Annotated in this window: 45 protein-coding genes, 2 pseudogenes and 1 riboswitch (1 of these 48 cut by a window edge); of the genes and pseudogenes, 32 read left to right on the plus strand and 15 right to left on the minus strand. The window is 63.5% G+C overall.

The window, feature by feature from the left end; translation table 11 throughout:
- Positions 1-1,173 carry the 5' portion of an L-arabinonate dehydratase gene (gene araD, locus GL300_RS13415; RefSeq protein ID WP_155040140.1) on the minus strand. Its footprint begins 564 nt before the window's first position, so only the first 1,173 of its 1,737 coding nucleotides appear in the window; the start codon lies at positions 1,171-1,173; its stop codon lies off the left edge, out of view.
- A gap of 157 nt (positions 1,174-1,330) precedes the next feature.
- On the opposite strand from araD, the gene GL300_RS13420 reads away from it, so the two are divergent.
- Both GL300_RS13420 and GL300_RS13425 read left to right on the plus strand, forming a co-directional pair.
- A complete protein-coding gene (locus GL300_RS13420) occupies positions 1,331-2,035 on the plus strand; it encodes a GntR family transcriptional regulator (RefSeq protein ID WP_155040141.1) in 705 nt (234 codons plus the stop codon).
- A 56-nt stretch (positions 2,036-2,091) separates the two neighbouring features.
- Positions 2,092-3,483 (plus strand): enolase C-terminal domain-like protein, encoded by a 1,392-nt coding sequence (locus GL300_RS13425; RefSeq protein WP_155040142.1) that lies wholly within the window; start codon positions 2,092-2,094, stop codon positions 3,481-3,483.
- Between the two features lie 21 nt (positions 3,484-3,504).
- Here the strand turns inward: GL300_RS13425 and GL300_RS13430 are convergent, their stop codons facing one another.
- Entirely contained in the window at positions 3,505-5,133 is a 1,629-nt protein-coding gene (locus GL300_RS13430; RefSeq protein WP_155040143.1) for a winged helix-turn-helix domain-containing protein, read from the minus strand.
- A gap of 178 nt (positions 5,134-5,311) precedes the next feature.
- Here GL300_RS13430 and GL300_RS13435 point away from each other — a divergent pair, with 178 nt between their 5' ends.
- The 6 genes from GL300_RS13435 to GL300_RS13460 all read left to right on the plus strand — a co-directional run bounded on the left by GL300_RS13435 (position 5,312) and on the right by GL300_RS13460 (position 10,567).
- On the plus strand, positions 5,312-5,518 hold the full coding sequence (locus GL300_RS13435; RefSeq protein ID WP_155040144.1) for a hypothetical protein: 207 nt from the start codon (positions 5,312-5,314) through the stop codon (positions 5,516-5,518).
- Positions 5,519-5,713: 195 nt separating this feature from the next.
- Positions 5,714-6,769: a DegT/DnrJ/EryC1/StrS family aminotransferase gene (locus GL300_RS13440; protein ID WP_225612217.1), complete on the plus strand. Its 1,056-nt coding sequence runs from the start codon at positions 5,714-5,716 to the stop codon at positions 6,767-6,769.
- Positions 6,763-7,815 carry a glycosyltransferase 61 family protein gene (locus GL300_RS13445; RefSeq protein ID WP_155040146.1) on the plus strand — a complete coding sequence of 351 codons (1,053 nt, stop codon included), beginning with the start codon at positions 6,763-6,765 and terminating at the stop codon, positions 7,813-7,815. The genes GL300_RS13440 and GL300_RS13445 overlap by 7 nt, the downstream gene beginning before the upstream one ends.
- Positions 7,812-9,059, plus strand: coding sequence for a glycosyltransferase family 4 protein (locus GL300_RS13450; RefSeq protein ID WP_155040147.1), 1,248 nt, complete (start codon positions 7,812-7,814; stop codon positions 9,057-9,059). The genes GL300_RS13445 and GL300_RS13450 overlap by 4 nt, the downstream gene beginning before the upstream one ends.
- A gap of 181 nt (positions 9,060-9,240) precedes the next feature.
- Positions 9,241-9,942 carry a fumarylacetoacetate hydrolase family protein gene (locus GL300_RS13455; protein ID WP_343043039.1) on the plus strand — a complete coding sequence of 234 codons (702 nt, stop codon included), beginning with the start codon at positions 9,241-9,243 and terminating at the stop codon, positions 9,940-9,942.
- Between the two features lie 151 nt (positions 9,943-10,093).
- Positions 10,094-10,567 (plus strand): Lrp/AsnC family transcriptional regulator, encoded by a 474-nt coding sequence (locus GL300_RS13460; RefSeq protein ID WP_155040149.1) that lies wholly within the window; start codon positions 10,094-10,096, stop codon positions 10,565-10,567.
- Between the two features lie 6 nt (positions 10,568-10,573).
- On the opposite strand, the gene GL300_RS13465 is transcribed toward GL300_RS13460, so the two are convergent.
- The 3 genes from GL300_RS13465 to GL300_RS13475 all read right to left on the minus strand — a co-directional run bounded on the left by GL300_RS13465 (position 10,574) and on the right by GL300_RS13475 (position 12,154).
- Positions 10,574-11,431: an SDR family oxidoreductase gene (locus GL300_RS13465; protein WP_155040150.1), complete on the minus strand. Its 858-nt coding sequence runs from the start codon at positions 11,429-11,431 to the stop codon at positions 10,574-10,576.
- A gap of 181 nt (positions 11,432-11,612) precedes the next feature.
- On the minus strand, positions 11,613-11,798 hold the full coding sequence (locus GL300_RS13470) for a DUF3008 family protein (protein ID WP_155040151.1): 186 nt from the start codon (positions 11,796-11,798) through the stop codon (positions 11,613-11,615).
- Positions 11,799-11,857: 59 nt separating this feature from the next.
- Positions 11,858-12,154, minus strand: a complete 297-nt coding sequence (locus GL300_RS13475; protein ID WP_155040152.1) for a PRC-barrel domain containing protein — start codon at positions 12,152-12,154, stop codon at positions 11,858-11,860.
- 149 nt (positions 12,155-12,303) lie between these two features.
- Here GL300_RS13475 and GL300_RS13480 point away from each other — a divergent pair, with 149 nt between their 5' ends.
- The gene (locus tag GL300_RS13480) at positions 12,304-13,437 is read left to right on the plus strand and encodes a carboxylate-amine ligase (protein ID WP_155040153.1); all 1,134 of its coding nucleotides are present in this window, start codon (positions 12,304-12,306) and stop codon (positions 13,435-13,437) included.
- Here GL300_RS13480 and GL300_RS13485 read toward each other — a convergent pair.
- The 5 genes from GL300_RS13485 to GL300_RS13505 all read right to left on the minus strand — a co-directional run bounded on the left by GL300_RS13485 (position 13,434) and on the right by GL300_RS13505 (position 18,547).
- Positions 13,434-14,243, minus strand: a complete 810-nt coding sequence (locus GL300_RS13485) for a DeoR/GlpR family DNA-binding transcription regulator (RefSeq protein WP_343043041.1) — start codon at positions 14,241-14,243, stop codon at positions 13,434-13,436. The genes GL300_RS13480 and GL300_RS13485 overlap by 4 nt on opposite strands.
- A gap of 65 nt (positions 14,244-14,308) precedes the next feature.
- Positions 14,309-15,394, minus strand: coding sequence for an ABC transporter permease (locus tag GL300_RS13490; RefSeq protein ID WP_155040154.1), 1,086 nt, complete (start codon positions 15,392-15,394; stop codon positions 14,309-14,311).
- Complete coding sequence (locus tag GL300_RS13495) at positions 15,391-16,914, minus strand: sugar ABC transporter ATP-binding protein (protein WP_155040155.1); 1,524 nt, start codon at positions 16,912-16,914, stop codon at positions 15,391-15,393. The genes GL300_RS13490 and GL300_RS13495 overlap by 4 nt, the downstream gene beginning before the upstream one ends.
- Positions 16,911-17,552, minus strand: a complete 642-nt coding sequence (locus tag GL300_RS13500) for a DUF2291 family protein (protein WP_155040156.1) — start codon at positions 17,550-17,552, stop codon at positions 16,911-16,913. The genes GL300_RS13495 and GL300_RS13500 overlap by 4 nt, the downstream gene beginning before the upstream one ends.
- A 56-nt stretch (positions 17,553-17,608) precedes the next feature.
- Positions 17,609-18,547: a D-ribose ABC transporter substrate-binding protein gene (locus GL300_RS13505; RefSeq protein WP_155040157.1), complete on the minus strand. Its 939-nt coding sequence runs from the start codon at positions 18,545-18,547 to the stop codon at positions 17,609-17,611.
- Between the two features lie 320 nt (positions 18,548-18,867).
- Between GL300_RS13505 and GL300_RS13510 the strand changes: the two genes are divergently transcribed.
- From GL300_RS13510 to GL300_RS13535, 6 genes are all read left to right on the plus strand, one after another.
- Positions 18,868-20,334 (plus strand): L-fucose/L-arabinose isomerase family protein, encoded by a 1,467-nt coding sequence (locus tag GL300_RS13510; RefSeq protein ID WP_155040158.1) that lies wholly within the window; start codon positions 18,868-18,870, stop codon positions 20,332-20,334.
- A 19-nt stretch (positions 20,335-20,353) separates the two neighbouring features.
- Positions 20,354-21,172, plus strand: a complete 819-nt coding sequence (locus GL300_RS13515; protein WP_394206869.1) for a transketolase — start codon at positions 20,354-20,356, stop codon at positions 21,170-21,172.
- Positions 21,172-22,134, plus strand: a complete 963-nt coding sequence (locus GL300_RS13520; RefSeq protein WP_155040160.1) for a transketolase family protein — start codon at positions 21,172-21,174, stop codon at positions 22,132-22,134. Before GL300_RS13515 ends, GL300_RS13520 begins: the two co-directional genes overlap by 1 nt.
- On the plus strand, positions 22,131-23,588 hold the full coding sequence (locus GL300_RS27280) for an FGGY family carbohydrate kinase (RefSeq protein ID WP_343043042.1): 1,458 nt from the start codon (positions 22,131-22,133) through the stop codon (positions 23,586-23,588). The genes GL300_RS13520 and GL300_RS27280 overlap by 4 nt, the downstream gene beginning before the upstream one ends.
- A gap of 73 nt (positions 23,589-23,661) precedes the next feature.
- A riboswitch (FMN riboswitch) is annotated at positions 23,662-23,793 on the plus strand.
- Positions 23,794-23,869: 76 nt separating this feature from the next.
- Positions 23,870-24,349, plus strand: coding sequence for a 6,7-dimethyl-8-ribityllumazine synthase (locus tag GL300_RS13530; protein ID WP_155040161.1), 480 nt, complete (start codon positions 23,870-23,872; stop codon positions 24,347-24,349).
- A 91-nt stretch (positions 24,350-24,440) separates the two neighbouring features.
- Positions 24,441-25,592: a LysR family transcriptional regulator gene (locus GL300_RS13535; protein ID WP_155040162.1), complete on the plus strand. Its 1,152-nt coding sequence runs from the start codon at positions 24,441-24,443 to the stop codon at positions 25,590-25,592.
- Here the strand turns inward: GL300_RS13535 and GL300_RS13540 are convergent.
- Genes GL300_RS13540 through GL300_RS13555 form a run of 4 tightly spaced genes read right to left on the minus strand, consistent with a single transcriptional unit; the run spans position 25,589 to position 29,280 of the window.
- A complete protein-coding gene (locus GL300_RS13540) occupies positions 25,589-26,449 on the minus strand; it encodes an NAD(P)-dependent oxidoreductase (RefSeq protein WP_155040163.1) in 861 nt (286 codons plus the stop codon). The two genes, GL300_RS13535 and GL300_RS13540, sit on opposite strands and share 4 nt — an antisense overlap.
- 50 nt (positions 26,450-26,499) lie before the next feature.
- The gene (locus GL300_RS13545; RefSeq protein ID WP_155040164.1) at positions 26,500-27,804 is read right to left on the minus strand and encodes a TRAP transporter large permease; all 1,305 of its coding nucleotides are present in this window, start codon (positions 27,802-27,804) and stop codon (positions 26,500-26,502) included.
- The gene (locus tag GL300_RS13550; protein ID WP_155040165.1) at positions 27,804-28,304 is read right to left on the minus strand and encodes a TRAP transporter small permease; all 501 of its coding nucleotides are present in this window, start codon (positions 28,302-28,304) and stop codon (positions 27,804-27,806) included. Before GL300_RS13550 ends, GL300_RS13545 begins: the two co-directional genes overlap by 1 nt.
- A gap of 4 nt (positions 28,305-28,308) precedes the next feature.
- Positions 28,309-29,280 (minus strand): TRAP transporter substrate-binding protein, encoded by a 972-nt coding sequence (locus GL300_RS13555; RefSeq protein WP_155040166.1) that lies wholly within the window; start codon positions 29,278-29,280, stop codon positions 28,309-28,311.
- Positions 29,281-29,529: 249 nt separating this feature from the next.
- On the opposite strand from GL300_RS13555, the gene GL300_RS13560 reads away from it, so the two are divergent.
- The 7 genes from GL300_RS13560 (at position 29,530) to GL300_RS13590 (ending at position 35,662) form a co-directional block, all read left to right on the plus strand.
- On the plus strand, positions 29,530-30,264 hold the full coding sequence (locus tag GL300_RS13560; protein ID WP_155040167.1) for a PIG-L deacetylase family protein: 735 nt from the start codon (positions 29,530-29,532) through the stop codon (positions 30,262-30,264).
- Positions 30,264-31,214 (plus strand): VOC family protein, encoded by a 951-nt coding sequence (locus tag GL300_RS13565; protein ID WP_155040168.1) that lies wholly within the window; start codon positions 30,264-30,266, stop codon positions 31,212-31,214. Before GL300_RS13560 ends, GL300_RS13565 begins: the two co-directional genes overlap by 1 nt.
- Positions 31,215-31,217: 3 nt before the next feature.
- Positions 31,218-31,889 carry a 4-carboxy-4-hydroxy-2-oxoadipate aldolase/oxaloacetate decarboxylase gene (locus GL300_RS13570; protein ID WP_155040169.1) on the plus strand — a complete coding sequence of 224 codons (672 nt, stop codon included), beginning with the start codon at positions 31,218-31,220 and terminating at the stop codon, positions 31,887-31,889.
- 63 nt (positions 31,890-31,952) lie between these two features.
- Positions 31,953-33,020, plus strand: coding sequence for a 4-oxalomesaconate tautomerase (locus tag GL300_RS13575; protein ID WP_155040170.1), 1,068 nt, complete (start codon positions 31,953-31,955; stop codon positions 33,018-33,020).
- A 2-nt stretch (positions 33,021-33,022) separates the two neighbouring features.
- Positions 33,023-33,790 (plus strand): trans-aconitate 2-methyltransferase, encoded by a 768-nt coding sequence (gene tam, locus GL300_RS13580; RefSeq protein ID WP_155040171.1) that lies wholly within the window; start codon positions 33,023-33,025, stop codon positions 33,788-33,790.
- A 51-nt stretch (positions 33,791-33,841) separates the two neighbouring features.
- Positions 33,842-34,717 (plus strand): SMP-30/gluconolactonase/LRE family protein, encoded by an 876-nt coding sequence (locus GL300_RS13585; RefSeq protein ID WP_155040172.1) that lies wholly within the window; start codon positions 33,842-33,844, stop codon positions 34,715-34,717.
- A gap of 72 nt (positions 34,718-34,789) precedes the next feature.
- The gene (locus tag GL300_RS13590; protein ID WP_155040173.1) at positions 34,790-35,662 is read left to right on the plus strand and encodes an aldose epimerase family protein; all 873 of its coding nucleotides are present in this window, start codon (positions 34,790-34,792) and stop codon (positions 35,660-35,662) included.
- Here GL300_RS13590 and GL300_RS13595 read toward each other — a convergent pair.
- On the minus strand, positions 35,659-36,507 hold the full coding sequence (locus GL300_RS13595; RefSeq protein WP_170297669.1) for a helix-turn-helix domain-containing protein: 849 nt from the start codon (positions 36,505-36,507) through the stop codon (positions 35,659-35,661). The two genes, GL300_RS13590 and GL300_RS13595, sit on opposite strands and share 4 nt — an antisense overlap.
- A 213-nt stretch (positions 36,508-36,720) precedes the next feature.
- Here GL300_RS13595 and GL300_RS13600 point away from each other — a divergent pair, with 213 nt between their 5' ends.
- The 10 genes and pseudogenes from GL300_RS13600 to GL300_RS13645 all read left to right on the plus strand — a co-directional run.
- A complete protein-coding gene (locus tag GL300_RS13600; RefSeq protein ID WP_246195175.1) occupies positions 36,721-37,941 on the plus strand; it encodes an amino acid ABC transporter substrate-binding protein in 1,221 nt (406 codons plus the stop codon).
- 69 nt (positions 37,942-38,010) lie between these two features.
- Positions 38,011-38,883: a branched-chain amino acid ABC transporter permease gene (locus GL300_RS13605; RefSeq protein WP_155040176.1), complete on the plus strand. Its 873-nt coding sequence runs from the start codon at positions 38,011-38,013 to the stop codon at positions 38,881-38,883.
- Positions 38,880-39,827 (plus strand): branched-chain amino acid ABC transporter permease, encoded by a 948-nt coding sequence (locus GL300_RS13610; protein WP_246195176.1) that lies wholly within the window; start codon positions 38,880-38,882, stop codon positions 39,825-39,827. Before GL300_RS13605 ends, GL300_RS13610 begins: the two co-directional genes overlap by 4 nt.
- A complete protein-coding gene (locus tag GL300_RS13615) occupies positions 39,824-40,552 on the plus strand; it encodes an ABC transporter ATP-binding protein (RefSeq protein WP_155040177.1) in 729 nt (242 codons plus the stop codon). The genes GL300_RS13610 and GL300_RS13615 overlap by 4 nt, the downstream gene beginning before the upstream one ends.
- The gene (locus tag GL300_RS13620; RefSeq protein WP_155040178.1) at positions 40,545-41,258 is read left to right on the plus strand and encodes an ABC transporter ATP-binding protein; all 714 of its coding nucleotides are present in this window, start codon (positions 40,545-40,547) and stop codon (positions 41,256-41,258) included. The genes GL300_RS13615 and GL300_RS13620 overlap by 8 nt, the downstream gene beginning before the upstream one ends.
- A gap of 24 nt (positions 41,259-41,282) precedes the next feature.
- Entirely contained in the window at positions 41,283-42,734 is a 1,452-nt protein-coding gene (locus GL300_RS13625; protein WP_155040179.1) for an aldehyde dehydrogenase, read from the plus strand.
- 18 nt (positions 42,735-42,752) lie between these two features.
- A complete protein-coding gene (locus GL300_RS13630) occupies positions 42,753-44,456 on the plus strand; it encodes a thiamine pyrophosphate-requiring protein (protein ID WP_155040180.1) in 1,704 nt (567 codons plus the stop codon).
- Positions 44,457-44,483: 27 nt separating this feature from the next.
- Complete coding sequence (locus GL300_RS13635; protein WP_155040181.1) at positions 44,484-45,017, plus strand: 2,4'-dihydroxyacetophenone dioxygenase family protein; 534 nt, start codon at positions 44,484-44,486, stop codon at positions 45,015-45,017.
- 453 nt (positions 45,018-45,470) lie between these two features.
- Positions 45,471-46,814 (plus strand): annotated as a pseudogene (locus tag GL300_RS13640) (integrase core domain-containing protein); the annotation flags it as partial.
- An 81-nt stretch (positions 46,815-46,895) separates the two neighbouring features.
- Positions 46,896-47,225, plus strand: a pseudogene (locus GL300_RS13645) (transposase); the annotation flags it as partial.

The following is a 47,225-nucleotide window of genomic DNA, read 5'->3' on the forward strand; positions in this document are numbered from 1 at the left end:
ACCATCGGGGCAAAGGTTGCCCTTCAAGACCGCAAGCGAGCCCTCGTGATAGACCGGGTTCGAGAGCGGGCGAATGACATCCTCGTTCCAGATCTTGACCTCATCCAGCCCGTCGGTCAGCGGCTTGCCGGTGACGGTAATGGCGGAGGGGTCCAGCTTGTCGCCCAGTTGCTTCATCAGCGCGCGCAACCCGCCCGCGTAGTAGAAATCCTCCATCAGGTAGGTCGAACCCGAGGGGCGGATATTGGCGATGACCGGGGTGGTGCGGCCAATGCGATCCAGATCGTCCAGCTCCAGCGGAACGCCGGCGCGGCGCGCCATGGCGATCAGGTGGATGATGGCATTGGTCGAACAGCCCGTGGCCATGGCGACCGTCACCGCATTGTTGACGGCGGCAGGCGTCACGATCTGATCGGGGGTCAAATCCTCCCAGATCATCTCGACGATGCGCCGCCCGCAGGATGCCGACATGCGCTGGTGATTGGCATCCGCCGCCGGGATCGACGATGCGCCGGGCAGCGTCAGCCCCATCGCATCGGCAATCGCCGTCATGGTCGAGGCGGTGCCCATGGTCATGCAATGGCCGTAGGACCGCGCGATGCCGCCCTCGATCCCCTGCCATTCTTCCTTGGAGATCGTGCCCGCGCGGCGCTCATCCCAGTATTTGAAGCCGTCGGTGCCCGAGCCCAGATACTTGCCGGCGTAATTCCCGCGCAGCATCGGACCGGCAGGCAGGTAGATGAAGGGCACACCCATGCTGAGCGCGCCCATGACCAGACCCGGCGTGGTCTTGTCGCAACCGCCCATCAGCACCGCGCCGTCGATCGGGTGCGAGCGCAGCAGCTCTTCAGTCTCCATCGCCAGCATATTGCGATAAAGCATGGTGGTCGGCTTGACGAAGTTTTCAGACAGCGACAGCGCCGGCAGCTCCATCGGGAAGCCGCCCGCCTGCAGGATGCCGCGTTTGACCCAATCCACCCGGTCCTTGAAATGCATGTGGCAGGGCTGGGCGTCCGACCATGTATTGATGATCGCGACGATGGGTTTTCCCTCCCAATCCTCGGGGGCGTAGCCCATCTGCATGGTCCGCGAGCGGTGGCCAAAGGACCGCTGGTCATCGGGCACCATCCAGCGCGCCGAGCGCAGATCCGCATATTCCTTTTTCTTTTGCATCCAGTCCTCCCTCGTCCGCTCGGATGCATGCGCGACCGCTGGCCGTGACGCCATGAAACGCTTGAGCGGGATGAGGAACTGATATATTAGTCAGATAAGAATATCAATCATGAATCGCGGGATCACAAAAACCCGCCATTCCATGCAGGATCGCGCCATGACAAAGACCCTATTCGCGGCGTTCAGCCCTTCGGAAACCGCGGCCTCGGCGGGCGGCACGGTCCAGCGCGTCTATGAGGATCTGCGGCAGCGAATCATCTCGTTCGACCTGCCGCCTGACATGACGCTGGCCCGCAATGAACTGACCGAGACCTATGGCGTCAGCCTGACCCCCCTGCGTGAGGCGCTGCAAAAGCTGCATCTGGAGGGGTTGGTCCGCATCTACCCGCAGTCCAAGACCGTGGTGACGCGCATCGACATCCCTCAGATCTACGAGGCGCATTTCCTGCGCACGGCGCTGGAATGCGAAGTGGCGCGCAATCTGGCGCTGTCGCCCGACCGCGATCTGCTGACCCGCGCGCGCTCGATCATCCGCATGCAGGAGGCGGTGGCGCAGGACCCCAATCAGGTCACCATGTTCCAGGAACTGGACGAGGTCTTTCACAACACGCTGTTCGCGGCGGTTGGGCGCAGCCCGCTGCATCGCCTGATCCGCGAAAGGTCGGGCCATCTTGAGCGCGCCCGGCGGCTGCACAATGCGCAGGGGCGGGTATCCTCGATCATCGCCGGGCATATGGACGTCATCGACGCCATCGAAGCTGGCGATCCCGACGCTGCGGTACGCGCGATGCGCGAGCATCTGGGCGGAACGATCTCGCAGATCGAACAGCTGCGCACGATGCATCCCGATTACTTTTCATGACCTTGCATCGGCCTGCCAAGGGCAGACCGCACCATCACGACAGCAGGAGGGACAAGATGTCCGACGACACCACTCTGGAACGCCCGGCGGGCAAGGACTGGGCGAATGGCGCGGGATCGCCCGTGATCCGCAGCATCCGGGTCGTGCCGGTGGCGGGGCAGGACAGCATGCTGCTGAACCTGTCGGGCGCGCATGCGCCGTGGTTCACCCGCAATATCGTCCTGATCACCGATTCACGCGGCGCGACCGGGATTGGCGAGGTTCCGGGCGGCACGGCGATTCGTCAGACGCTTGAGGATGCGGCCCCCCTGCTGATCGGCCAGCCTATCGGGAATTACCGCGCCCTCATGCGGCAGGTCGGAACGACCTTTGCGGCACGCGACAGCGGCGGGCGCGGGCAGCAGACCTTCGACCTGCGCACCACGATCCACGTCGTCGCAGCGCTGGAATGCGCGCTGCTGGACCTGCTGGGCCAGTTTCTTGAGTTGCCGGTCTGCGCCCTTCTGGCCGAAGGCCAGCAGCGCAGCGAAGTCGAGATGCTGGGTTATCTGTTCTTCATCGGCGACCGGAGCCGCACCCCGCTGGGCTACCGTTCGGGCGGCAAGGGCGATGACTGGCTGCGCCTGCGCGACGAAGTGGCCTTGGACGCGGCTTCCGTCCGCCGTCTGGCCGAGGCTGCCGAGGCCCGCTACGGCTTCAAGGATTTCAAGCTGAAGGGCGGCGTGCTGCATGGCGAGGACGAGGCCGCCATCGTCGCCGATCTGGCCGCCAGCTTCCCCGAGGCGCGGGTAACGCTTGACCCGAACGGGGCATGGTTGCTGAAGGACGCGATCCGTTATCTGTCGCCGCTGAAAGGCGTCCTTGCCTATGCCGAGGACCCCTGCGGCCCCGAGCCGGGCTATTCCGGGCGCGAGACCATGGCCGAGTTCCGCCGCGCCACTGGCCTGCCCACCGCCACCAACATGATCGCCACCGACTGGCGCGAGATGGGCCATGCCATCCGCGCGGGCGCGGTCGATATCCCGCTGGCCGATCCGCATTTCTGGACCATGCAGGGCTCGGTCGAGGTGGCGCAGCTTTGCGACCGCTGGGGCATGACCTGGGGCTCGCATTCGAACAACCATTTCGACGTGTCGCTGATGATGTTCACGCAGGTTGCGGCGGCCGCTCCGGGCAAGATCACCGCGCTGGACACGCATTGGATCTGGCAGGACGGCCAGCGCATCACCAAGGAACCGCCGCTGATCCAAGGCGGCAAGGTGCAGGTTCCCGACCGTCCCGGCCTTGGCGTCGAGATCGACGAAGCGGCATTGGCCCAGGCGCATCGCCTGCACGAAACCCTGCCCCAGACGGCAAGGAACGATGCGGCGGCGATGCAATACCTGATCCCCGGCTGGAGCTTTCATTCCAAGACCCCGGCGCTGACCCGCGAGGGCTGGCAGGGTTAAACCCATCAGCGGCGCGGGGCTTTAGCGCGGAAGTCCCGCCCGCGACAGCGCGGCCAGCTCGGCTGCGACGATCACGGGATTGCGGTGGCAACTGGTGTCTCGCCAGCCGTCCTGTGTCATCATGGGCCTATGGCGGGCGGCCTTGGCGGTCCATTCCCGTGCCTCCGCTGGCCTGCCCAGTTGCATCAGCGAAATCGCCGCGCTCAGGTTCATGCGGGGTGACAGGTCGGGAACCTGCTGGAATTCGATCACGGCCTGCGCATCACGACCCATCAGGCGATAGGCATTCCCCCTAGATGCATGCGCCGCTGGCTTCAGGTCGGGCTCCCACGCGACGGCCTGATCGATCCATCCAAGTGCATTGCGATAGTCGCCTGCGCAGATCAGCACCTCGGCCAGACTGCTCAGCATCCGCGCATCAAAGGGCGACAACTCGACCGCCATCCGGGCCTCGGCCACCGCGCCGTCGAAATCGCGGCGCTGTGTCCGCAGAAAGGCATTCAGCCAATGCAGCTGACGCCGGATTTCGGGCGTCAGGTCCATGCTGCCCGTGACCTGATTGGCCAGCCGCTCGGCCTCGGCAATATGGGCGGCACCTTGGGCGCTGCGATAGGTCCAATGCGCGGCCCAATGATACCAACCCAGCTTCACCTTGAGCAGCGCCGAATCCGGGTAATGACCCAGACCCTGCGCCCAGATCCGGCCCGCGCGGTCGTTATCCTCGGAGCTGTGCGCGCCGCTAAACAGGTCAAGACCGCGCAGGTAATATCCGTATTCGCCCAATCGCGAGGGCGCGCTTTCCCATGCCTGCCGATACAGCACCCGCTTCATCGCGTTCTCCTCGCCGGTCAGGCTGGAGATGATCTGCGCGGTCACCTCATCCTGCGGCGCGACCGCATCCGGACCCGATCGGTCGAAGCGCTCGGACCACAGGCTTTGGCCGGTCGCGACATCGCTCAATTGCGCCACGATCCGTAGCCCATCGCCGCTGCGCCGGACGCTGCCGTCCAGCACGAAATCCGCCCCCAATTCACGACCGATGCGGCGCACATCCACCGGCTCGGCACCATAGCGGAACGAGGAATTGCGCGCGATGACGGTCACATCCGGGGACTTCGCCAGAATCGAGACGATATCCTCGGCCACGCCCCTGCCGATCGGATCAAGCGCCGGATCGGGGCCCAGATTGGCAAAGGGCAGCACGGCGATGCGCGGCGGCCCGGGCACGACCTGACCGGGCCTGTGCCACAGCGCAAGGATCAGCAACAGCGCCAGCAGACCCAGTACCAGCAGTCCCCGCGCCGACTGCGGACGCAACGCTTCAAGACGCACATCCTCGGACAGGTCCAGCCGGTAGCCGCGCCGCGGCACGGTCTTGAGCAGGCTGCGATCCGTGTCGCCAAGCGCGCGTCGTATCTCGCTGATGCACTGAACCAGACTGTCATCGGTGACGGCGACGCCCTTCCAGACCGCGTCGATCAGGGCGTCCTTTTCGACCACATCGCCACGATGGCGGACCAGCTCGCGCAGCACCGCGAAGCTTTGCGCGCGCAGCGGTACATCCAGCCCCTTCGCGGTCCGCAGCGTGCCGGCCGAGAAGTTCACGATGACATCGTTCAAAACCAGTCGCGGGGTCGCAATGCCGTCCATCCGCTACTCCCAGCAGAAAGAACCAAGCCTTTCCCTGAAAGATACCTCAGCCCCGCGCCCCGGCTGCCATGACCTTTCGTCCAAATTTCGTGAAGTTTCGGCGCGGTTTCAGGACAGGCAAAGATCAGTCCTGCTGACCTGTTCTTGTGCAACGCATGATCGCTGACAGGAGTATCCCATGATCGCCTTGGTCATTGCCGCCTGCCTGAACACGACTCAGGAGTGCCGCAACTTTCAACTGCTCTACGACCCTTACGAGGTCTCGATGATGACCTGCATGGTCGCGGGCCAGCCGCAGGTCGCCCGCTGGCAGGTGCAGAACCCCAAATGGCAGATCTCGCGCTGGCATTGCGAGATGCAGGACACCCGCAGCTCCAGCCTGTGACCGCCGCAGATTTGGGCTGCAGCAGACCTATCCAAATGTTCAGGTGCGGGCGTAGACAAATTCAATTGGCGGTTGCCCATTCGTGCTATGGTCAAAGTGTGAGGTTTCGTTCGGTTTGCCTTTTGTGAGGCCGTGTTTATGAGTAGCTCCCCTGTTTTCGTAACCCGACCCGTTCTGCCTTCCCTCACTGACATCATGCCTTTCCTTGAAAGGATATGGACCAGCCGGGTTCTGTCTAACAACGGACCGCTCTTGCAGCAGTTCGAGGCAGATCTGGCGCGGTATCTGGGGGTAGAGTTCCTGAGCATCGTCTGCAACGCCTCGCTGGGGTTGGTGCTGGCGTTGCGTCATTACGGCATTACCGGCGAAGTGATCACCTCGCCGTTTTCCTTTGTCGCCACCAGTCATGCCATCCGCTGGGCCGGGGCCGAACCGGTCTTTGCCGATATCGACCCGCATACGCTGAATCTTGATCCGGCGGCGGTCGAGGCAAGTATCACCCCGCGAACGCAGGCGATCATGGCCGTGCATTGTTACGGCATCCCCTGCGATACCGAGGGGCTGGCCGCCGTCGCGCGCCGTCACGGGCTGAGGCTGATCTACGACGCCGCCCATGCCTTTGGCGTGCGCAAGAACGGACATCCGCTGGTGGCCGAGGGCGATCTTTCGGTTCTGAGTTTCCACGCAACCAAGGTCTTCAACAGTTTCGAGGGCGGGGCGATCGTTTCCCCGGACCGGGAAACCAAGCTGGCACTGGACCGGCTGGCGAATTACGGGATCGTCGATGAGGTCACGGTCTCGGAAATCGGGCTGAACACCAAGATGAGCGAGCTGCATGCCGCCGTCGGGCTGGCCCTGCTGCCCCGCATCGACGAAATCATCGACGCTCGCGATCATCTGGCCAACCGCTACTGGCAGGCGTTGTCGCAGGTCCCGGGGCTGCATTGCCTGTGCCCGCCCGGCCAGCCGGGTCAGAACTCCTACATGTTCCCGATCCGGGTCGGCCCCGAATACCCGATGAGTCGTGACGCGCTGCACGCCAGGTTGAAAGAGGATGGGATCTTTGCCCGGCGCTACTTCCACCCGCTGATCTCGGATCTGCCGATGTATCGCGACCTGCCCTCGGCCGCGCCCGAGAATCTGCCCAATGCGCGCCCCGCCGGTGAGCAGATCCTGTGCCTGCCTTTGTATCCGGACCTGCCGGAAGCAGATCAGGACCGCGTGATCGGGATCGTCAGTCAGCCATGCTGAATTCAGCCCTGATTTCGCGGAATCTCGCGCGGCTATTGCGACGGGGGCCGACAGACCTGTCCAGCTTCGCCATTGAGCGTCGCGAACTTTGCCCGGCCGAAGAGGTGACCCGCCCCCCGGCCCTTCATCCTGATGGCGCGATGGACCGGATCATCGCCCTATCCCCCTGGCGCGACTGGGAGGTTGAGCGCGGGTTGATCGCCGGAACCCCGATCCTGCACGCCCCAACCGAGGCCCTGATCCTGCCGGATGTGGTTCTGGCCGGGGCCTATCTGTATCGCGGCGGTGCCAAGGAACGCATCGGCCATGGCGAGGCCCGGATGCTGGACCCCGACCTGCCGCCCAGTCAGACGATACCCGAAGCGTGTCTGGTCTCGGGCTGGACGGGTGCGGATTTCTTCGGGAATTTCATGCAGGACAGCCTGCCGCTTGAAATGATCCCCGGCGACGACGCGCCCCGGATCGCAGCACCGACCAAGCCCTATTCCCATGCATCCGGCTACCGCGTGCTGCTGGACCTGCCCGAGCCGCCAATGCCGCGCCATGCCAGAATCGGACGGCTGACGATCTATCGCGACTTCTCACAAAACAGCTTCAAGCTGGCGCGCTACCGGCAGTTACGCGCCCGCTTGCGCAGCGCAATCGGCACGTTTCCATCGCCGAAGGGCATCTTCATCCGGCGCGGCAGCACGCAGGGCGAGCCGCGCTGGCTGAAGAACGAAGAACAGCTTGAGGAAATGCTGGGCAAACTGCGGTTTGACATCATCGACCCGGACCAGATGCAGGCCGATACGATTGCCCGGATCGCGCTGGATGCACCCGTTGTCGTCTCGGTCGAGGGCAGCCATCTGGGCCATGCTCTCTATGCATTGGCCGATGGCGGCGCCTTCCTTGTCATTCAACCTCCCAACCGTTTCGCCATGCCCTACAAAGAGGTCGCGGACTGTCTGGGCATGCGTTTCGGATTTGTGGTCGGTCATCCCGATCACGGCGGATTTAACGTTGATTTAAAGGAAATCCATTACATGCTGGAGCGTCTTGCATGAGAGGTGACAATATCGAAGGTCCGAACGAACTGATCCTGCTGCCATCGCTTTCCGCGTATCGTGGACCTCGAGGCGGGCTGGTCCTGACCAGGAAATACATGGAAGGCGCGGCCCAATATGCCCGGAACTGGCCCGGCCCGGTGACCAGCCTTGTCCGTTTGGACCCGCAGCCCACCACCGACATGGACCATCAGGAATACCTGCCGGGCGAGGATGAGACCGGGCTGGAACTGCGCCCCGAGGTCGGCCCCGAATTGGCCCAACGACTGTCGAGTGCCGCGCAAGTCGTGGGCTTCCTGTCCCGCGACGACGCTCCGATGCTGGAGCTTTGCCAAAGCATCGGGCTGCCGATGGTCTTTGTATCCGAATATTCCCCCCGCACCGAGAGGCAAATTCTTGCTTCGGAGCAGTTGCACCCGTTGAGGCGCCTGCGTCGCCACGTCTGGCTGTGGCGCAGCGAGCGTATCCGCCGCGACATGCTGCGTCGCGCCGCCGGTCTGCAATGCAGCGGCACGCCAACCTTTGAAAATTATAAGGGTCTGTGCGCTGACACCCACCTGTTCTTCGACAACCGTGTGCGGGCCGCCGAGGTGATCTCGGATGCGGCCATGCAGGCCAAGCTGACGCGCCTGCAGGCGGGTGAACCGCTGCGACTGGTCTTTGGCGGGCGCTTCGTGCCGATGAAGGGGGTAATGGAACTGCCCCGCGTCGCATCAGAACTGCGCCGCATGAACGTGCCCTTCATTTTTGACATCTGCGGTTCGGGTCCGCAGGAGGCCGAGCTTCGGGCCAGTATCCAGGCCAATGGCCTGCAGGACGTCATGATCCTGCGTGGGGTGTTGGATTTCCAGACCGGCTGGGTTCCCTTCCTGCGCGACACCTCGGACATATTTGTCTGCTGCCACACGCAGGGCGACCCATCCTGCACCTATCCCGAGGTGATGTCCTGTGGCGTCCCCATCGCGGGCTATGCCAATGACGCCTTCCGGGGCATTGTCGAAACCTCGGGTTCGGGCTGGCAGGTGCCAATCTTTGACGCGCCCGCGCTGGCGCGACGCATTGCCGAATTGCACCGCGATCGCGCGCAGATCGCCGAGGCCGCCCTGCGCGCCCGCGATTTCGCCCGCCAGCATGTGTTCGAAACGACATTCGCCGCCCGTACCGCGCATTTCATCCGCACCAGCCGTCTGCCCGAGGGCCTGAAGCCCGGCCCGCATGCGGCGCATGTCCATGACCGGACCTGACCGTCCGGCATGATCGCGGCGGACACGGGTGAAAGGCATTACACAGTGGCTGGAGAAGGTCACGGATCGGGAATATCTCGGCTAAGCCGGTGTCGGGGCCTTGACGCCTGCGGCGATACCGGACGCAATGCCGCATCCGCAGGGGCCTTGCCCCCGCGAGGCAAAGCAGGACGGAACCGACGTGACCCAGACATTCGCCTTTGATCCGGCCCCGGTGCCGACCCTTCCCATTGCGGGCAGTGACCAGCTGTTTCCCGTCCGTCGCATCTATTGCGTCGGACGCAATTTCGCCGAACACGCGATCGAGATGGGCCACGATCCCGACAAGGAGCCGCCCTTCTTCTTTCAGAAGAACCCGGATGCCATCGTCCCGCCGGGCGGAGATTTCCCCTACCCCACCCAATCCTCGGACGTGCATCACGAGGTCGAGCTGGTCGTCGCGCTGAAATCCGGCGGCACCGATATCGCACTGGAACAGGCGCTGGATTGCGTCTTTGGCTACGGCGTCGGTCTGGACATGACCCGGCGCGACCTGCAGGCCGTCGCCAAAAAAATGGGCCGCCCCTGGGAAATCGCCAAATCTTTCGAGGCCTCGGCCCCCTGCGGCGCCATCCAACCGATCGCGCAGGTCGGCCACCCGGCGAAAGGCGCGCTTGTCGCCAAGGTGAACGGCGAATTGCGCCAGCAGGGCGACCTTGACCAGATGATCTGGAAAGTGCCCGAGATGATCGCCTATCTGTCGCGATTCTTCGAACTTCGTGCGGGCGACCTGATCATGGCCGGGACCCCTGCCGGGGTCGGCGCGGTGATTCCCGGCGACCGTATCACCGCCGCAATCGAGGGCGTTGGCGAAATCACCGTGACTGTGGTTGCCCAACGCTAATACCCGGCGAAACCCTTGACGAAAGGGGATTCCTCCCCTTTCGAAACCCGGAATAGTTGCATGCAAGTTTTATCACGATTTATCCGATAGACTATTTGTATCGACTGTGGGATAACATTCTCCAGCCCTGCAAGTTTCGAGGTTTGAGCAGATGTTGGACCTGGACCTGATTGACCGCAAAATCGTCGCCGAGTTGATGCGCGACGCCAGCATGCCGATCTCGCAGATCGCAGAGAAGGTCGGCCTGTCCCAGACCCCGTGCTGGAAACGCATCCAGAAGCTGGAAACGAATGGCGTGCTGACCGGACGCGTCGCCATGGCCAATCCCGCCCATCTGGGTTTCGACACCATCGTCTTCATCGAAATCGAGGCCCCCGATCACAGCGCCGAATGGCGCGAGCAGTTCGGCCGTGTGGTGCAGACCATGCCCGAGATCATGGAGGCGCATCGCATGGCGGGTGAAATGGACTACCTGCTGCGGGTGGCGGTGCCGAACATGGCGGCGTTTGATTCCTTCTACAAACGCCTGACCGAGGCGCTGCCGATCAAAAGCGTGACCTCGCATTTCTCGTTGGAACGCATCCGCTTCACCACGGCCTATCCGGTGGACACCCGGCATCGGTAGGGGTGGTCAGATTATCGGCATCCCGCCGGTGACGGCAATGGTCGCGCCCGAGACATAGCTGGACATCGGCTCGGCCAGCATCACATAGGCCGAGGCCAGTTCAACCGGCTGTGCCGGGCGCTGCATCGGGTAGTTCTCGCCAAAGCGCGCCACGTCCCTGTGCGACATGCTGGCCGGGATCAGCGGCGTCCAGACCGGTCCGGGCGCAACCACATTGGCACGGATACCCTTGTCGGCCAGCATCTGCGCCAGTCCGATGGTGAAATTCTGGATCGCGCCCTTGGTCACCGCATAGGCAAGCAGCGTCGGATTGGGCTTGTCGGCGTTGATCGAGGCGGTGTTGATGATCGCACTGCCCGGCGGCATATGGGGGATGGCCGCCTTGACCAGATGGAATACGGCGTCGATGTTCACGGCAAAGGTTTTCCGCCATTCCGCGTCGGGAATATCCTCGATCCGGTCGAATTTCATCTGATGAGCGGCGTTGTTGACCAGAACGTCGATCCGGCCAAAGCGCGCGACGGTGCGCGCCACCACGTCGCGGCAATGATCGGCATCGGCAAGGTCTCCGGGCAACAGCGCGCAATCGCGACCCGCTTTTTCAACAAGGCGCGCCGTATCGCGGGCATCCCATGATTCATTGAGGAAGGACAGCGCCACGTCCGCCCCTTCGCGAGCATAGGCGATGGCTACGGCACGCCCGATGCCGCTGTCTCCGCCGGTGATCAGGGCCACCTTGCCTCGCAATCGGCCATTGCCCTGCCACGTCGTTTCACCATGATCCGGGCGCGGTTCCATCACCCGAAATGTTCCGGGCAGGTCCTGAGTCTGTTCGGGAAACGGAGGCTTGGGATAATCCATCATCCTGATTTTCCTCATGTCTCTGGCGGACTGCGCGCCGCTGTCACGACTTGTATGGAATGGCGTAAACGAAACTTGCTTTCCGCGCCGATGTTCCCGATCCGGCGGACAATCGGCGAAACCCTGCGAATTCTGCGGGCTGCGAAGGGCCAGGAACCGCGCATTCGCGGCCTTGTCCGGACCGCTATTTTCGGACGTGTTCGGGCTTGCCCTTGTGTTTTGTCGCGGCAAATTCCTCCAGCTGCGCCTCGGTCATCGACTGGAACATTTCCTTCGAGGCGCCGCGAAGCGACGTTTTCGTTGTCTCGCCGCGTTTCGCCGACAGGGCCGCGCCTGCGGCCTTTTGCTGCGCCTTGGATTTGGCCGGCATGTTGCGTCCTCCTTGTATCGTGCGGCGGCGCGGGTGGCCCCGCGCCGCGCCGCATCCGATCAGTGACGGTACACAGGCATCTCTTTCAGCTCGCGCTTGTTGTAGCGCGTCACGGCATGGACGTGGCCATCATCGTCGCGCATGAAGTCCAGATCCCGCATCGAAACCGCAACCGGCCTTGTGCCGAAACCAAGGATGCCACCGACATCCACGATGGCCAGCGCATCGGCCCCGCTGCCATGCAGATGCGACACGATGCCGACCCTTTCCTCTTCTGGACCAAGGACTGTGGCCCCGCCCAGAATTGCTTCGGTCAATTCATCCACCTTCAGCCGCTCGTGCATCGCGTGGTCCATTTTCAGGTCCTCCTGACTGGTTTCACCTGTCTTCCCAACGTCCCCCGGCAGGTCATGTTCCGACAGTTCAAGGCCACGTGAACAGCGGCCCAAAGGAACGAACGTCGGTGCTGCGGCCTTTTCCTAAGGCCCAAGCAGGAGATTGCGCGATGACCGAAGAGCCCGCCTTTACCCTTGGCATTGAGGAGGAATACCTGCTGGTCGATGCGGAATCCGGCCAGTTGACCGATGCGCCTGACGCGCTGATGGCCGCCTGCAAGGCCGAGCTGCACGATCAGGTCAGCCCGGAATTCCTGCGCTGCCAGATCGAGGTTGGAACGCCGGTCGCCAACGATATCACCGAGGCACGTGCGCATCTTGGCCGACTGCGCAGCACCATCGCGCGACAGGCACGGGAATTCGGATTGGCCCCGATTTCGGCCGCCTGTCACCCGCAGGCCGATTGGCGTGATCAGGACCATACCGACAAGGAACGCTACAACCGCCTGTCGCAGGAAATGCGCGGCATGGCGCGGCGGATGCTGATCTGCGGCATGCATGTCCATGTGGGTATCGAGGACCGGGCGCAGCGCATCGACCTGATGAACCAGTTCAGGTATTTCCTGCCGCATCTGTTGGCGCTGTCGGCCTCCAGCCCGTTCTGGCAGGGCGACGATACCGGGCTTGCCTCTTATCGGACGACGGTTTTTTCCGGCTATCCGCGCACCGGACTGCCGCCCGATATCGTGGATTGGAACGCCTTTGAACGCGCGACCGCGGTGTTGGAGGATCTGGGCATCATCAGGGACAGCAGCGAGATCTGGTGGGACCTGCGCCCTTCGGCCCGCTTCCCGACGCTGGAGACGCGGGTCTGCGACGCCTGTCCGCGCCTGTCGGACACGATCACGCTTGCCGCACTGATCCAATCGACGCTGCGCATGCTGTGGCGACTGTCACAGCGCAACATGCGCTGGCGGCAATATGACAACTTCCTGATCGGCGAAAACCGCTGGCGGGCATTGCGCCACGGGCTGGGACAAGGGCTGATCGACTTCGGCGGCGGCGACATCAAGCCACACGCCCAGATTGCCGAGGAATGGTTGGCACTGATCGCCGAAGATGCCGACCATCTTGGCAGCCAACCCAGCGTCGCTCGCTTGCGTGATATCAATGCGCAGGGCAATTCCGCCGACCGCCAGCGTGCCGTCTTTGCTGCTGCCACCTCCGCCGGGGCCAGTCGCGACGAAGCCCATCGCGCCGTGGTCATGCACCTGATCCGCGAGTTCAGCGAGGGGCTGGACTAGCGCGCGATCAGCAACTCAATCCCGCGCGCCTTGAATTCCTTGGCATCGGCATCCGAAATCCCGTCATCCGTGATGAACGAGTGGATCACCTCAAGCGAGCCAAGCCGGGTGAACGAGCTTTTGTTGATCTTGGTGCTGTCGGCGACCAGATACACGCGCGAAGCGGCGCGGATCATGGCCTCTTTCAATTGCAGATCGGCAAAGCTGGGATAGGTCAGCCCCGCATCCAATGCGACCCCGGCCGTGGCCAGAAACAGCTTGCCGGCGAAAATGTTGCGGAAATATTCGACCGACTTGTCGCCCGACAGCGACAGGGTCGGGGCTTTGAATTGCCCGCCGGGCATATGCACCTCAAAGCCCGGAACCGCCCCCATGATCAGCGCGATGTTCAGCGCATTGGTAATGACGGTCAGGTTGCGGCGATGAACCAGCCGGGTCGCCACCTCGGTCGTGGTCGTGCCCGCATCAAGGATCAGCGTCTCGCCATCCTCGACCAGACTGGCCGCCAGCGCGCCGATGCGGCGCTTCTTGTCCATGTTTTCCTGATGATGCAGGACCAGACTTTCGACCTGCTTCGGGGCCGAGTTCAGATAGGCGCCGCCATGTTCGCGGGTAATATGGCCTTCCGATTCCAGCCGCTCCAGATCCTGCCGGATGGTCGCCTCGGACACCTGGAACGCGGCAGCCAGTTCGCGCACGCGGGCCGCGCCTTCCTCCTGTATCCATTCAAGGATACGGCGGCGGCGTGGTTCGGACAGAAGCCCGATCATGGACTCGTCACGCGTGGGCTCGGGGTTTTGCGGCACGAGAGGCTCCGGCAGAAGGATGGTCGGGCGGGTCTTAGGCGATCCCCGCCCGATTGGCAAAGCAGTCAACTCACATGGGCTGCGGCGGCTTCCTGTTGCAGCGCCACACGCGCCTGCAGGCGGCTTTGTGCCTGATCGATGACCACGGCGGCAATGATGACAAGGCCCTTGATGACCGTCTGCCAGAATGAGGAGACGCCCATCATGATCAGCCCATCCGACAGGATGCCGATGACGAAGGCACCGACAATGGTGCCGCCGATCCGCCCGCGCCCGCCCGACATCGAAGTACCACCCAGCACGGCGGCCGCGATGGCGTTCAGTTCGAACGTCTCGCCCGTGGCCGGATGGCTGGCCTGCAACTGGCTGGCGATGATCAGCCCGACCAGCGCCGCGCAGAAGCCCGAAAAGACATAGACGAACAGCTTTACCCGGTTGACCTTGACGCCGGACAGCGCCGCGCCACGTTCATTGCCGCCGACCGCATAGATGTGACGACCCAGCGGCGTGCGTCCCGCGACATAGGCGGCAATCGCCGCCACCGCGATCAGCATCCAGATCATGAAGGGCAGGCCCAGCAGATTGCCCGTGCCGATGAACGGAAAGCTGGCCGAGCCATATTCCGGGTTCCCCGACAGGTTCGGGAACGTCCGCCCCCCCGAGGCCAGCAGCGCCGCCCCCCGCGCCACGTAAAGCGTGCCCAAGGTGGCGATGAACGGCGCGACATTCAGCTTGGTGATCAGAAGCCCGTTGATAAGGCCGACAAACATGCCGACCAGCACGGTAATCAGTGCGATCTCAACGGTATTGAACTGGATGGAATAGGCGATGCCGATGGCGTTCAGGTCGATCCCGTAAAGTACCAGCCAGCCCGCGACCATGCCGCAAAGACCGACGATCGAGCCGACGGACAGGTCGATGCCGCCGGTGATGATCACAAATGTCATGCCGATGGCCAGAAACGCGTTCAGCGCCACGTGCTTCGAGATGATGACGGCATTGGCAGTGGTCAGGAAGTTCGGCGCGTTGATCGCGAAGAAGGCAAAGACAAGGATCAGCGCGACAAAGGTGCGCATCTTCAGCAGCAAAAGCAGCGCGCTGGTCCCCGAGGAAACCGAGGGGCTGGCGGCGGTTCGGGTGGTGGCGCTCATGCGGCACTCTCCTTGACGGGGGCGGTGGCGGCGATCACCTCGGCGGCGTCGGTGCCGCTGGGGAATGTCCCGGTGATGCGGCCATTGGCCATGACGATGATGCGGTCTGACAGGGCAAGCACCTCGTCCAGATCCGAAGTGACGAAGAGGATGCCAAGCCCTTCGGCGGCAAGGCGACGCATGGTGCGAAACACCTCGGCCTTGGCGCCGATGTCGATCCCGCGCGAGGGTTCATCCATCAGCAGGATCTTGGGGTCGGTCATCAGCGCCTTGCCGATGACAACCTTTTGCTGGTTGCCCCCCGACAGGCTGGAGACCGGGTTTTCGGGGCTGGCGACCTTGATGGTCAGCCGCTTGACGAATTCGGCCGCGGTGCGGGCCTCGGCCTTGAGGTCCAGATGGAAAAGGCGGGTGAACCGCCCCAGCGCCGAAAGCGTCAGGTTCTCGCGGATGGCCATGATCTGGACCAAGCCGTCGCGCTTGCGATCCTCGGGGATCAGGGCGATGCCGCGGGCGATCCGCCCGGCCACGTCACGCTCGGTCAGGGGTTTCCCCTCGACAAAGAAGCGCCCGCCGGAGTGCGGGTGCTGGGCCATGATGCATTCCAGAAACTCGGTCCGCCCTGCCCCCATCAGCCCGTAAAGCCCGACGATCTCGCCCGAGCGGACCGACAGCGAGACATGGTCGACCGCATTGCCGCCGCCGGGGCGGGGCAGGACGACCTCTTCGGCGCGAAAGACCTCATCGCCGAAATTCGGCGGTTCGGTGCGCCCGAATTCCTTGGAACTGTCGCCGATCATGGCGCGCACGATCCAGGGGATGTCGACGCCCTGCATCGGGCGCGAGCCGGTGATCGCGCCGTCGCGCAGCACGGTGATGTAGTCACCGATGCGGATCAGTTCCTCCAGCCGGTGGCTGATATAGACGATGCCGACACCATGCGCCTTCAGATCGGCGATGACCCGGAACAGCACCTCGACCTCGGCTGCGGACAGGGCCGAGGTGGGCTCGTCGAGGATCAGGATTTCCGCGTTCTGGGCCAAGGCCTTGGCGATCTCGACGATCTGCTGCTGTCCGATGCGCAGGTTGCCCAAGGGGGTATCGGGGTCGATGGGCTGTTCCAGCCGCTTCATCAGCCGGGCGGTTTCGGCCCGCTGATGCTCGCGGTCGATATCGACGCCCGCACGGGTCGGCTCGCGACCGATGAAGATGTTTTCCGCCACCGTGAGGTTGGGGAACAGGTTCAGTTCCTGAAAGACGATGCCGATGCCCTGCGCCACTGCGTCCGCCTTGGAACGGAAGTGCACCACCTGCCCATTGCGGGAGGTCTCGCCCTCGGTCAGGGATTCAACCCCGGCGATGACCTTCATCAGCGTGGATTTTCCTGCGCCGTTTTCGCCCACCAGCACATTGACCGCACCCATGCGCAGGTCGAAATCGACGCCCTTCAGCGCCACGGTGCCGGGATAGACCTTGACGCCCCGGCGAATGGTCAGACCGATCGGATGGTCCTCGGTCATGGTGCGACCTCGACGCTGATCGGAGTGACCAGCCAGGCTTCGGTGGCCGAGCGGATGGCAAAAACCCCGGTAAAGCTGGCTGTCTTGCCGGTCGGGTCGCCCTCAATAGTCAGCCCCGCCGTGGCCTTGTCATTCAGCGCCCGGCCAAGCTTGGCGAATTCGATCTGGTCGCGGAAATTGGTGAAGTCGTAGAAGGGCGAGTAATCGCGCAGGGCCGAGCCCTTGACCACTGGCCCCAGCTGCAGCGTCACATCCGCCGCGCCGTCATTGTCGGTGTCGATCCCCATGGTGCGGGCGCGGCTGTCCAGTTTCGCCTCGATCACCTTGCCCTGTCCCTTGACGGCAAAGTTCCATGCCGCACCGGCACCTGACCCGGCTTTGCCATGCGCCTTGCCCGCCGCGTCCAGCCCACCCGCGATGGCCGCGCGCAGATCGGCGACCGGCACAGCCTTGTCGCGGATGGTCGGCAGCAGCTTCGGCTCCCATGTTTCGGTCAGCAGGTTCTGGATGCGGGCATCATCACCACTGGCATCGGCGGCGGGGGCTTTGCCTTCGACGCTGTCGGTCTTGACGATCTTGCAGGCGCTTGGCCCAAAGCCCGCAGCCAGACAGGCCACGGTCAAAAGAATGCGTTTCATCGGGATCTCGCAACTTCTAAAGGCCCGGTGCGGGCTTGCCGCACCGGGCGAAGGCGTCAGTTCAGCGCAAAGGTTTCCAGTTTCGACGCGTTGTCCGCGTTGATCAGGATGCAATCCATCAGCTGTTTTTCCTCAAGCCCGGTCGAGCCGGTCTTCAGGAACTTGTCGGCCTGCTCGACCGCCATCTGCGCCTGGCTATAGGCCGGCTGCAGCACCGTCGCCTTGATCCCGCCCTTGGCGATCGAGTCGCGCACGTCGTTCGAGCCGTCAAAGCCCACCACGATCACGTCGGTGCGGCCCGCAGCCTCAAGCGCGGCCCAGGCGCCCATCGCCATAGTGTCGTTACCCGAAATGACGCCTTTGATGCCCGGATTGGCCTGCAGCATCGATTCCATGACCGTATAGGCCTCGGTCTGGGACCAGTTGGCGGTCTGCTGCGCGACCATCTTCATGTCGGGATATTGGTCGATCACGTCGTGATAGCCCTGCGAACGGATGCCCGCATTGGTGTCGGATTCCTTGCCCAGCAGCTCGGCATATTCGCCTTTTTCACCCAGCAGCTTGACGAATTCCTCGGCCCCAAGCTGCGCGCCCTGGTAGTTGTTCGAGACGATCTGCGACACGGCCACGCCCGAGGCGGTGATCTCGCGGTCGATCAGGAAGCTGGGAATGCCCGCATCCTTGGCCTTCTGGACCGCTGCGACCGAGGCATCGGCGCCGGCATTGTCCAGAACGATCGCCTTGACCTTGGCGGCGATGGCGCTGTCGAACAGTTGCGATTGCTTGTTGGCGTCATCGTCATGGACCAGCACCATGGTCTCATAGCCCAGTTCCTTGGCCTTGGCGGCAGCACCGTCGGCCTCGGCCTTGAAGAACGGGTTGTCATGGCTGGGGGTAATGATTGCGATGGTGTCGGCAGCAGCAGCCAGCGACGGCAGCGCGCCCGCCATGGCCAAGGCCATGGCCGACACCAGAATGCGGCGTTTGAAGTTCATGGTCTTCCTCCCTTTGTGCCGCCTTTCCGGCAGCGACTCCTCCGCACCATTCCTGCGACTTGTTGGCGTTTCCAGTCAAGTGTTTTCGTTTTCTGCGATTTGATTTCGGATATTCGATCAGCTCTCACAGCCCACATCGTGCAGCCGCAGCACGAAATTTCGCAATTGCAGCAATAATTACAGGATATATACGCCGCGTTGCGAGTGACAGTTGGTCTTGCGTCACGGCCCCGACTCGGATTAAAAGCGCAGTAATCGAAAGCAATCGAAACGCTTTCGCAGGGTCGCATGAGGGGTGCGGCCCCGACCGGAGGAGAGAAATGACGCTAACCATCCGCCGCAAGGTCACTCTCGGCGTGGTCATTGGCAGCCGGGCATTCTTCAGCCCCGCGCCATGCAAGGCCGCGCGCGACGAGGTTCTGGCCCAGCTTGAGCGACTGGGCATCGACGCCATCATCCTGCCCTATGAGGCAACCGCCAATGGCGCGGTGCAATCCATCGCGGATGCCGAGCTTTATGCCGCGCATTTCAAGGAGAACCGCGACCGCATCGACGGTCTGGTGATCTGCCTGCCGAATTTCGGCGACGAGATCGCGATAGCCGAGTTGGTCAACCGCGCGAAACTGAACGTGCCGATCCTGCTGCAGGCCTCGAATGATGAGGTCGATAAGGTATCCGTGGCCGAGCGCCGCGACGCCTTCTGCGGCAAGCTGTCGGTGTCCAACAACTTCTGGCAATACGGCATCCCTTTCACCGAGACGACCAACCACACAAGCGACACCTGGGGTGAGGAATTCGGCCGCGATCTGGACCGTTTCGCGCGCACCTGCCGCACGGTGAAGGGGCTGACCAATGCCCGCATCGGCTCGATCGGGGCGCGCACTGGCGCGTTCCAGACCATGCGCTATTCGGAAAAGTTGCTTCAGGCCTCCGGCCTGACCGTGGTGACGGTGGACTTGTCCGAGATGATGGGCGCGGCTGCAGCCATTCCTGACGGCGACCCGGATCTGCTGGCCAAGATGGACAAGATCCGCGCCTATGGAACGATCCCCGCGCATATCCAGCCCGCCCAGATCCAGACGCAGGCGAAATGGACCCTCGCCGTCAACCGCTGGATCGAGGAAAACGGCTGCGACGCCTCGGCCATCCAGTGCTGGCGCTCGCTTCAGGACAATTTCGGCTGCGCCACCTGCGTCACCATGTCGATGATGGGCGAGGAGCTGATGCCCTCGGCCTGCGAGGTCGATGTGATCGGCGCGGTCTCGATGTATGCCTTGGCTTTGGCCTCGGGCGCGCCGCCGGCGCTGCTGGATTGGAACAACAACTACGCCCATGAGCAGGACCTGTGCGTCTGCACCCATTGCGGCAATTATCCCAAAAGCTTCATCGGCGACACGCCCGAGATCAGCGAGCTGGACGTGCTGGGCGAGGTCATCGGCAAGTCGAAATGCTTCGGCGCGGTCAAGGGCAAGGTGAAGCCCGGCCCGATGACCTATTTCCGGCTCTCGACCGATGACCGTTTGGGCCGGATGAAATGCTATCTGGGCGAGGGCGAGTTCACCGACCACCCCTTCCCGATGGATGGCGGCATTGCCGTGACCCGTGTGCCGAACCTGCGCAAACTCATGCGCTTCGTCAGCCAGAACGGCTTCGAGCATCACGTCGCCATGGTGCGCGGCAATCATGCCGATGTCGTCCATGAGGCGGTGACCCGCTACCTCGGCTGGCCGATCTATCACCACGAGGCCGAGCCGGAACCCCAGCTGACCTTCCCCAACCGTTTCTAGCCCGAGAAGTGAGATGACAGTGGAAAACGATCCCGTCACCCTGATCCGCGAAAAGGCGCTATGGATGCGCCGCACCGCCTTTCGCATGGTCCATAAGGCGCAGCTTGGCCATCCGGGCGGCGACTTCTCGGCCATCGATGTGATGGCGACGCTGTATTTCGGGGTGATGAATTACGACCCCTCGCGTCCCGACTGGGCCGAACGGGATCGTTTCATCATGTCCAAGGGCCACGCGACCGGGGCACTTTACACCGCGCTTTGCGCGGCGGGCTATTACCCCGAGGATTGGCTGGAAACCTATATGCAGCCGAAATCGCTGCTGAATGGCCACCCGAACCGCAACTACCTGCCGGGAATCGAGACCAATACCGGGCCTTTGGGCCACGGCTTCCCCGTCGCTTTGGGGATCGCGATTGCCGGGCAGATCTCGGGCGCGGATTACCGGACGTTCGTGCTGACCGGCGATGGCGAGCAGCAAGAGGGCTCGAACTGGGAGGCCGCGATGACCGCTGGTCACCGAAAGCTGGAAAACCTGACGCTCATCATCGACCGCAACCGCTTGCAGCAGGGTCAGGGCACGGAACAGACGGCGGGCCTCGATCCGCTGGACGACAAGTATCGCGCCTTTGGTTTCCATGTCGAAATGGTCGATGGCCATGATGTCGCAGCACTTCTGGGGCTGCTCTCGGCCAGCCCCAAGGGTCGCGGCAAGCCGCTTTGCATCATCGCCAATACCGTCAAGGGCAAGGGCGTCTCCTTCATGGAGAACCAGGCCAGCTGGCATCACGGCGTGCCGAACGCCGAACAATTCGCAAAAGCCATGGAGGAACTCGTCTGATGGCTGCTCCCGCTGCAACCAAGGAAGGGCTGCGCGATTGCCGCGATGCCTGGGCCGCGACCATCGTCGATCTGGCCGCGAATGATCCGCGCATTGTCGCCGTGGTGAACGATTCCATCGGCTCGTCCAAACTGGGCGGCTTCCAGAAGCAGTTCCCGGACCGGCTGGTCAATGTCGGTATCGCCGAGCAATGTATGGTCGGCGTCGGCGCAGGTCTGGCCAATGGCGGCAAGATCCCCTTCGTCTCGGCGGCGTCCTGCTTTCTGACCGGCCGCTCGCTGGAACAGGTCAAGGCCGATATCGCCTATGCCGGTTTCAACGTGAAGCTGGTCGGCCAATCCTCGGGCGTGGCTTACGGCGAGCTGGGCGCGACGCATCATTCGATCGAGGATTTCGCCTGGCTGCGCCCGCTGACCCAGATCACCGTCATCGTCCCTGCCGATGCCTGGGAAACCGCCGAGGCGGTGAAATGGGCAGCCGGCCATGAAGGCCCGGTCTATCTGCGCCTGTCGCGAATGCCGGTTCCGGATCTTGCCGTGGAAAACCGCGTCTTCCGCCCCGGCAAGGCCGAGACGCTGCGCGCGGGTAGCGACGTCACGCTGATCGCCAATGGCACGATTTCGCATATCGCGCTTGCTGCCTCGGACCTGTTGGCGGCCGAAGGGATCAATGCCCGCGTGCTGAACATGGCGACGCTGAACCCTCTGGACGAGGAAGCCGTTCTGGCCGCCGCCGAGGAAACCGGGGCCATTGTCACCGCCGAAGAGGCCTCGATCCGTGGCGGTCTGGGTGGCGCGGTGGCGGAACTCACCTCGGCCCATCGCCCTGTCCCGGTCGAGCGCGTGGGCTTCCCCGGCTTCCTGCCCACCGGTTCGGTCGAATGGCTGTTCAACGAATATGGCCTGACGCCCGAGGGTATCGCCACCCGCGCGAAACTGTCCCTGCAAAGGTCCGGTAAGTGAGCGAGGCTCCCCTTGTCCTCGCCATTGACCAGGGCACGACCAATACCAAGGCGGTGCTGGTCGATCCCTCGGGCCGCATCCATGCCCGAGCCAGCGCGCCCCTGACCACGGCCTATCCGCAGCCCGGCTGGGCCGAGCAATCGGCCCTTGCGATCTGGGACAGCGTGCGGGATGTGGTGGCGCAACTGGCCGGGGCCTCGGGGCGGATCGCGGCCATCGCTCTGGCCAACCAGCGCGAAACACTGGTGCTGTGGGACGCAGAAACCGGCCAGCCCATCGCCCCCGCGATCATCTGGCAATGCCGCCGTACCGCCGAGACTTGCGCCCGGCTGATCGCCCAAGACCATGACGCCCGCGTGGTCGAACTGACCGGCCTGGGCATCAACCCCTTGTTTCCGGCATCGAAACTGGGCTGGGCGATGGAGAACATCCCCGCCGCGCGCGATCTGGCCGCGCAAAGCCGGCTGCGGGCGGGCACGGTGGACGCGTGGCTGCTTTGGAAGCTGACCGGCGGCGCAAGCTTCCTGACCGATCATTCCAACGCGTCGCGCACCCAGCTTTTCGACACTCAGCGGCTGGAATTCAGCCCCGAGCTTTGCTCCCTGTTTGGCGCGCCGATCGAGGCCCTGCCCCGCCCGGTTCCGTCAGATTCCGAATTCGGCCTGACCGCCCCGCAGGCCACCGCCCTGCCCGCCGGCATCCCGATCCGGGCGATGATGGGCGACAGCCATGCCGCGCTGAACGGACATGGCGTGCGCGCACCCGGCCCGGTCAAGGCGACCTTCGGCACCGGTTCCTCGCTGATGACGCTGACGCCGGGGCGGGTGGCCTCAAGCCACGGACTGTCGGGCACCATTGCCTGGACCGACCGAAACGGCACCGCCTATGCGCTGGAAGGCAATATCACTGTCTCGGCACAGGCGGCAGGCTTCATGGCCGCGTTGTTGGGGATACAGGATGCCCGCGCCCTGTCCGATCTGGCGCAAAGCGTGCCGGATGCCGGCGGCGTGGTCTTTGTCCCGGCGCTGGCTGGTCTTGGCGCGCCACATTGGGATGACCGCGCGACCGGTCTGGTCACCGGCATGACCCATGCCACCCGGCCTGCGCATCTGGCCCGCGCCACTTTCGAGGCCATCGCCCATCAGATCGCCGATGTCCTGACCGCGATGGAGCGTGACATCGGCCACCCTCTGGCGGATCTGCGCGCCGATGGCGGGGCGTCGGGGAACCCGTTCCTGATGCAGCTTCAGGCCGATCTTCTGGACCGCCCCGTGCTGCGCGCCGAGGTTGAAGAAGTCGGGGCATTGGGGGCCGCCGCCATGGCCTTTGCCGCTTTGGGATATTCCGCGCCGCCGGGTGAAAGCACCACCCGTTTCGCGCCCGGCATGGACCTCACGCAGCGCGCGCATCTGCGCGAAATCTGGGCAAACGCGGTCGCGCGGGCGCGGCACTGAATCGCCGCGGCGCGAAATTCGTTCATGCCGCGGCGCGGCGCATTGAAGTCCTCGAACTGCGTTGCTATGTCGCAGTTATTCTCAGGGCGGGGTGCGATTCCCCACCGGCGGTGATAGCCCGCGAGCGCCCTTGCCTTGGCTAGGGGTCAGCAGATCCGGTGAAATTCCGGGGCCGACGGTATAGTCCGGATGAAAGAGAACCGACAGGGATTCCGGCCAGCCCGGCATCCTTCAAGGCATGCCTTGGGACCTGACGCAACCGACCGCAGGGGTCCTGAATTATGACGACCAAGACGAAATCCCCCCGTATCGCCTTTATCAAGGCTCGTTGGCACGCCGATGTGGTGGACCGCGCGCATGAAGGCTTTCTGGCCGAGGCCGCGACGCTGATCCCCGGTGCCGTGACCGACGCCTTCGACGTGCCCGGCGCGTTCGAGATGCCGTTGCTGGCCAAGAAACTGGCACAGACCGGCCGTTATGACGCAGTCGTCGCCGCCGCGCTGGTGGTCGATGGCGGTATCTATCGCCACGATTTCGTGGCCGCCGCCGTGGTCAATGGGCTGATGCAGGCCGGGCTGGAAACCGGCGTGCCGTGTTTCTCGGTCTCGCTGACGCCGCACAACTATCAGGAAACCGAGCTGCACACCGGCTTCTTCCGTGAGCATTTCGTCAAGAAGGGCGCCGAGGCCGCCAATGCCGTCGCCCAGATGCTGACGCTGGAAGCCGAGCTTTCCGCATCCGCTCAAAGCGCCGCGGCCTGACGCGACCCAACGTGACGCCGGGCCATTCCGGCGTCACGACAAGACCAAGAATTTCCTTGCCAAATTGCCGGACCGCGCCCATCACACGGTCATGCAACCCAGCATCCGCCACCTTCGAATGTTCCTTGCGCTGGCGCGCAGTCATTCGGTGACGCGGGCCGCCGAATTGTGCCATGTCTCGCAGCCAGCGGTGACGCAGGCGATGGGCAAGCTGGCGCAGGAAACGGGACAGACCCTGTTCCACCGCAGCCCGCAGGGGCTTTTTCTGACGGATCCGGGCCAGACCTTGGCCCGTCGTGCCGCGCGCGCCTTGCAGATTCTGGATGCAGCCATGGCCGACATGGCCCGACCCGTCAGGGTGCAGGCGACATGGGCGCAGCTTTCGGCGCTGATCGCCGTCAGCGAGCTGCAGAATTTCACCCTTGCCGCGCGACATCTGGGACTGGCCCAGCCGACCGTGCATCGCTCGACCACGACGCTGGAGCAGGCGGCGGGGGTGCTGTTCTTTCAACGCACCGCGCATGGGCTGATCACCACCCGCGCGGGCGAGCAACTGGCGCAGGCCGCGCGTCTGGCCATGGCGGAACTGGCGCAGGCCGAGTCCGAGCTGGCCGCATTGGCCGGACGCGAGGTCGGACGCATCGTCATCGGGGCGCTGCCGCTGTCACGCTCGGGGTGGTTGCCCTCGGCCATCCTCGAATTTCGCAAGCTGCGGCCCAGTTTTCCCTTTCAGGTCATCGACGGGCGCTATGATGAATTGCTGCTGGGCCTGCGCCGGGGCGAGATCGACATGGTACTGGGGGCGCTGCGCCTGCCCAGCCCGATTGAGGACATCACGCAGGAACGGCTGTTCGACGATGAGGTTGTGGCGGTCTCCCGCAAGGGTCATCCGCTGCTAAGCAAACCCGTGCTGACCGTCGACGACCTGACGGCACATCCTTGGGTCATGCCGCGCAAATCGACACCCATCCGCGCCATTCTGGACGGTGTTCTGGCCGATGGTCCACCCAGCGTCATCGAAACCTCATCGGTGATCATGCTGCGCGAACTGCTGCTGGGCAGCGACCATCTGGGCGGCGTATCGCGCAGGCAGGCCGAGGTCGAGGCCGCCGCATTAGCCATCCTGCCCCTTCACCTGCCCGGCGCGATGCGCCCCATCGGCATCACCACTCGCAGCGGGTGGGAGCCGACCGGCGTCCAGCGCGACTTTCTTGAGATATTGCGCAAAGGCGCGGGCGGTTAAAGTTTGGCCAGCACGGCGTCCGCACGTTGCGGAAAACTGTCATCGCCGGGCGCAAGCTGCATGTCGCCCAGACGCTGCTGCCAGTCGGCGCTGGCACTGGACAGCGCATTGGGCAGGTTCAGCTCGGCCAGCGTGGCGGCGACCTCACGCATCTCGGCGGCGCGGCGATGGCCATGGACCATCATCCGCTCAAGGTTGTAGGCGGCCTGCGCGGGCCAGTTGATGCCTGGATTTGAAGCCGCAAGCGAGGCAAGGACCGCCCCCTCGACCCCGGCGCGGCGCGCGGCCAGCAGGCATTCGGCGGTCAGCGCCTCCATCCCCTTGATCATGACCGAGCGGATCATCTTGATCGACGAGGCATCGCCCACCGTCGCGCCCGCGATCCGGGCCTGCATGCCAAGCGTCTCAAGAAACCGCGCAGCCACTTCGGCATGAGGTCCCGCGATCAGCAAGGGCGTGCGGTGCAGCTTGGGATGGACCGGGGCCATGATCGCGACATCGACATAACGCCCGCCCACTGCCGAGATCAACTCTGCGGCACGGCGTTTCGCGCCAGGGGAGCAGCTGTTGCCGTCCAGCCAGAATGCGCCCTTGGGCAGATAGGGCGCTGCCTGTTCAGCGGCCTCGACCGCGCGATCGGCGGTGACAAGGCAGAAAACAGCCTCGGCCCCGTCCAAGGTCCCCGCGCGATCCGTCAACAAAGTGACGCCTGTGCGCGCCGCCCGAGCAGCAGGGGTGTCGCTTTTCACATCATAGGCCCGCGCGTGGCTGGCCGCGTCCGGTCCCCAGCCGGTGACAAATGCCTCGGCCGCCTCGCCAAAGCCGATAAAGGCAAGCTGCGGGTGGGTTTGAGTCATGGCAGTCTCCGTGATGGAAAAGGCGGCCCATTGCGCGGGCCGCCACAGTTTCAACCAAACATGGAATCGGGAATGAACAGCGCGATCTGCGGGATCAGGATGACAAGGATCAGCCCGACCACCATTGCGAGCAAAAACGGCATCACGCCCCGGAAGACCGTCGCCAGCGGCACATCCCCCGCCACGCCGCGCACGACAAACACGTTCAGCCCGACCGGGGGCGTGATCATCCCCATCTCGATCACGATCACCGCGACGACACCGAACCAGATAGGATCGAAGCCAAGGCCGGTGATGACCGGAAACACGATCGGGATCGAAATCACCAGCATCGACAGCCCGTCCATGAACATCCCCATGACGACATAGGCCAGGATGATGACGATCAGCGTACCGTAAGCGCCAAGGCCCAGGCCCTGCAGCCCCTGCCCCAGCAGCGCCGGTATCTGGGTCACGGCAAAGAACGGGTTCAGCACATTCGCACCGATCACGATCATGTAGAGCATGGCCGATGTCTTGAGCGTATCCATCACCGCGGCCCCGAACCCCGTCCAACTGAGCCTGCGCGCCGCCATTGCCAGCAGGATCACCAGAGCCGCGCCGATCCCCGACGCCTCGACCGGCGTGAAGGCGCCGACATAGATGCCGCCGATGGTCAGGACCATCACCGCCAGCAGCGGCGCGGCGCGGCCAAGGATGCGGAAGCGCTCGGCCATCGGCACGTTCGGTCCTGCCGGGGCCAGCGCCGGGTTGCGTCTTGCCACCAGCCAGACTGTCGCGATGAACAGACCCGTCAGCATCAGGCCGGGCAGGATGCCCGCCATGAACAGCCGCCCGATCGATTGTTCGGTCAGGATGGCGTAAAGCACGAAGCCGGTTGAGGGCGGGATCAGGAAGCCCAGCGTGCCGCCCGCAGCGACCGATCCGGTCGCCAGACCATCGGCATAGCCCAACCGTCGCATCTCGGGCAGGGCAACCTTGCCGATGGTGACCGCGGTCGCCACTGACGAACCCGACACCGCCGAAAACGCCGCACAGCCCAGAACCGAGGCCGAGGCCAGTCCGCCCCGAAAATGCCCGACCCATGCGAAGGCCGCGTCATAAAGCCCGCGCGAAAAACCTGCCGCCGAGGCGATGTTTCCCAGCAGCACGAACATCGGCACGACGATCAGGGTTTCGCTGGCGACGGCCGAGTAGCTCTCGGTCAGGATCAGCGCGCCGGCGGTGCGAAAGCCCTCCAGCGCCCACATGCCGAAGAAGCCGGAAAGCAACATGGCAAAGGCCACGGGCGTGCGGAAGATCATCAGGAAAAACAGAAGGAAGATGCCCAGAAGGCCGATCGTGGTCGGTGCCATCAGCGGGCTCCTTCGCGCAGGATGGCGAGGGTCTGCACCGCAAAGACCAGCACGCACAGCCCCATGCCAACAGCAAGGATGCCGTAGAATGGCCAGATTGGCAGGCCAAGCATATTGGTGGTGTCCCCGAACTCATGCGCGTCCAGCGCCTTGATGACGGCGCGGCGGACCAGCACCGACAGCACGAAGCCCGACAGCAGCCTTGATCCGACATCACCGATAAACCGCCCCCAGCGGCCAATGGCATTGTCAAAGACATCGACCCCGACATGGCCGCCCCGCGCCGTGCAATAGGGCATCGCGGCCATGACCAGTACCACGGCAGTCATCTGGTTGATCTCGTTCAGACCCAGAACCGGGGTGTCAAAGACATAGCGCAGCACGACACCTGCCGAGATCACCACCACCATGAAGATCAGCGCCCCTGCGGCCAGCATGGCCAGCCACAGGGTTGCCCGGTCCAGACTGTCGGACCGGGCGCGGTCCCAAAACCTGCGCATCGGCTTACCGGACCTTCAGCGCATCGGCCACGGCCTGCGCGCCATCGGTCCCGGCCAGCACCGTTTCCGTGACCTTGGCGGCGGCGGCATCGAATTCGGCCACCGCAGCGGCGTCCAGCGTGATCACCTCTTTGCCCGGGGTTTTGGCGAAGGCGGCAAGCCCCTTTTCGGCGACGGTCAGCTGTACCTTTTGCCCGTCCAGCGAGGCCTGCTTGCCTGCGGCTTTCACCGCCTCTTGCTGTGCGGGGCTCAGCGCGTCAAAGGCGTCGCGGTTCATGATGATGAAGAAGGGCGAGTTGGTCGTCTGCATCCCCTTGGTGATGTAATTCGCCACCTCGGACAGCTTGAAGGCACTGACCGCCGTGCCATCGATCATCGCCGCGTCAATCACGCCGGTCTGCATGGCGTTGTAGATTTCAGACACCGGCATCGAGACCGGCGTGCCGCCCCATGCCTCAACCAGCAGGCCGGTATTGCGCGAGGGCACGCGGACCTTCAGCCCCTTTACATCGGCCAGATTGCGGACCGGCTTGTCGCGGGTGAACAGCAGGTTTTCGGCGCTGGACCACAATGCGACCAGTTGCACACGACGATAGTCGTGGTCGAAATCGCCCAGATGCTTCCACAAGGTCTCGGTCCCGGTCGCCTCGTCCAGCATCCCCGGCAGCTCGGCGGTCAGCGTCAGCGGAAATTGCGAGGCTGTATAACCGGGCAGCGAGACTGCCAGCTCGGCCACGCCATCGACGACGCGGGAATATTGCTCGACCGGGCCGGCGCCCAATTCGCCGCCATTATACAGCTTGACGGTGACTTCGCCCTTGGTGGCCTCATCGACGGCCTTGGCGAAAGGATCGAATGCGCCCGCGACATAGGGATGGGTCGGCGGCATGAAGTTGGCGAACTTCAGTTCCTCGGCCAGCGTGGCGGTAGTGCCTAGCGCCAGCGCAAGAGCAGCCAGCTTGAAAGCGGATCTCATGTCTTTCCTCCCGTTGGCGGGTCGTTTTTCGCCCGCATATGGGGGATGGTTACGGCGGCCAGCCGGCCCGCGACCAATTCAAAGCCGTCATCTCGCCATAATTTTGCGCTATAGCTGTTATGATTTGACTGACATGGTGTCGGATAATCAAATACATCTATAGCACAAACTTATCGCGTGCCCCGCCCTTCCAATTTGCGCATCCGGAGCAGGAAGGACAGTTTGCGGGCAACCGATCCGGAGGAAAGAATGACCACCAAGAAAACCGCCCTTGTCATCTCGGCCCATGCCGCGGATTTCGTCTGGCGCTGCGGGGGCGCCATCGCGCTGCATGCCGAGATGGGCTATGATGTCACCGTGGTCTGCCTGTCCTTTGGTGAGCGGGGCGAAAGCGCGAAGCTGTGGAAAGACCCCGGCATGACGCTGGAACAGGTCAAATCCGCCCGCCGCGCTGAATCCGAGGGTGCCGCGCGTGCTTTGGGCGTGCATGACCTGATCGAGTTCGATCTGGGCGACTATCCCTTGCACCTGTCGCAGGATGACAAGTTCCGGTTGGTCGACGTGATCCGCAAGGTCCAGCCCAGTTTCATGCTGAGCCACAGCCAGTATGACCCCTATAACACCGACCACATGTATGCGACGCAGGTGGCGCTGGAATGCCGCATGATCGCCCAGGCCTGGGGCCATAACCCGGGCGAGAAGGTGTTGGGCGCGCCCCAGCTATACCTGTTCGAGCCGCATCAGACCGAGCAGATGAGCTGGAAGCCCGACACCTTCCTCGACATCACGCCCGTCTGGGACAAGAAGCGCGCCGCCATCGAATGCATGGAGGGGCAGGAGCATCTGTGGGAATACTACACGCGCGTGGCCGAGAACCGCGCCAACCACTTCATGCGCAATTCGGGCGGCCAGTCGGGCGGGCGCAAGGCGCACTATGCCGAAGGGTTCCAGTCGGTCTTCCCGCGCACGGTGGATGAACTGTGATGGATGCCTGCCATGACATCGCGCATCTCGGCCATGTCGAGATGCTGACCGACCGCTTCGACGAAAGTCTTGATTTCTTTACCCGTGTCTATGGATTGAAGCTGTCGGGGCGCGACGAGGGCAGCGCCTATCTGCGGGCCTGGGACGATTACGAACATGCCTCGCTAAAACTGGCGCGGGCGGATCGGACCGGCATCGGCCATGTTGCCTATCGGGCGGCCTCACCCGAGGCCTTGGCACGTCGCGTCACCGCGATCGAGGCTTCGGACTACAAGGTCCACGGCTGGGTGGATGGCGATCAATCGCATGGCCGCGCTTTTCGCTTCGAAGATCCTTTCGGTCATGTCTTCGAAATCTATTACGACACTGTCTGGTATCAGGCCCCAGAAGCTGAACGCGCCGCGCTGAAGAACACCGCCAGCGCCTTTACCGGGGCCGCGCCGCGCAGGCTCGACCACCTGAATCTGCTGGCCTCGGATGTGGCCGAGTTCCGGCGCTTCATGGAGACCTGTCTTGGCGCGCGCGTGACCGAGATGATCCAGCTGAACAATGGCCGGATCGGCGGTTGCTGGTTCACCGTCAACAACAAGACCTATGATCTGGCCTGCACCGAGGAGCATGGCGGCGGTCAGGGACGCCTGCATCACGTGACCTACGCCACCGACCAGCGCGAGGACATCCTGCGCGCCGCCGACATCTTTCTGCAGAACGGCGTCCATATAGAGACCGGCCCGCATAAGCACGCCATTCAGGGGACGTTCTTTCTTTACGTATGGGAGCCAGCTGGCAACCGGGTGGAGCTGGCCAATTCCGGGGCGCGGCTGATCCTTGCCCCCGACTGGCAGCCGATCATCTGGACCGAGGCCGACCGCAGGAAGGGTCAGGCCTGGGGGCTGAAAACCATCGAGACATTCCACACCCACGGCACGCCGCCCGTGCAGAAAGGCTGAGCCATGGCCAAGGTAGTTCAGAACATCACCCGTGCCGATGACGCGGTCATCGCTGGCCTCGCCGAAGCCGGAGTGGCGACAGTGCATGAGGTGCAGGGGCGTATCGGCTGTCTGGCAAGCTATCTGCGCCCGATCTGGTCGGGCGCGCGCATCGCAGGTTCGGCGGTCACGATCAGCGCACCGCCCGGCGACAATTGGATGCTGCATGTCGCCATCGAACAATTGCGCGAGGGGGACATTCTGGTCCTCGCCCCGACTTCGCCTTGCGACAATGGCTATTTCGGCGACCTGCTGGCGACCAGTGCAATGGCACGGGGGTGCCGGGGTTTGGTGATCGATGCTGGCGTGCGCGATATCCGCGACCTGACCGCGATGGGCTTTCCGGTCTGGTCCAAAGCGATCAGCGCACAGGGCACGGTCAAGGAGACGCTCGGCTCGGTCAATGTGCCCATTGTCTGCGGCGGGCAGGCGATCGAGGCCGGCGATGTAATCGTCGCCGACGATGACGGGGTTTGCGTCGTCCGCTGCGTCGACGCCGCAACCGTGCTGGAGGCGGTGCGCAAGCGCATGGATGCCGAAGAGGCCAAACGCCAAAGATTGGCGGCCGGGGAACTGGGGCTCGACATCTATGACATGCGCCCCCGACTTGAGGCCAAAGGGTTGAAATATGTCTGAGAAAGGCCGGGGGCGCTGCCCCCGAACCCCCGGGATATTTGTACAAGAAAGAATGAGGGGCGAATGAGCGAGGTTGGCATTCCCTGCCTGTGGATGCGGGGCGGGACCTCGAAGGGGGCGTATTTTCTGGCCTCGGATTTGCCGGAAGCCGCGCCCGAGCGGGACGCGCTGCTGCTGCGGATCATGGGCAGTCCCGATCCGCGCCAGATCGACGGGATAGGCGGGGGCGATCCCTTGACCTCAAAGGTGGCGGTGCTGTCGCCTTCATCGCGTGCGGATGCCGATGTAGATTACCTGTTCCTGCAGGTTTTTGTCGACCAAGCTTTGGTTTCGGATGCGCAGGGTTGCGGGAATATTCTGGCCGGGGTCGGGCCTGCCGCGATCGAGCGCGGGTTGGTTTCAGCCCAACCCGGTCAGACCCCGGTCCGCATCCATATGCTGAATACGGGTGAAGTCGCGATGGCGCTGGTGAAAACGCCGGGCGGTCGGGTCGACTATTCGGGCAACGCCGCCATTGACGGTGTCCCCGGTTCGGCGGCCGCGATCCCGCTGATGTTTCAGGATATTGCCGGATCGATGTGTGGCGCATTGTTGCCGACCGGCCATTTGGTGGATGTGATTGCTGGGGTGGAGTGCACGCTGATCGACAATGGCATGCCCTGCGTCATCATGCGGGCCAGCGATTTTGGCCTGACCGGGCAGGAAAGTCGCGAGGAACTGGAGGCTGATGCCGCGCTGCGGGCACGGGTCGAGGGCATACGCATGCAGGCGGGGCCCCTGATGCGACTTGGGGATGTGGTGGATAAATCCGCGCCCAAGATGACACTGGTTTCGGCACCTGTGCAAGGTGGGACGATCAACACGCGCAGCTTCATTCCTCATCGCGCCCATGCCTCGATCGGAGTCTTTGCTGCGGTCAGCGTGGCGACCGCCTGTACACTGCCAGGATCGCCCGCGGCGGATCTGGCAGTTCTGCCGACGGATGGCCGCTATCTGATCGAGCATCCAACGGGGGCTGCCGAGGTGCTGATCACCCAAGATGCCGAGGGACGGATCATCGGTGCGGGCACCTTGCGCACCGCCCGCAAATTGTTCGATGGTCATGTCTATCCCCGCGACGAGGCAGGATGAACATGGGCTGGAGCGCCGCGCAATATTCACGGTTTCTGGACGACCGGACGCGGCCCGCCCGCGACCTGCTGCATGCGGTGCCGCTGGAGGCACCCGGTCAGGTGGTCGATCTGGGCTGCGGGCCCGGAAACTCGACCGCGCTGCTGGTCGAGCGCTTTCCAGAAGCACAGGTTATCGGTCTGGATTCCGACCCTGACATGATCGCGACGGCGCAGCGGAACCTGCCCGAATGCCGCTTTGAGATGACGCGGATCGAAGATTGGCTGCCAGAAGTGCTGCCTGACCTGATCTTTGCCAATGCCTCGCTGCAATGGGTCGATGATCACGAGACGCTATTCCCACATCTGCTGGATCTGGTCGCGCCGGGTGGCGCATTGGCGGTGCAGATGCCCGACAATCTGGACGAGCCTTCGCATCGCGCGATGCGCGAGGTTGCATCGCACCCGCGTTGGTCGGCACGGCTGGTTCAGGCAAATGCCCGGCGTCAGCCGTTGATTCCGGCGCATCGGCTGCATGCCCTGCTGCGCCCGCTTTGCACCAAGGTGGATGTCTGGCGCACGATCTATCATTTCGAACTCGCAGGCGTGGATGCCATCGTCGAATGGTTCAAGGGTTCAGCTTTGCGACCCTATCTTGAGGCGCTGACCGAGGAGGAAGGGCGGCAGTTCCTGCTGACCTATCGCGAGGAAATCGCGCCATTTTACCCGGAATGCGATGGTCGCGCGTTACTGGCTTTTCCTCGGTTCTTCCTTGTCGCCAGTCGGGCTTGATCCGGCACCCAGCTTTTCCTAGTCAGGGGGCGAACCGCCAGGAGGGGCAGGATGGGACCGTTTCGATGCATTGCCGATCTGCGGGGTACGCTGCTGGAAAGCCCGGTCTGGGACGCAAGGCGCGGCGCGATTTTCCTGTGCGACATCGAGGGCGCGCGCATCCATGAGGTCGGCCTGGAGGACGGGCCACGTCGGGTCTGGCAATTCGACGACAAGGTAGCGTCGCTGGGGCTATGCGACAGCGGCCGGCTGGTCGTGGCACTGGCACGCGAGGTGGTGCTGTTCGACCCCGAAACCGGCGGACAGGAGACATTGTGGTCTGGGTTCAGCGAATCCAAAGCGTCGCGGCTGAATGACGGCAAGGTCGGCCCGGACGGAGCGTTCTGGGTTGGCAGCATGAATGGCGCGCCCGACCGCGCGCAAACCGCGCGGCTATATCGCATCGACATGACGGGACGTGCCGAGATCAGGGCCGAGGAACTGTTGACCTCGAACGGGCTGGCCTGGAGCACCGATGGCCGCACGATGTTTCACAGTGACTCGCAGCTGTCCTGGCTTGAGCGGCGGGATTTCGACCCCGAGACGGGCGGACTGGGCGCGCCCATCCGCCTGCGCGATCTGGACGATGCCCAGGGCCGTGCCGATGGCGGGGCGACGGATGCCGAGGGTGGCTATTGGAGTGCGGGTGTCTCGGCCGGGGTGCTGAACCGCTACGACCGGGACGGCGCAGTGCTGCAGCGCCTGCCCATGCCGGTTCCGGGGCCGACCATGCCCTGTTTTTGTGGCGATGGACTGCGGCAGATTGCTGTCACCTCGCATCGGCGCTGGCCCGACCAGACCCTTGCCGCCGCCCCGTGGTCAGGCGGATTGATATTGGCTAACAGTCCGGTCGCGGGCGTGCCCGTCAAGCGGATGAAGGGGTTGTGACGACCCCGCCTTGCCCGCCATCCGCCTTGCGCCTAGGGTCGCCCGCAGACCGCATTCCAGCCGGAGCCGCAGATGATCGCGCTTGAAACTGACCACTACCGCCTGACCGTCGATCCCGATCTGGGGGCGACGATCCTGACTGCGGACTGGCGGGATGGCGACGATTGGCTGCCGATCCTTGAGCCGCTGGTTACGCCCGAGGCCGGGTTGAAGGCGGGCTGCTTCGTGATGGCCCCATTCGCCAATCGCATCGATCACGGGCGCTTCGCCTTTGACGGGCAAAGCTTCCAGTTGCCGATCAACAATCCCGCCGAGGACATGGCGATCCACGGCTTTGCCCGCAATCGGGAATGGCTCGTGGCCGAACATCGCCCAGATTTTGCACGGCTGGTTCTGCTATTGAACGAACCCGATCTGCCTTGGCGGTTTGAATTGGTGCAAGAGATCGCGATTGAGGCTGACGGCATCACCGTCACCCTGACGATGACCAATTTCGGCGACAGTGCCATGCCCTTTGGTTTCGGCCTGCATCCATGGTTTCCGAAGCCGCGACAGACCCGGCTGGCCTTTGAGGCGATCGGGGCGCATGTAAAGGATGCACGCGGCCTTCCCCTGCCCCAGACGCAGCCCGTTGCGGGCATGTCGGCGGCGGACCAGCAACCGTTGGACCTGTTGCCGCGACTGGATGCCAGCTTTGCCGGTTGGCAAGACCGGCGGGCGGTGCTGCGCTGGCCGGGACATGAGGTCGAACTGACCGCCACCGGCGCGCTGCGCCACCTGCATGTCTTCAACCCCGACGACCGCGCGGTTTTCTGCGTCGAACCGGTCAGCCATCTGCCCGATGCCGTGAACCGCCCCGAGCTGGGCGAGGATGCGCAGATGACCGTGCTGATGCCAGGCGAACACCTGCAGGGTGGGATGCATCTGACGGCGCGCAGGACCTAAGGCCAGGCGGCGTAGCTGGTCGAGGTGCTGGGTCGCCGGGCCGGCGCGCCGAGGCGATGCGCGCGGGGGGAACGCCCGGTCTCGCGCTTGAAGAAGCGGCTGAAATAGGCCGGATCGCTGAAGCCAAGCGTCTCGGCGATCTCACCGATCTGCAGCGGGCTTTGGTCCAGCAACCGCATCGCCTCGGCGGCTAGGCGCTGGTTGATGAATTCCATCGGTGAACGTCCGGTGGCGCGGCGGATTGCGGTGTTCAGCCGGTCGGGCGTCACCCCCAGAAGCTGTGCGTATTCCGCAACTGGCCAATGCTGGCGGGCATGAAGCTCGACCAGATGGGCAAAACCGCGGACCACGCTGCGCGGGGTGGCGCGTGACACTTCGGTCAGGGGCGAGGCCAGCCGCCATATCTCGATCAGCAGCAGGGCAAGGTGATGGCGCACAGCCTCATGCGCGCCGGGTGCATCGTTGCGCAATTCGGTCTCAATCGCGCCAAGCATCGCGGCCAGTCGCCGCGCGTCAGCCACGGTGATCGCCGCGCCAAGGATCGGGCGACCAATGGCATCGCGGACTGGCACGAACAGCGCGCCACTGGGCATGGCCGAAGCCAGCAGCGAATCCTGCGCCGAGACGGCCCCGCCCTCGGCCCCGGCGTCGAAAACGATAGCGCCGGTTTCGCCCGCCGGAAGAAAGACGATGGCGGGTCCGTCCAGCCTGACCTCGTGCTGGCCCAACCGGATCGAGCCGCTGCCCGAAACCAGCACAAATATCCGGTTTCGTCCGCCGCGAAAGGTCCATTCCGTGCGCAGCAGACTGCCCAGAAACAGCCGCGCCTCGAGCGGCTCGGACATGGGCGGCGGTACGGGAGACGGGGTGGATGCAGGTGCAGTGGAGTGAGTCATGGTCCGTGAAAAATACAAATATCTCTTGTAGAAGTCTATTCTGGCGGCTGATGCGCGGGCCTATCCTTATCGACAGCAAGGAAGTCGGAGGGGAGCCGGATTCCATGCGCCAAGGGTCCGCGCCATGCGGATCACAGGGGGAGGGGAAACAAGATGATCAGCATGAAACGCAGAGTTCTTCTGCGAACGGGTGCGGTTGCCGCGGTGACGGTTGCCACCGGCTTTGGCCGTGCGGCATGGGCCGAGGAGCGCAAATCCATCCGCATCGGCTATGCGATTTCCAAGACCGGTCCAAATGCAGGCGGGGCGGGCATCACCACATTGCCGAACTACCTGCTTTGGGCCAAGGACGTGCAGGATGCAGGCGGACTTGAGCTGCCCGATGGCAGCCGCCTGCCACTGGAGATCGTCGAATATGACGACCGTTCCTCGGCCGAGGAAGTCGTGCGCGCGATCGAGCGGTTGGCCAATGAGGACAAGGTCGACTTCATCCTTGCCCCATGGGGCACGGGTTTCAACCTGGCCGCAGCGCCCCTGTTCGACCGCTACGGCTATCCGCAACTGGCAGTCTCGGCGGTGACGGACAAGGCCCCGGATTTCGTCAAGCGCTGGAAGAAAAGCTTCTGGATGCTGGGCGGTGGCCATGACTATGCGAAAGCGCTGGCCGCGATCATGGCCGATGCGGGCAAGGCCGGGACACTGAACGGCAAGGTCGCAATGGTTTCGGTCGCAGACGGGTTCGGGATCGATCTGGTCAGCGCCGCCCGCCCCGCCTTTGAGGAAGCCGGGATCGAGGTTGTCTATGACAAGACCTACCCGGTCGGGACCTCGGATTTCACGCCGATGATCAATGAGGCCAAGGCCAGCGGCGCCGACAGCTTCGTGGCCTTCTCGTATCCGCCGGACACGTTTGCCATCACCCAGCAGGCCCAAGTCGCAGATTTCAATCCCAAGCTGCTCTATCTGGGCGTCGGCACCGGCTTTCCGGTCTATGCCAAGAACAATAGCGAGAACGCGACCGGCATCCTCAGCCTGGGCGGCATCGATCCGGCCAATGCCGCCAATGCCGATTACCGCAAGCGCCATGAGGCCGTGACCGGCATCGCCCCCGATTACTGGGGCAGCGTCATCACCTATGCCAGCCTGCAAATGTTGCAGGAAGCGATCCGCCGCAAGGGTCTGGACCGCGAGGCCGTGGCCGCCGAGATCGCCTCCGGCAGCTTCGAAACCGTGCTGGGTGAGACCAAGCTTGAGGACAACCAACTGCGCAAGCTGTGGTGGACTGGGCAATGGCAGAATGGCCAGTTCGTCGGCATCGCGCCTGGCGACCGCGCCGGCGCCAGCCAATTGGTTCTTCCGCGCCAGTCTTGGAAAAAGGCCTGACTGCATCCCTGACACGGCAGGGGCCGGACCATCCGGCCCTTGCAGGAAGTGATCGAAGGAGAAGGTGTGATGCTCGTCACGGCCGTTCTGTCCGGGCTGGTGCTTGGCGGAACCTATGCGCTGCTCGCCATGGGGCTGACGCTACAATACGGAATCGCCCGGATCATGAACCTGGCCTATGGCGAGCTGATCATCGTGGCGGCCTTTTTGTCCTATGCGCTGTTCACCTATGCCGGGATCAGCCCGGTCTGGGCCCTGCTGATCGCCCTGCCCGGCGGATTTGTCCTTGGCTATGCGATTTATGGCTTGTTGATGGCCCCGCTGGTCCGCCGCGCAAGGAATGCCGCGAGTCTGGAGATCGACTCGATCCTTACCACATTCGGGCTGCTTTTCGTCATTCAGGGCCTTCTGCTGGTGACGTTCGGCGCGAATTTCACCAGCTACAGCTATCTCAATGACGCCGTGCAGATCTTTGGCACAAGGCTGGCGGCGAACCGGCTGCTGGCGCTGGTTCTGGCTGTGGTGCTGGGGGCTGCGATCTATCTGGTCCTGACCCGCACCCTATGGGGGACGGCATTGCGCGCGGTCGCGGTCGCGCCCGGATCGGCCCCGCTGGTCGGCATCGATGTCGAGCGCGCCGCACGCATGGCCTTTGCGCTGGGGGGCGCGCTGGCGGCGGCGGGCGGCGTCGTGATCTCGATGTATCAGACCTTTACCGCGACCTCGGGCGTCGTTTTCACGATGAAGGCGCTGATCATCGTCATCATGGGCGGCGTCGGGAATATTCTTGGTGCGCTGTCCGCCGGGCTGCTGCTGGGACTGGCCGAGACCATGGTTGCGACCTATGTCGACCCCGGCCTGACTTTGGCCACCACCTATGGCCTGTTTCTGGCCGTGCTGCTGTGGCGACCCACCGGCCTGTTTGGGAGGGCGGTTCGTTGACGCCGCGTTTTCTATTGGAAATCAGCGCGTTCATTGCGGTCATCGCCGCGCTGGCACTGCTGCCGCTTTTTGCCAGCCCCTACGGCATCACGCTGATGATCGGGATGCTGGGCTATGTCGCGCTGGCGATCGGCTGGGCTCTGTTCTCGGGCCCGACGCGCTATGTGTCCTTGGCAACCGTCGCCTTCTTCGGGATCGGTGCCTATACCTGCGCCGTCTTCAGCGAAGTACTGGCCTATCCGCTGCTGCTTCTGGTCGCGGGGCTGATCGGCCTTGGGGTGGCATTGGTCGTCGGGCTGGCGACGCTGCGGCTGGCAGGGGTCTATTTCGTGATCTTCACCTTTGGTCTGGCCGAACTGATCCGTCAGCTCGTCACCTGGTATGAGGTCAATATCACCGGCACGCTCGGCCGCTACATCTTCCTGCCGGTCACGCCCGAGGGCATCTACTGGCAGCTTCTGGCGCTGACCGCCGCAGCATTCGCGATGTCTTGGGCCATTAGCCGTTCCCGCCTTGGGCTGGCCCTGAAGGTCATCGGTGAGGATGAGGTCGTGGCCAGCCACAGCGGTATCGACATCGCACGGGTCAAACTGGGGCTGTTCGCGCTGAGTGCGGTGATCATGACGCTGGTCGGCGCGATTCAGGCCCCGCGCTGGACCTATGTCGAGCCGTCGATCGCCTTCAACCCGACGGTATCCTTCCTGACGCTGATCATGGCGCTCTTGGGCGGGGCGAACCGGCTGATGGGGCCAATCCTTGGTGCCGTACCGTTGTTCCTGCTGTTCGAGTGGCTTTCGGCCAATTTCCCGAACCATTACTCGATCATCCTTGGGCTGATCTTTATCACCATCGTCTTTGTTCTGCCGAACGGCGTTCTGGATTTCATCGAGAAAGGCTGGGCGCGCCGCCTGCCTGTCGCCAAACCCGCCGAGGTCCATAAATGAGCCCGTTCCTTCAGGTATCCGGGCTGACCCGGCGCTTTGGCGGACTGGTTGCGGTCAACGACCTGTCCTTCTCGGTGGCCAAGGGCGAGATCGTGGGTTTGCTTGGCCCTAATGGCTCGGGCAAAACGACGGTGCTGAACATGATCTCGGGGCATCTGCCGCCATCGGACGGGCAGATCGCGCTGGCCGATACCCGTCTTTCGGGGCTGGGGCCGCACAAGATCGCGCGACAAGGGGTGGCGCGGACCTTTCAACTGGTGCGCGCCCTGCCCTCGCTAAGCGTGACGGAAAACGTCATCGTGGCGCTGGCCTTTGGCCGCAAGCGTCTATGGGGCGAGGCGGCCCGGCTTGAAGCGCTGAAGCGACTTGAGCAGGTGGGTCTGGCCCATCGCGCGGGCCAACAAGCCGGCGACCTGACCTATATCGACCAGAAGCGCATGGAACTCGCGCGGGCGCTGGCCGCGGACCCACAGCTATTGCTGTTGGACGAATGGCTGGCCGGACTGAACCCGACCGAGCTGCAGACCGGGATCGAGCTGATCCGCGGGCTGAAATCCTCGGGCATCACCATTCTGATGGTCGAGCATGTCATGGAGGCGATCCGCGCATTGTGCGGGCGCTGCGTCATCATGAATGCCGGGATCAAGATCGCCGACGCGCCCACCGCCGAGGCCCTGTCCGATCCCGCCGTCGTCACCGCCTATCTGGGAGAGCAGCATGCTTGAGGTGAAGGGCCTGTCCCTGCATTACGGCCGCCATGTGGCGCTGGACAAGGTCTCGCTGAAGGTCGGCAAGGCCGAAACCGTGGTGATCCTAGGCGCGAACGGGGCGGGGAAATCCTCGTTGCTGAAAAGCATCGCCGGGTTGGTGCACGGTGATCCCGGCGCGCGCATCAGCTTCAACGGCGTGCCGATCCAGACTGCCTCGCCCCATCACGTGCTGGAAACCGGGATCGCACTGGTTCCCGAAGGGCGCGGGATTTTTGGCGATCTGACGGTGGCGGAAAATCTAGCGCTCGGGGCCTATGCCCGCCGCGCAAGGGACCAACGTGAGGCCGGGTTTGAGCTGGTCTTCAGCCTGTTCCCCCGCTTGGCCGAGCGTCGCCGCCAATTCGTCAACACCATGTCCGGGGGCGAACAGCAGATGGTTGCGATCGGCCGCGCCTTGATGTCGCGACCGGAACTGCTGATGCTGGACGAGCCCAGCCTTGGCCTTGCACCGGTGGTCGTGGGCGAATTGTTTCGCAGCCTCGACCGGATCCGGCAGACGGGCTTGTCGCTGCTGATCGTCGAGCAGAATGTCGGCATGAGTCTGGCCATCGCCGATCGCGGCTATCTTGCCGAGGCCGGGCGCATTACCGGCGAGGGGCCTGCCCCAGAATTGCTGAACGACCCCGCCGTCAAGCGCGCCTTCCTTGGCGCCACGGCCTGACAGAATCCCCGGAAGGAGACCGAGATGAACATGCTGGGACTGAAGATCGACAATGCCGAGGTCGAAGCCGCCGGAGGCCGCCGCTTTGAACGGCTGAACCCGATTTCGGGCGAATTGGCGACGACGGTTGCCGCGGCCTCGGTCGAGGATGCCCGCGCCGCCGCCAATTCAGCCGCCCGCGCCTTTCCGGCATGGTCGGCAACCGGACCGGGTGAGCGTCGCCGCTTGCTGAACGCTGCCGCCGACCGGCTGCAGGAACGCGCCGGAGAGTTCGTTCTGGCCATGGCCGAGGAAACCGGCGCGACCGCAGGCTGGGCGATGTTCAACGTCAAGCTCGCCTCGGACATGCTGCGCGAAGCCGCGTCATTGACCACCCAGATCGCGGGCGAGGTCATCCCCTCGAATCGGCCCGGCAGCCTTGCGATGGCCGTGCGCCAACCTGCCGGGGTGGTGCTGTCCATGGCACCGTGGAACGCGCCGGTCATTCTGGGGGTCCGGTCGCTGGCTACCCCGCTGGCCTGCGGCAATACCGTGGTCATGAAGACGTCCGAGATTTGCCCGCGCACCCATCGCCTGATCGTGGACGCGCTGCATGACGCGGGCTTCCCGCCTGGCGTGGTCAACGCGATCTCGAACGCACCCGAGGACGCGGGCGAGATCGTCGAGGCGCTGATCGCCCATCCCGCCGTGCGGCGGGTGAACTTCACCGGCTCGACCCGTGTGGGCCGGATCATCGCGGAAACCGCCGGTCGCCACCTGAAGCCCGCACTGCTGGAACTGGGTGGCAAGGCGCCCTTCATCGTGCTGGACGATGCCGATCTGGATCAGGCGGTCGCAGCGGCGGCCTTTGGCTCCTACATGAACCAAGGCCAGATTTGCATGTCAACGGAACGAATTGTGGTCGATCAGACCATTGCTGATGAATTTGTCGGGAAACTTGCCGCCAAGGTGGAAACCTTGAAGGCGGGCGATCCGCGCCGCAGCGATACGCCACTGGGTTCGGTCGTCGATGCCGCCGCCGCACAGCGCATCAACTCTCTGATCCGGGATGCGGTCTCAAAAGGCGCGCGGCTGGTCGCTGGCGGACGGATCGACGGCACCATCGTTGATGCAACACTGATCGACCATGTCCGCCCCGCCATGCGGCTTTACGGCGAGGAAAGCTTTGGCCCCGTCGTTTCGGTGATCCGGGTCGGCTCGATCGACGAGGCGGTCAGGATCGCCAATGACACCGAATATGGCCTGTCGGCGGCGGTCTTTGGCCGCGACATCAACCGTGCCATGAGCGTGGCCCGGCGGATCGAATCCGGCATCTGCCATATCAATGGCCCGACCGTCCATGATGAGGCGCAGATGCCCTTTGGCGGGGTCAAGGCCTCGGGCTATGGGCGCTTCGGCGGCAAGGCAGGCATCGCCGAGTTCACCGAGCTGCGCTGGATCACCATTCAGGACGGCCCGATCCATTACCCGATCTGACAACAGCTGGGGGATGCCATGGATGACGGAAAGCCCGTGACGATCACCGCCGGAGGCGCGCTGCTGGCCCGGCTGAAGGCGGTTGGCGTCGATTACATCTTTGCCAATTCCGGCACGGACTTCCCGCCAATCATCGAGGGGCTGGCCGAGGCCGAGGCACAGCGCGTCCCCCTGCCCCGCGCCATCGTCATCCCGCATGAAAGCGCGGCCATGGGCATGGCGCATGGCTATGCGCTGGCGACGGGGCAACCGCAGGCGGTCATGGCGCATACGAATGTGGGATTGGCCAATTGCGCCATTGGCGCGATCAACGCCGCAACCGAGCATATTCCCGTCCTGCTGTTTTCCGGTCGAACGCCAGTGACCGAAAAGGGCCATTTCGGCTCTCGCACTGTGCCGATCGGCTGGGGGCAGGAAATGCGCGACCAGACGGCGCTGGTCCGCGAGGCAGTGAAATGGGACGATGAGCTGCGCGTGCCCGAACATGTCGGACCGACCGTTGACCGCGCTTTCGCCATTGCCAGCTCGACCCCACGTGGCCCGGTCTATGTCAGCCTGCCACGAGAGGTGTTGTGCCAGCCCTGCCCCGTCGAGGGACTGGATGCGCCGCCCTCGATGTCCCCTGCCCTGCATTTCCCCGACCCGTCGGCAATCCATGAGGTCGCGCGGCTGCTGGCCGGTGCCAGCCATCCGGTCATCTTTGCCCAACGCGGTGCGGGCTCGGCCGAGGGCTTTGCCGCGCTGGCTGAACTGGCCGGGGATTGGGGCATTCCGGTATGCCAATACTGGGCCGTCCAGCTGGCCATGGCGACAGATCATCCGATGGCGGCGGAACCGGATCCGGCACCGTTGCTGGCCCAGGCAGATGTCATTCTGGTGCTGGATGCGCTGGCGCCGTGGTCACCAGACATCCATCCCTTGCGACCGGGCTGCAAGGTCATCCAGATGGGTCAGGACCCGCTGTTTCAGCGATCACCGGTACGGCATTTCCGTTCGGATCTGACCATCGCCTGCGATCTGGATCAGGGACTGATCGCCTTGCGGGATACAATGGCGATGCTGGTCAGAACTGCCGGAACCGTAGAAAGGGTCGCGCAGGTCACCGCCCGTAACGCAGCAGCACGCAAAACGGTTCTGAAACGCGCCGAGGCCGGACGCGGCGCGCCGATGACCAAGGAATGGGTCAGCCTGTGCCTGTCGCGTGTGCTGGACGGCCGCAAGGCCACCGTTCTGTCGGAACTCGGCTGCCCCCTGCCCCCGATGAAACTAAGCGATCATCGCGCGTGGTATCAGGAGCCTCATTCCGGCGGGCTGGGCTGGTCATTCCCTGCGGCACTGGGGATGCAGCTGGCCGATCCCTCGCGACTGGTGGTCGCGACAATGGGCGACGGGTCCTATATGTTTTCGAACCCGGTCGCCTGCCATCAGATAGCCGAGGCGCTGCGCCTGCCTGTCCTGGTGATGATCCTGAACAACGGCGAATGGGGGGCAGTGCGGCAGTCCGTCACCGGACTTTACCCTGATGGCTTTGCCGCACGGGCGAACCGGATGCCACTGACCTCGCTGGCGCCCCTGCCCGACTTCACCATGATCGCATGCGCCAGCCGCGCCCATGCCGAGCGTGTCGAGGATGGCGATGCGTTGTCCGCCGCAATCGCTCGAGCACTCAACCAGATCGCCAGCGGTAGCCCTGCACTGCTTGACATCCAGATACGCGCCTAAGCCCATTCCCGCCTACAGGAGAGCAAGATGCCGGAACGCGCTACCACGGAGTTCTGGAAAGACCTGAAGCCAATCACTCGGGTCTTTCAGCCGGACGCCCTTCCCGAAGTTTACATGGCCAATGCCCCAACCGAAGATGAGCGCTACTATGTGCCCTTCACCGACACGGTGTCGTCCCGTCCTCTGTGGATATCACCCACGCAGAACAAGTGGTGTGACATCCTGATGGCGAAAAGCGCGGGTCTGGTGAACCGCCACTATCACCCGCATGAGGTCTTTGCCTACACGATCTCGGGGAAATGGGGCTATCTGGAGCATGACTGGACCGCGACAGCGGGCGATTTCGTTTACGAGACGCCCGGCGAGGGCCACACGCTGATCGCCTATGAACATGACGAGCCGATGCGGGTCTTCTTTCAAGTCACCGGCCCGCTGATCTGGCTGGACGAGGCAGGCGAACCGAATGGATTTTTCGACGTGCACAACTACATCGAGCTTTGCCGCAACCATTACGACAAAGTTGGGTTGGGCCGTGGCTACATCGACAGCCTGTTCCGTTAGGGCCTGCTTCCGCAGCTTACCCGGCGGCCTCCCGGCCGGCGTAGCGAGTGTGCTATCTGAAGCACGATTTTATCGGCACGGATGCTGCAATCAGGGGTGTCCATCAAGGCGTTGCATTGAAGTGGCGTTTTGGGGCTGCAAGTACAGAGTTTATCGGATCGCCGATGATCGGGAAGGCTGCGCTGAAAGCCATCGCTTCGAGAGACGTGCACCAAGGGCAACAACCCGACCTTTGACAGCTTCCGCGAAGAACTCAGGAACTGCGCCATAGTCGCGAGGTCGTCAGCGGCTCCATATTGGTTTTGTCGATGACGTCGAACTGGCGGATGCGAGACTGATCATTGGGCCAAAACCGGATTGTCCTGAGTGCCTGCCATCAGGGCCTACGGGACAGATCTATTTGATTGATGGCAAGCGGGGTTTCTTGCTCATCTTAGCGTTCAAGGAGCGAATATAGGCACGAAAACCGTCGATCAGAAAGCTGCTGCCGATCATTCAGTGAGAGACATTTGCCGCGCGACGCGAAAGGTGCACTCGGCCGAGGATAAGGTCCGGATTATGTTAGCTGGATTGCGCGACAAGGACAGCACTGCCGAACTGTACCGACGATAAGGGATCGCCCAAAGCGGCTATTTCAGTCGATCGAAGAAGTTCCTCGGTGAGGCATGACCGCCACCGGTTCAAGGTCATGCCGAATGGAAAGAGGCGTCTGGCGGGAGACACACAGTCAGGCAGGCAAACAGTGCCGAGGTGAAAGACCTGCGCCCCGAGGCCGCCGCGCTGAAAGAGGTCGTCGTCGATCTCGCCCTCGAGAACCGATTGCTGAAAAATGCATGAACGGGGCTGAGGGCTGCGACGAATAAGATATCCCGCTTTGGAGAAGGTCGAAATCATTCGGCTGATTGAGGGGGCGGATCTTTCGATGTGAGAAACCTTGGCAAAGCTGGGGATTCCAGCCCCCTATCGCTACGTATGATCTGTACGCGTCAGTCGGCCCTGAAGGGCTTGAGGACGGTCAAGTTGGACGAGCCAGGTCTGGAACTGTATTCCGGATGAGGTGCGGGGCCAGATCATCGAGAGGGCCCTGGATGGTGAGGGCCTGTCCGCCATCGTCCCAGGCATGGCCCCGAACGAACCGTCGCCACGGAAATTAACCATGCAATTTGCAGGCACCAAAAGTTTTTCCAGAAGCTTCCGTGTGTTGGATGCTCAAAGCGCATGCCTGATCACCAGCCCGCCCATATCGTGATCAAGGCTGGCGAGAAGTTGCAGAACAAGACTACGGCGCCGAACCAGATGTGGCAGACCTAATTCACCTATCTAAAAGTCATCGGCTGGGGCTGGTTCAATCTCTCGACGTCTATTCCTGACTCACATCGTCGGCTGGCCACCCTGCGCCTACATGAAGGTGGCTGACGTGACCAGCACCGTAGGCAAGGCGCTGGATGCTTCAGAACAGCGCCGTGCCTCATCATAAGCTGCGCCTGCTCTCCGATAGGGCGAAGCCTATATCGCGGGGGATCTGGCCGACTGGCTTGAGGAAAGGGGCGTGGAACAGGTCCATGGCACCCCCGGATATCCCCAGACCCAAGACAAGATCGAACGCTTGCATTAGAGGCTGAAGAACCGGATCCTGCTGAGAACTTCCACCTTCATGGCCAACTCGAAGAAGCGATCGACGCCTTTGTCGATCATTTTAATAACCATCGGCTTCACGAGAGTCTCGGTAACTTGCCCCCGGCAGATGCCTATTTCGGGCGAGGTCGCAAAATCCTGGCAGAAAGGGAGAAGATCAGATGCTCTGCCCCCTCGAAACTGGACCGTTTGAAGCTAGAGTTTTCGGCTAACCTTCCCCGGCTGGGACAGGAACTGAAAACGATGAAGGCATCGAAGTTCACGGAAGCGCAGAAGGCGTTCATTCTGAAGCAGGGCGAGGAAGGCACATCAGTTGCCGAGATTTGTTGGAAGGCCGGGATCGGCCAGTCGACCTATTTCGCCTGGAAGAAGAAGTGTGGCGGGCTGCTGCCCGATGAGATGCGCCGGCTCAAGCAGCTTGAGGACGAGAACGCGCGGTTGAAACAGATCGTGGCGGATCTGACGCTCGACCGGCAGATGCTGCAGGACGTCGTTCGGCGAAAGCTCTGAAGCCGGAACGGTCGCGTGAACTGGTTCGCGGGATGTGCGCAGACTGGGCGGTCTCGATCCGCA

It is taken from the genome of Paracoccus litorisediminis (assembly GCF_009711205.1).
Taxonomy (GTDB): Bacteria; Pseudomonadota; Alphaproteobacteria; order Rhodobacterales; family Rhodobacteraceae; genus Paracoccus; species Paracoccus litorisediminis.

Coding starts and splice junctions, on each gene's coding strand:
- GL300_RS13585 (WP_155040172.1), top strand. CDS start 33,842: ATGGGACCGTTTCGATGCATTGCCGATCTGCGGGGTACGCTGCTGGAA.
- GL300_RS13430 (WP_155040143.1), bottom strand. CDS start 5,133: ATGGACGGCATTGCGACCCCGCGACTGGTTTTGAACGATGTCATCGTG.
- GL300_RS13540 (WP_155040163.1), bottom strand. CDS start 26,449: ATGACTCAAACCCACCCGCAGCTTGCCTTTATCGGCTTTGGCGAGGCG.
- GL300_RS13535 (WP_155040162.1), top strand. CDS start 24,441: ATGCAACCCAGCATCCGCCACCTTCGAATGTTCCTTGCGCTGGCGCGC.
- GL300_RS13595 (WP_170297669.1), bottom strand. CDS start 36,507: ATGTCCGAGCCGCTCGAGGCGCGGCTGTTTCTGGGCAGTCTGCTGCGC.
- GL300_RS13495 (WP_155040155.1), bottom strand. CDS start 16,914: ATGACCGAGGACCATCCGATCGGTCTGACCATTCGCCGGGGCGTCAAG.
- GL300_RS13575 (WP_155040170.1), top strand. CDS start 31,953: ATGAGCGAGGTTGGCATTCCCTGCCTGTGGATGCGGGGCGGGACCTCG.
- GL300_RS13425 (WP_155040142.1), top strand. CDS start 2,092: ATGTCCGACGACACCACTCTGGAACGCCCGGCGGGCAAGGACTGGGCG.
- GL300_RS13625 (WP_155040179.1), top strand. CDS start 41,283: ATGAACATGCTGGGACTGAAGATCGACAATGCCGAGGTCGAAGCCGCC.
- GL300_RS13545 (WP_155040164.1), bottom strand. CDS start 27,804: ATGGCACCGACCACGATCGGCCTTCTGGGCATCTTCCTTCTGTTTTTC.
- GL300_RS13520 (WP_155040160.1), top strand. CDS start 21,172: ATGGCTGCTCCCGCTGCAACCAAGGAAGGGCTGCGCGATTGCCGCGAT.
- GL300_RS13620 (WP_155040178.1), top strand. CDS start 40,545: ATGCTTGAGGTGAAGGGCCTGTCCCTGCATTACGGCCGCCATGTGGCG.
- GL300_RS13560 (WP_155040167.1), top strand. CDS start 29,530: ATGACCACCAAGAAAACCGCCCTTGTCATCTCGGCCCATGCCGCGGAT.
- GL300_RS13500 (WP_155040156.1), bottom strand. CDS start 17,552: ATGAAACGCATTCTTTTGACCGTGGCCTGTCTGGCTGCGGGCTTTGGG.
- GL300_RS13460 (WP_155040149.1), top strand. CDS start 10,094: ATGTTGGACCTGGACCTGATTGACCGCAAAATCGTCGCCGAGTTGATG.
- GL300_RS13510 (WP_155040158.1), top strand. CDS start 18,868: ATGACGCTAACCATCCGCCGCAAGGTCACTCTCGGCGTGGTCATTGGC.
- GL300_RS13570 (WP_155040169.1), top strand. CDS start 31,218: ATGGCCAAGGTAGTTCAGAACATCACCCGTGCCGATGACGCGGTCATC.
- GL300_RS13465 (WP_155040150.1), bottom strand. CDS start 11,431: ATGATGGATTATCCCAAGCCTCCGTTTCCCGAACAGACTCAGGACCTG.
- GL300_RS13440 (WP_225612217.1), top strand. CDS start 5,714: ATGCCTTTCCTTGAAAGGATATGGACCAGCCGGGTTCTGTCTAACAAC.
- GL300_RS13505 (WP_155040157.1), bottom strand. CDS start 18,547: ATGAACTTCAAACGCCGCATTCTGGTGTCGGCCATGGCCTTGGCCATG.
- GL300_RS13600 (WP_246195175.1), top strand. CDS start 36,721: ATGAAACGCAGAGTTCTTCTGCGAACGGGTGCGGTTGCCGCGGTGACG.
- GL300_RS13475 (WP_155040152.1), bottom strand. CDS start 12,154: ATGGACCACGCGATGCACGAGCGGCTGAAGGTGGATGAATTGACCGAA.
- GL300_RS13635 (WP_155040181.1), top strand. CDS start 44,484: ATGCCGGAACGCGCTACCACGGAGTTCTGGAAAGACCTGAAGCCAATC.
- GL300_RS13590 (WP_155040173.1), top strand. CDS start 34,790: ATGATCGCGCTTGAAACTGACCACTACCGCCTGACCGTCGATCCCGAT.
- GL300_RS13490 (WP_155040154.1), bottom strand. CDS start 15,394: ATGAGCGCCACCACCCGAACCGCCGCCAGCCCCTCGGTTTCCTCGGGG.
- GL300_RS13480 (WP_155040153.1), top strand. CDS start 12,304: ATGACCGAAGAGCCCGCCTTTACCCTTGGCATTGAGGAGGAATACCTG.
- GL300_RS13420 (WP_155040141.1), top strand. CDS start 1,331: ATGACAAAGACCCTATTCGCGGCGTTCAGCCCTTCGGAAACCGCGGCC.
- GL300_RS13470 (WP_155040151.1), bottom strand. CDS start 11,798: ATGCCGGCCAAATCCAAGGCGCAGCAAAAGGCCGCAGGCGCGGCCCTG.
- GL300_RS13605 (WP_155040176.1), top strand. CDS start 38,011: ATGCTCGTCACGGCCGTTCTGTCCGGGCTGGTGCTTGGCGGAACCTAT.
- GL300_RS13435 (WP_155040144.1), top strand. CDS start 5,312: ATGATCGCCTTGGTCATTGCCGCCTGCCTGAACACGACTCAGGAGTGC.
- GL300_RS13565 (WP_155040168.1), top strand. CDS start 30,264: ATGGATGCCTGCCATGACATCGCGCATCTCGGCCATGTCGAGATGCTG.
- GL300_RS13550 (WP_155040165.1), bottom strand. CDS start 28,304: ATGCGCAGGTTTTGGGACCGCGCCCGGTCCGACAGTCTGGACCGGGCA.
- tam (WP_155040171.1), top strand. CDS start 33,023: ATGGGCTGGAGCGCCGCGCAATATTCACGGTTTCTGGACGACCGGACG.
- GL300_RS13615 (WP_155040177.1), top strand. CDS start 39,824: ATGAGCCCGTTCCTTCAGGTATCCGGGCTGACCCGGCGCTTTGGCGGA.
- GL300_RS13450 (WP_155040147.1), top strand. CDS start 7,812: ATGAGAGGTGACAATATCGAAGGTCCGAACGAACTGATCCTGCTGCCA.
- GL300_RS13630 (WP_155040180.1), top strand. CDS start 42,753: ATGGATGACGGAAAGCCCGTGACGATCACCGCCGGAGGCGCGCTGCTG.
- GL300_RS13445 (WP_155040146.1), top strand. CDS start 6,763: ATGCTGAATTCAGCCCTGATTTCGCGGAATCTCGCGCGGCTATTGCGA.
- GL300_RS13555 (WP_155040166.1), bottom strand. CDS start 29,280: ATGAGATCCGCTTTCAAGCTGGCTGCTCTTGCGCTGGCGCTAGGCACT.
- GL300_RS13530 (WP_155040161.1), top strand. CDS start 23,870: ATGACGACCAAGACGAAATCCCCCCGTATCGCCTTTATCAAGGCTCGT.